At 44.0% G+C, this 53,005-nt stretch carries 51 protein-coding genes and 1 pseudogene; 27 read left to right on the top strand and 25 right to left on the bottom strand.

Annotation, left to right across the window (positions count from 1 at the left end):
* Nucleotides 1-62: 62 nt before the first annotated feature.
* The 5 genes and pseudogenes from IEY42_RS14475 to IEY42_RS14455 form a co-directional block, all read left to right on the top strand.
* Nucleotides 63-263, top strand: a pseudogene (locus IEY42_RS14475) (pyrimidine/purine nucleoside phosphorylase); the annotation flags it as partial.
* Between the two features lie 141 nt (nucleotides 264-404).
* A complete protein-coding gene (locus tag IEY42_RS14470; RefSeq protein ID WP_188925904.1) occupies nucleotides 405-932 on the top strand; it encodes a DUF4124 domain-containing protein in 528 nt (175 codons plus the stop codon).
* 137 nt (nucleotides 933-1,069) lie between these two features.
* Nucleotides 1,070-2,107, top strand: a complete 1,038-nt coding sequence (glnL, locus tag IEY42_RS14465; RefSeq protein WP_188925903.1) for a nitrogen regulation protein NR(II) — start codon at nucleotides 1,070-1,072, stop codon at nucleotides 2,105-2,107.
* 35 nt (nucleotides 2,108-2,142) lie between these two features.
* A complete protein-coding gene (gene glnG, locus IEY42_RS14460; RefSeq protein ID WP_188925902.1) occupies nucleotides 2,143-3,555 on the top strand; it encodes a nitrogen regulation protein NR(I) in 1,413 nt (470 codons plus the stop codon).
* Nucleotides 3,556-3,732: 177 nt separating this feature from the next.
* Complete coding sequence (locus IEY42_RS14455) at nucleotides 3,733-4,962, top strand: sensor domain-containing diguanylate cyclase (RefSeq protein WP_188925901.1); 1,230 nt, start codon at nucleotides 3,733-3,735, stop codon at nucleotides 4,960-4,962.
* A gap of 55 nt (nucleotides 4,963-5,017) precedes the next feature.
* Here IEY42_RS14455 and fieF read toward each other — a convergent pair whose 3' ends face one another.
* Both fieF and IEY42_RS14445 read right to left on the bottom strand, forming a co-directional pair.
* Nucleotides 5,018-5,887 (bottom strand): cation efflux pump FieF, encoded by an 870-nt coding sequence (gene fieF, locus IEY42_RS14450; protein WP_188925900.1) that lies wholly within the window; start codon nucleotides 5,885-5,887, stop codon nucleotides 5,018-5,020.
* A 192-nt stretch (nucleotides 5,888-6,079) separates the two neighbouring features.
* Entirely contained in the window at nucleotides 6,080-6,577 is a 498-nt protein-coding gene (locus IEY42_RS14445) for a Spy/CpxP family protein refolding chaperone (RefSeq protein ID WP_188925899.1), read from the bottom strand.
* A gap of 281 nt (nucleotides 6,578-6,858) precedes the next feature.
* Between IEY42_RS14445 and IEY42_RS14440 the strand changes: the two genes are divergently transcribed.
* From IEY42_RS14440 to IEY42_RS14415, 6 genes are all read left to right on the top strand, one after another.
* The gene (locus IEY42_RS14440; protein WP_229780076.1) at nucleotides 6,859-8,277 is read left to right on the top strand and encodes a cytochrome C biosynthesis protein; all 1,419 of its coding nucleotides are present in this window, start codon (nucleotides 6,859-6,861) and stop codon (nucleotides 8,275-8,277) included.
* 128 nt (nucleotides 8,278-8,405) lie between these two features.
* Nucleotides 8,406-9,092 carry a response regulator gene (locus IEY42_RS14435; protein WP_188925897.1) on the top strand — a complete coding sequence of 229 codons (687 nt, stop codon included), beginning with the start codon at nucleotides 8,406-8,408 and terminating at the stop codon, nucleotides 9,090-9,092.
* Complete coding sequence (locus IEY42_RS14430; RefSeq protein ID WP_188925896.1) at nucleotides 9,092-10,459, top strand: ATP-binding protein; 1,368 nt, start codon at nucleotides 9,092-9,094, stop codon at nucleotides 10,457-10,459. The genes IEY42_RS14435 and IEY42_RS14430 overlap by 1 nt, the downstream gene beginning before the upstream one ends.
* 71 nt (nucleotides 10,460-10,530) lie before the next feature.
* Nucleotides 10,531-11,214, top strand: a complete 684-nt coding sequence (locus tag IEY42_RS14425; RefSeq protein WP_188925895.1) for a hypothetical protein — start codon at nucleotides 10,531-10,533, stop codon at nucleotides 11,212-11,214.
* Nucleotides 11,215-11,312: 98 nt separating this feature from the next.
* On the top strand, nucleotides 11,313-11,777 hold the full coding sequence (gene trmL / locus IEY42_RS14420) for a tRNA (uridine(34)/cytosine(34)/5-carboxymethylaminomethyluridine(34)-2'-O)-methyltransferase TrmL (RefSeq protein WP_188925894.1): 465 nt from the start codon (nucleotides 11,313-11,315) through the stop codon (nucleotides 11,775-11,777).
* Nucleotides 11,777-12,112 (top strand): DUF2956 domain-containing protein, encoded by a 336-nt coding sequence (locus tag IEY42_RS14415; protein ID WP_188925893.1) that lies wholly within the window; start codon nucleotides 11,777-11,779, stop codon nucleotides 12,110-12,112. The genes trmL and IEY42_RS14415 overlap by 1 nt, the downstream gene beginning before the upstream one ends.
* A 4-nt stretch (nucleotides 12,113-12,116) precedes the next feature.
* Here IEY42_RS14415 and IEY42_RS14410 read toward each other — a convergent pair whose 3' ends face one another.
* From IEY42_RS14410 to IEY42_RS14375, 8 genes are all read right to left on the bottom strand, one after another.
* Nucleotides 12,117-12,647: a hypothetical protein gene (locus IEY42_RS14410; RefSeq protein WP_229780074.1), complete on the bottom strand. Its 531-nt coding sequence runs from the start codon at nucleotides 12,645-12,647 to the stop codon at nucleotides 12,117-12,119.
* Between the two features lie 115 nt (nucleotides 12,648-12,762).
* Nucleotides 12,763-14,211 (bottom strand): M16 family metallopeptidase, encoded by a 1,449-nt coding sequence (locus IEY42_RS14405; RefSeq protein ID WP_188925892.1) that lies wholly within the window; start codon nucleotides 14,209-14,211, stop codon nucleotides 12,763-12,765.
* Nucleotides 14,208-15,536 carry a M16 family metallopeptidase gene (locus IEY42_RS14400; RefSeq protein WP_188925891.1) on the bottom strand — a complete coding sequence of 443 codons (1,329 nt, stop codon included), beginning with the start codon at nucleotides 15,534-15,536 and terminating at the stop codon, nucleotides 14,208-14,210. The genes IEY42_RS14405 and IEY42_RS14400 overlap by 4 nt, the downstream gene beginning before the upstream one ends.
* A gap of 43 nt (nucleotides 15,537-15,579) precedes the next feature.
* Nucleotides 15,580-16,863, bottom strand: coding sequence for an amidohydrolase (locus IEY42_RS14395; protein WP_373292856.1), 1,284 nt, complete (start codon nucleotides 16,861-16,863; stop codon nucleotides 15,580-15,582).
* Nucleotides 16,864-17,015: 152 nt separating this feature from the next.
* On the bottom strand, nucleotides 17,016-17,654 hold the full coding sequence (locus IEY42_RS14390; protein WP_188925889.1) for a class I SAM-dependent methyltransferase: 639 nt from the start codon (nucleotides 17,652-17,654) through the stop codon (nucleotides 17,016-17,018).
* 33 nt (nucleotides 17,655-17,687) lie between these two features.
* Entirely contained in the window at nucleotides 17,688-18,068 is a 381-nt protein-coding gene (locus IEY42_RS14385; protein WP_229780072.1) for a hypothetical protein, read from the bottom strand.
* 19 nt (nucleotides 18,069-18,087) lie between these two features.
* Nucleotides 18,088-18,699 carry a tRNA-uridine aminocarboxypropyltransferase gene (locus IEY42_RS14380; RefSeq protein WP_188925888.1) on the bottom strand — a complete coding sequence of 204 codons (612 nt, stop codon included), beginning with the start codon at nucleotides 18,697-18,699 and terminating at the stop codon, nucleotides 18,088-18,090.
* Nucleotides 18,700-19,098: 399 nt separating this feature from the next.
* A complete protein-coding gene (locus IEY42_RS14375) occupies nucleotides 19,099-20,304 on the bottom strand; it encodes a multidrug effflux MFS transporter (RefSeq protein WP_188925887.1) in 1,206 nt (401 codons plus the stop codon).
* A 125-nt stretch (nucleotides 20,305-20,429) separates the two neighbouring features.
* On the opposite strand from IEY42_RS14375, the gene IEY42_RS14370 reads away from it, so the two are divergent.
* The 3 genes from IEY42_RS14370 (at nucleotide 20,430) to IEY42_RS14360 (ending at nucleotide 22,467) form a co-directional block, all read left to right on the top strand.
* Nucleotides 20,430-21,419 (top strand): LysR family transcriptional regulator, encoded by a 990-nt coding sequence (locus IEY42_RS14370; RefSeq protein ID WP_188925886.1) that lies wholly within the window; start codon nucleotides 20,430-20,432, stop codon nucleotides 21,417-21,419.
* A gap of 138 nt (nucleotides 21,420-21,557) precedes the next feature.
* Nucleotides 21,558-21,860 (top strand): hypothetical protein, encoded by a 303-nt coding sequence (locus IEY42_RS14365; protein WP_188925885.1) that lies wholly within the window; start codon nucleotides 21,558-21,560, stop codon nucleotides 21,858-21,860.
* Between the two features lie 274 nt (nucleotides 21,861-22,134).
* Nucleotides 22,135-22,467, top strand: a complete 333-nt coding sequence (locus IEY42_RS14360; protein ID WP_188925884.1) for a hypothetical protein — start codon at nucleotides 22,135-22,137, stop codon at nucleotides 22,465-22,467.
* Between the two features lie 189 nt (nucleotides 22,468-22,656).
* On the opposite strand, the gene IEY42_RS14355 is transcribed toward IEY42_RS14360, so the two are convergent.
* The 3 genes from IEY42_RS14355 to IEY42_RS14345 are packed head-to-tail and all read right to left on the bottom strand — an operon-like array spanning nucleotide 22,657 to nucleotide 25,081.
* Complete coding sequence (locus tag IEY42_RS14355; protein WP_188925883.1) at nucleotides 22,657-22,869, bottom strand: hypothetical protein; 213 nt, start codon at nucleotides 22,867-22,869, stop codon at nucleotides 22,657-22,659.
* Nucleotides 22,870-22,901: 32 nt separating this feature from the next.
* A complete protein-coding gene (locus IEY42_RS14350) occupies nucleotides 22,902-24,341 on the bottom strand; it encodes a tetratricopeptide repeat protein (protein WP_188925882.1) in 1,440 nt (479 codons plus the stop codon).
* Nucleotides 24,342-24,364: 23 nt separating this feature from the next.
* Nucleotides 24,365-25,081 carry a hypothetical protein gene (locus IEY42_RS14345; protein ID WP_188925881.1) on the bottom strand — a complete coding sequence of 239 codons (717 nt, stop codon included), beginning with the start codon at nucleotides 25,079-25,081 and terminating at the stop codon, nucleotides 24,365-24,367.
* A 171-nt stretch (nucleotides 25,082-25,252) separates the two neighbouring features.
* On the opposite strand from IEY42_RS14345, the gene IEY42_RS14340 reads away from it, so the two are divergent.
* Nucleotides 25,253-25,804: a DUF2780 domain-containing protein gene (locus IEY42_RS14340; RefSeq protein WP_188925880.1), complete on the top strand. Its 552-nt coding sequence runs from the start codon at nucleotides 25,253-25,255 to the stop codon at nucleotides 25,802-25,804.
* Between the two features lie 104 nt (nucleotides 25,805-25,908).
* Complete coding sequence (locus tag IEY42_RS14335) at nucleotides 25,909-26,361, top strand: tellurite resistance TerB family protein (protein ID WP_188925879.1); 453 nt, start codon at nucleotides 25,909-25,911, stop codon at nucleotides 26,359-26,361.
* 6 nt (nucleotides 26,362-26,367) lie between these two features.
* Here the strand turns inward: IEY42_RS14335 and yjeH are convergent, their stop codons facing one another.
* Entirely contained in the window at nucleotides 26,368-27,642 is a 1,275-nt protein-coding gene (gene yjeH / locus IEY42_RS14330) for an L-methionine/branched-chain amino acid transporter (protein WP_188925878.1), read from the bottom strand.
* A 172-nt stretch (nucleotides 27,643-27,814) separates the two neighbouring features.
* On the opposite strand from yjeH, the gene IEY42_RS14325 reads away from it, so the two are divergent.
* From IEY42_RS14325 to menE, 5 genes are all read left to right on the top strand, one after another.
* Complete coding sequence (locus tag IEY42_RS14325; RefSeq protein WP_188925908.1) at nucleotides 27,815-28,243, top strand: Lrp/AsnC family transcriptional regulator; 429 nt, start codon at nucleotides 27,815-27,817, stop codon at nucleotides 28,241-28,243.
* 108 nt (nucleotides 28,244-28,351) lie between these two features.
* Nucleotides 28,352-30,091, top strand: a complete 1,740-nt coding sequence (gene menD / locus IEY42_RS14320; protein WP_188925877.1) for a 2-succinyl-5-enolpyruvyl-6-hydroxy-3-cyclohexene-1-carboxylic-acid synthase — start codon at nucleotides 28,352-28,354, stop codon at nucleotides 30,089-30,091.
* Nucleotides 30,073-30,882 carry a 2-succinyl-6-hydroxy-2,4-cyclohexadiene-1-carboxylate synthase gene (gene menH / locus IEY42_RS14315; protein ID WP_229780070.1) on the top strand — a complete coding sequence of 270 codons (810 nt, stop codon included), beginning with the start codon at nucleotides 30,073-30,075 and terminating at the stop codon, nucleotides 30,880-30,882. Before menD ends, menH begins: the two co-directional genes overlap by 19 nt.
* 8 nt (nucleotides 30,883-30,890) lie before the next feature.
* Complete coding sequence (gene menC / locus IEY42_RS14310) at nucleotides 30,891-31,997, top strand: o-succinylbenzoate synthase (protein ID WP_188925876.1); 1,107 nt, start codon at nucleotides 30,891-30,893, stop codon at nucleotides 31,995-31,997.
* On the top strand, nucleotides 31,994-33,394 hold the full coding sequence (gene menE / locus IEY42_RS14305) for an o-succinylbenzoate--CoA ligase (protein ID WP_188925875.1): 1,401 nt from the start codon (nucleotides 31,994-31,996) through the stop codon (nucleotides 33,392-33,394). Before menC ends, menE begins: the two co-directional genes overlap by 4 nt.
* An 84-nt stretch (nucleotides 33,395-33,478) precedes the next feature.
* On the opposite strand, the gene rpoH is transcribed toward menE, so the two are convergent.
* From rpoH to ftsY, 4 genes are all read right to left on the bottom strand, one after another.
* Nucleotides 33,479-34,336, bottom strand: a complete 858-nt coding sequence (rpoH, locus tag IEY42_RS14300) for an RNA polymerase sigma factor RpoH (protein WP_160051986.1) — start codon at nucleotides 34,334-34,336, stop codon at nucleotides 33,479-33,481.
* Between the two features lie 228 nt (nucleotides 34,337-34,564).
* Complete coding sequence (gene ftsX, locus IEY42_RS14295) at nucleotides 34,565-35,530, bottom strand: permease-like cell division protein FtsX (RefSeq protein ID WP_188925874.1); 966 nt, start codon at nucleotides 35,528-35,530, stop codon at nucleotides 34,565-34,567.
* Nucleotides 35,527-36,210 (bottom strand): cell division ATP-binding protein FtsE, encoded by a 684-nt coding sequence (gene ftsE / locus IEY42_RS14290; protein ID WP_188917629.1) that lies wholly within the window; start codon nucleotides 36,208-36,210, stop codon nucleotides 35,527-35,529. The genes ftsX and ftsE overlap by 4 nt, the downstream gene beginning before the upstream one ends.
* A gap of 3 nt (nucleotides 36,211-36,213) precedes the next feature.
* On the bottom strand, nucleotides 36,214-37,887 hold the full coding sequence (ftsY, locus tag IEY42_RS14285; protein ID WP_188925873.1) for a signal recognition particle-docking protein FtsY: 1,674 nt from the start codon (nucleotides 37,885-37,887) through the stop codon (nucleotides 36,214-36,216).
* 181 nt (nucleotides 37,888-38,068) lie between these two features.
* Here ftsY and rsmD point away from each other — a divergent pair, with 181 nt between their 5' ends.
* Together rsmD and IEY42_RS14275 are read left to right on the top strand one after the other, a co-directional pair.
* Nucleotides 38,069-38,662 (top strand): 16S rRNA (guanine(966)-N(2))-methyltransferase RsmD, encoded by a 594-nt coding sequence (rsmD, locus tag IEY42_RS14280; RefSeq protein WP_188925872.1) that lies wholly within the window; start codon nucleotides 38,069-38,071, stop codon nucleotides 38,660-38,662.
* Between the two features lie 2 nt (nucleotides 38,663-38,664).
* Complete coding sequence (locus IEY42_RS14275; RefSeq protein WP_188925871.1) at nucleotides 38,665-38,961, top strand: DUF1145 domain-containing protein; 297 nt, start codon at nucleotides 38,665-38,667, stop codon at nucleotides 38,959-38,961.
* A gap of 68 nt (nucleotides 38,962-39,029) precedes the next feature.
* Here the strand turns inward: IEY42_RS14275 and IEY42_RS14270 are convergent, their stop codons facing one another.
* The gene (locus IEY42_RS14270) at nucleotides 39,030-39,593 is read right to left on the bottom strand and encodes a NapC/NirT family cytochrome c (RefSeq protein WP_188925870.1); all 564 of its coding nucleotides are present in this window, start codon (nucleotides 39,591-39,593) and stop codon (nucleotides 39,030-39,032) included.
* 354 nt (nucleotides 39,594-39,947) lie between these two features.
* Between IEY42_RS14270 and IEY42_RS14265 the strand changes: the two genes are divergently transcribed.
* From IEY42_RS14265 to IEY42_RS14255, 3 genes are all read left to right on the top strand, one after another.
* Nucleotides 39,948-40,346 carry a hypothetical protein gene (locus tag IEY42_RS14265; RefSeq protein WP_188925869.1) on the top strand — a complete coding sequence of 133 codons (399 nt, stop codon included), beginning with the start codon at nucleotides 39,948-39,950 and terminating at the stop codon, nucleotides 40,344-40,346.
* A gap of 140 nt (nucleotides 40,347-40,486) precedes the next feature.
* Nucleotides 40,487-42,097: an efflux RND transporter periplasmic adaptor subunit gene (locus IEY42_RS14260; RefSeq protein WP_229780068.1), complete on the top strand. Its 1,611-nt coding sequence runs from the start codon at nucleotides 40,487-40,489 to the stop codon at nucleotides 42,095-42,097.
* A gap of 11 nt (nucleotides 42,098-42,108) precedes the next feature.
* Nucleotides 42,109-45,240 carry an efflux RND transporter permease subunit gene (locus IEY42_RS14255; protein WP_188925868.1) on the top strand — a complete coding sequence of 1,044 codons (3,132 nt, stop codon included), beginning with the start codon at nucleotides 42,109-42,111 and terminating at the stop codon, nucleotides 45,238-45,240.
* Nucleotides 45,241-45,335: 95 nt separating this feature from the next.
* Here the strand turns inward: IEY42_RS14255 and IEY42_RS14250 are convergent, their stop codons facing one another.
* The 6 genes from IEY42_RS14250 to IEY42_RS14225 all read right to left on the bottom strand — a co-directional run bounded on the left by IEY42_RS14250 (nucleotide 45,336) and on the right by IEY42_RS14225 (nucleotide 52,381).
* The gene (locus IEY42_RS14250) at nucleotides 45,336-45,614 is read right to left on the bottom strand and encodes a hypothetical protein (protein ID WP_188925867.1); all 279 of its coding nucleotides are present in this window, start codon (nucleotides 45,612-45,614) and stop codon (nucleotides 45,336-45,338) included.
* Nucleotides 45,614-45,874, bottom strand: coding sequence for a hypothetical protein (locus IEY42_RS14245; RefSeq protein WP_188925866.1), 261 nt, complete (start codon nucleotides 45,872-45,874; stop codon nucleotides 45,614-45,616). The genes IEY42_RS14250 and IEY42_RS14245 overlap by 1 nt, the downstream gene beginning before the upstream one ends.
* 100 nt (nucleotides 45,875-45,974) lie before the next feature.
* Nucleotides 45,975-46,754: a VOC family protein gene (locus IEY42_RS14240; protein ID WP_188925865.1), complete on the bottom strand. Its 780-nt coding sequence runs from the start codon at nucleotides 46,752-46,754 to the stop codon at nucleotides 45,975-45,977.
* A 119-nt stretch (nucleotides 46,755-46,873) separates the two neighbouring features.
* Complete coding sequence (gene mtr, locus IEY42_RS14235; protein WP_188925864.1) at nucleotides 46,874-48,130, bottom strand: tryptophan permease; 1,257 nt, start codon at nucleotides 48,128-48,130, stop codon at nucleotides 46,874-46,876.
* On the bottom strand, nucleotides 48,130-50,553 hold the full coding sequence (gene plsB / locus IEY42_RS14230) for a glycerol-3-phosphate 1-O-acyltransferase PlsB (protein ID WP_188925863.1): 2,424 nt from the start codon (nucleotides 50,551-50,553) through the stop codon (nucleotides 48,130-48,132). Before plsB ends, mtr begins: the two co-directional genes overlap by 1 nt.
* Nucleotides 50,554-50,758: 205 nt before the next feature.
* On the bottom strand, nucleotides 50,759-52,381 hold the full coding sequence (locus IEY42_RS14225) for a sigma-54-dependent Fis family transcriptional regulator (protein ID WP_188925862.1): 1,623 nt from the start codon (nucleotides 52,379-52,381) through the stop codon (nucleotides 50,759-50,761).
* A gap of 214 nt (nucleotides 52,382-52,595) precedes the next feature.
* Here IEY42_RS14225 and IEY42_RS14220 point away from each other — a divergent pair, with 214 nt between their 5' ends.
* Entirely contained in the window at nucleotides 52,596-52,985 is a 390-nt protein-coding gene (locus tag IEY42_RS14220; RefSeq protein ID WP_188925905.1) for a reductive dehalogenase domain-containing protein, read from the top strand.
* Nucleotides 52,986-53,005 lie beyond the last annotated feature (20 nt).

The raw sequence follows: 53,005 nt of genomic DNA, 5'->3' as shown, positions 1-53,005 counted from the left end.
CCCTGCGTATATAGTACGAGAAAATTCTACTTTTGAAATCAGCTTTTTTTAGGGGGGATTACCTAGTGTTACCTGGAGAATATGAATTTTCTACCGCTGAAGGCGAGATAATGCAAGTGACTTCTGGCGAATTTGAAGTGCTTTTACCTGGTGAAACAGAGTGGAAAACATTCAGCGCTGGCAGCCAATTTGAGCTTGCACCAAATGTGAGCTTCAGCCTACGCAACACCATCATCTCAGAATACTGTTGTCACTACATCTAAGTGTAAAATTGCAGCGTCCACAAGGTGCAAGCCGCTTCATCATGGTCATTGACACTAATCAGCTTAATCACACTAGATTAAGCTGATTTTTTAGCTAAAACCGTCTACTCTATGAAAATATTGGTTTTTAAGGAGTGTGTCATGCGTCTTATATTACTCATAAGCTTGTTAATAATAAGCTGTAATAGCCTCGCAACTGTGTACCGTTGGGTCGATGAAAATGGCAAAGTACATTATTCAGATGAGCCAAAAGCCAATGCTGAAGCCGTTGAATTAAATGAAAATACACAGAATGAAATCAGTATAAAAACACCACCTAAAGCCCATGTAACGATTAAAGAAGATAAAGCGACAGTCAGATATACCATTATAATAACCTCTCCCAAAGAAGAAGCCACCATCCGCGATAATAACGGTGATTTAACCGTTAATGTCAGTGTTTCCCCGCAATTACCTCGCGGCTCCATGCTCACGTTATTAGTAGATGGAGTTCTGACCGAAGGTCCACAAACCTCAGCAACCTTTACCTTGTCAGGTATTTTTAGGGGCGAGCACACTATTGTCGTTAACGCTGTGGCACAAAACGGCAAAGTCCTTGCATCTAGCTCTCCAAGAAAGATTTTTCTTCACCAAGCATCAGTACTAGGACCGGCAAAAAAGTCTAATTAGAAATTTATAAACCTATAAATTCAATAGTTTAAAAATAAATTTCTCATTTTTCGTCGTTATTGCTGTTTGTGTGAAACGGGTTGCAGCGCGCACCAACTTGGCGCACCATATTGGTGCAACCCTTACTAGGACGGCTAATGGACACAAATAACCTTCTCAATCATTTAGTCACAGCGGTGCTGGTAATCGATACCGAGCTCAGACCAAGCTATGCCAATGCCGCGGCTGCACAATTACTTGGCATAGGTAATAACAAGCTGCTAGAGCAACCTTTGCCTGAGCTATATCAATTAATGGGGGTAGAGCCACAATTGCTCAGAGATGCTATTCGTGCAGGCCAAGGGATAACCGTTAACACAGCAGCATTAATTACTCTTGATGGCCAGCACCATACCGTCGACATAACCTTAATGCCCCTTGAGAGTGAAACCAACTCAAGCATTTTAGAATTACGCCAGGTTGACCAGCAACGTCGCATTCATCAGCAACTTAACATGGACGCTCAGCAACAAGCTGCACAGTTTTTGGTGCGTAATTTAGCCCACGAAATTAAAAACCCATTAGGTGGATTACGAGGCGCTGCACAATTACTATCACGAGAATTAACCTCTCCTGATTTAAAAGAGTTCACCAGCTTGATCATCGAACAGGCTGATAGACTACGTAATTTGGTAGACCGGCTTTTAGGGCCACAGCGGCCAACTCAACATACTGAACACAATATTCATCAAGTGGTGCAAAAAGTATTAAAGCTGGTTGAAATGGCATTGCCGAGCAATATCCACTTAAAACGCGATTACGATCCATCGATACCCGACACCCAAATGGATCCTGATCAAATGCAGCAAGCTGTACTCAATATTGTTCAAAATGCCATCCAAGCATTAGAGCCTGCTGGCGGGGATATTTTGATTAGAACCCGCACTCAACATCAAGTCACTATTGGCACCCAACGCTACAAATTGGTGCTAGCGTTGTCGATTATCGATAACGGCCCTGGCATACCGTCTGAGCTGGTTGATACTTTGTTTTACCCTATGGTGACAGGCCGCGACGAAGGCTCAGGTTTAGGTTTATCGATTGCACATAACATTGCCCGTCTCCACGGTGGCAGAATTGATTGCGTATCTGCACCTGGACACACCGAATTTATTATCACCCTGCCATTACAATAATTAGCATGCCTTTGTAGGCAGAAAGAGGTTTTAACATGAACATAAGTGAGCAAGTTTGGATCCTCGATGATGACAGTTCGATCCGATGGGTATTAGAAAAAGCACTTCAAGGTGCATCACTATCAACTGCAAGCTTTGCTGCTGCTGAGTCGCTATGGCAAGCATTAGAGTCGTCACAGCCACAAGTTATTGTGTCTGATATTCGTATGCCCGGTACTGATGGTTTAACTTTACTAGACCGCTTACAACTGCATTATCCGCATATTCCAGTCATTATCATGACGGCACATTCAGATTTAGACAGTGCTGTCAGCGCCTATCAAGCAGGAGCATTTGAATACTTACCTAAGCCCTTTGATATTGATGAAGCCATCAGCCTCGTTGAGCGAGCACTCACTCATGCAACAGAACAAACACCGCCACCGATCCGCGATGCAGAAGTCAAAACACCTGAAATCATCGGTGAAGCACCAGCAATGCAAGAAGTTTTTAGGGCCATAGGTCGCCTGTCTCGTTCATCAATTAGTGTATTGATTAATGGTCAATCGGGTACCGGTAAAGAGTTAGTGGCAGGTGCACTGCATAAACACAGCCCACGCAAAGACAAATCATTTATCGCATTAAACATGGCTGCTATCCCGAAAGACTTAATTGAATCAGAGCTATTTGGTCATGAAAAAGGCGCCTTCACTGGTGCCGCTAATGTACGCCAGGGCCGATTTGAGCAAGCCAATGGTGGTACCTTATTTTTAGATGAAATTGGCGACATGCCATTAGATGTGCAAACTCGATTGTTGCGAGTATTAGCTGACGGTCAATTTTACCGCGTTGGCGGTCATCAAGCAGTGCAAGTTGATGTGCGAATTATTGCTGCGACCCACCAAAACCTAGAAGTATTAGTGCAAAAAGGTACATTCCGCGAAGATTTATTTCATCGTTTAAACGTGATTAGAGTACATTTACCGCCGCTGTCACAACGTCGCGAAGATATTGCACAACTTGCGACCCATTTTTTATCGACCGCAGCTAAAGAGATTGGTGTAGAGCCAAAGGTCCTCACCAAAGAAACAGCGGTTAAGCTGGCAAACCTGCCTTGGCCAGGTAACGTGCGTCAACTAGAAAACACCTGTCGCTGGCTAACCGTGATGGCATCGGGTCAAGAAATTCTGCCACAAGATTTACCACCAGAGTTGTTAAAGGATCCTGTGGCAAGTCAGCAAAAACAAGCTGGCGCGAGTGATTGGCAAACCGCACTGACCGACTGGATCGATGAAAAATTAGCCGCGGGCGAAAGTGATTTATTAACTGAAGTACAACCAGAGTTTGAACGAATTTTACTGGAAACCGCACTGCGCCACACTCAAGGCCACAAACAAGAAGCGGCAAAACGTTTAGGGTGGGGCCGCAATACCTTAACCCGCAAACTCAAAGAGTTGGCCATAGATTAACCAAGAACATTGCTCTTTTAAATCAATGAATTGTAAATATTACTCGGTGTTTTGTGAGCATGTACACATTTGGATAATCCAATAAAACATTTCCAATATGAGTACATGCAAAATTGATTATCAATGCTAGAATGAAAAATCGGTAAAATTGCATTAACGCTTAGCGAAGGAATGATTTTGGAATTTGATACTCATTATGGTGTGGTCATTCACCAGGACTTTATTCCTCTCTATGCTGATGATAACTACGCTAAAATTTTCGGTTACACTAGTGCACAAGACATTCTCGGTTTAAAAAGTATCTTAGAGTTAATTGACCCTGAAGCCCACGATATTGCCGCGCATACTTATTATGCGCTAATGAGTGGTATCGAAAAGCCGCAAGTTCGTAGTTACATCAATCGCAATCGTCTTGGCCAGTTAATGAATGTGCTTTCTATTGAGCACGTTGTTGAATGGCAAGGCCGACCGGCATTACAAATCACCATTGTTGATTTAACAGAAAATATTACCCTTAATAAAAATCTTCAACAAAGCGAGTTTCGCTACCGTCAACTAGTGAATGGATCATTGCAAGGCATATTGATCCATCGCAAATTTAGTCCATTGTTTTGTAACCAAGCTTTTGCGAGTTTATTAGGTTACCCCAATCGCCAGAGTGTTATAGAGCTCCCTTCTATACTTGATGTGATTGACCCCGATTATCGCACCCGTCGACAAGAGGCATACAGCGCTTTATTCGACCAAAAAATCACTCCCCATCCGGTTGAGATAAAATGCGTTCATCTGAGCGGTAAAACCGTATGGGTAAAATTATTAGAAAGCATTATCGATTGGGAAGGACAGCCTGCAGTTCAGGTTACGGTCATTGATATCACAGAGTCGTACCAACTTAAGCAAAAGTTTGAGCAACAAATTCATCTCGATTATTTAACCCAAGTCTTCCATCGACGAGGAATGTTGCATAATGCACAAGCCAAATACAACGAAAAAGCAGCACAAACACCGCAGCTCTATTGTGTGATAATGGGATTAGATGAGCTCAAACAAATTAACCACTTATACGGTCATGTTATGGGTGACAAGGCATTGATTAATTTTGCACAGCATTGCCAAAGTAAACTCGCCGATGATGATTTACTAGGCCGTTGGAGTGGCGATGAATTTATTGCCCTGATAAAAGCGGGTAGTAACAACATTGCACGCAGCATTGCCGAAAGTATCCGTCACAGCATTGAAGACAGCGAACTGATTGACCCACAAAGCGGTAAACATATTCGCTTTAGTGCCAGTGTTGGTATATCCAAATGGCAAACTGACGACACCATCGAAAACCTAATTTTACGCGCAGACTCGGCCCTAGAATTAGCCAGAGCGCAAGTAACCAACCAACTAGTGATGGTGTAAACCTCAGTTAATTGCGCCCAGATATATCGCAATAATCAATCTGAACTCGGGTTAATTACACTGGGTCTTGGTGAATAATCACCTCTGCATCATCGAAAGCAGCTTTAATGACTAACCCAGCTTTGTCGGCAATGTCGTGTGCCTCTTCAAGAGACAACTCACCAGACAATTCCATGTGCAATTGAATAAACGTGGTTTTTCCCGCCTGACGAGTGCGTAAGTCATGAATGCCTTTTACGCGAGGATCTTGCTTAGCCAATGTTTTAATTTGCTCGCGAGTGTCATCATCTAATTCACGATCAAGTAAACTTTGTACTGAGCGATAAGCCAAATCTACCGCTTGATGGCCAATAAACAGCGCAATTAACACCGCAAACAAACCATCTGCCCACCACCAACCGTACATGGCTAACACTAAGGCCAATAGCACTGCACCATTAAGTAGCAAGTCAGATTTATAATGTAATGAGTCAGCCTCAACCACTGTGCTGTTGGTGTTTTCTAGTGCACGTTGTTGCACTAGCACGAGTGCTAACGTCATCACAATGGCAATAATTGACACCACAATACCCACGCCAGTATTCACAATAGGCACAGGGTTGATCAGCTTTTCACCGCCATAAAGCAGCAACAATGATGCCGAGCCTAAAATAAATGCAGCTTGCGCCAACGAGGCTAATGGTTCAGCTTTTCCGTGACCATAACGATGATCTTTATCTGCAGGCACAATGGCATAACGAATGGCAATAAAGTTAACAATCGAAGCTAAAGCATCAGCAAATGAGTCAGTTAATGAACCCAACATACTAGCAGAGCCAGAATACAGCCAAGCTAATAACTTGATCACAATAAGACATAAGGCTGTGGCTACCGAGGCGCGGCTCGCGAGCTTGACCCAAAAGTCATAATCAGAAGATGTGGACATAAGAAAGTTATCGACTCTATTAGCTGAATTTACCGACCATTACTATAGCAAGTTCGCTAACACATTAGGACAAAGTTTACGTACAACAACGATACCTTTAATCAAAGTGTGACCATTAGCAAACTTGAATAAACAAAAACCGCTACACAAGGTAACGGATTTGATTAAATAGCTTTAGCACACGACTAGAGATTAACGACGAGATTTATGACCTTTACCTTGACCTTTAGCAAACTTTTCTTGAAAAACTTGCTGTTGTTCAGGTGTTAGTATTTGGTAAATTTCATTCTGCATTTTTAACTGTGACAACATACCTTGTAATCTCTTTTGGTGTTGCGCTTCAGCTATTTCGGTTGCTTTAACTTCGTCAAAATAGGCGCTTGTCACTAGAGCTAACATTTCAGCACGGTGAGCCTCTCGTTGCTCTTTCGTTGGGCGCTCAGGACGATCAGCTTTGTACTTTTGAGCAATCACTTTCACTTGCTCTTTTTGAGTATCGGTTAGGTCTAATTTGCGCAGCATTTTATGCATGCCATCTCTCGGACCTTGCTTTCTGTCGGCTTTTCTGTCCATTTGTTCAGTTTTTGCAGTAGTGTCGCTTTCGTCTACGGCATACAACTGGCCGGCTAATAATGCTGAGCTCGCCACTAAGGCAACTAAACTTGTTTTAAAGATAGAAGATGTTTTCATTGTTAAGTTCCTCGGTATAAATGAGTGTGGTGTTTGGCTTCTGCCTATGCAGATTTGATACTTAGTTTAACCAATGCAATGTCAAGTAAGGTTACTTATGAGTAAAACTATGTAAATCCACACGCCATACCATGTAGCACTCAAAAATGCATGATTAAGTCAGCATATTTACAGATAAAAATGATGGTAATGCGAGCTAGTTAACGTAATAAGGACTTACTCCTTACACTAACTATAAATAGGCATAAAATCAGATGACTAGTGTTTTAATGGAATTAATTATGAACCGATTGATTGGCCAGTTACTGTTACTTCTAAGTGTATTAATACTCACGCCAAGCTCAATAGCGAATACAACCCCAGCTACTGACAATTCATTATGGTACACCCAACAACAGGATGCACAACCAGCAGTAAAGCTGCACTTTTTTTGGTCTAAAACCTGCCCGCATTGCCGCGAGGCCCATCCCTTTATCGATGCATTAGGTGAACGCTTTGAATGGATTGACTTGCACGATTACGCAATAAGTGATCCCGGCAATGTTGATAAACTAATGCAAATGGGTCAACACACCGGTGTAGAACCCAAATCAGTGCCTTACTTTGCCATTTGTGGCGAGGCGGTGGTTGGCTATAACAGCCATGATGTCACTGGACGCTATATTTTAGAGCGGCTCATTGATTGCTACCAGCGCCAAGGTGGTCAAGTCGATATTGGTAATACACTCGATGATTTTCTTGTGGCAGCCCCAAGCAATGACGCTCCTTTATTTGAAACCTGTGCCGACACCAGTGACGATCCAGATGCTGAAGGCAGTTGTGGCATGTCATTTGACAGCGCGAGCCAAATCGAACAAAAACCACAAGTTCAGCCTGTTGATATCCCATTAATTGGTGCTGTTCATCCTGAGCAAATGTCATTACCTGTACTTACCTTAGTGTTAGCCGGTGTTGACGCCTTTAACCCCTGCGCCTTTTTCGTGTTGCTGTTTTTACTGAGCATTATGGTTAATGCGGGCAGCCGTAAACGCATGCTGTTAGTGGGCGGTATTTTCGTGTTTTTCTCAGGTTTTATTTACTTCATCTTTATGAGTGCATGGCTAAACTTATTCCAGCTGTTAGGCGGTGGTGATGGTGGCATTATTATTACCTGTGCAGGGTTGCTGGCATTGGTCGCTGCGGTGGTCAACATTAAAGACTACTTCTATGGTCGTGGCGATGTGAGTTTATCGATGTCGGTTGAAAATCGCGGCTCGTTGATTAAACGTATGGGCAAATTGTCTAAAGCCAGCTCATTGCCGACCATGATTTTAGGCTCAACAATTTTGGCCATTTTAGCCAATGCCTACGAGCTATTGTGCACCGCTGGGTTCCCAATGATCTACACCTCAGTATTATCATTGTCGGACATTGATACCGTACAACGTTATATGTATTTGATTGCCTACAATATCGTGTATGTCATACCTTTAGCTGCCATTGTGATTGTGTTCTCAATGACATTAGGTAAACGTAAACTCACCGAAAAAGAAGGCGAAGTACTTAAGCTGATGTCTGGCATTATGATGCTCGGCTTAGGAGGCATGCTAGTACTTAACCCTGCAGCATTACAAAATGCCGTGTTCTCGGTAGGCTTGATTTTAGGGGCAATTGTATTGACATTTATCGTAGTCAAAGTCACTCGTTACATTAAAAAGTAGCCAGACGTTAAAATGTAAAACTATGCAATGTTAATATAATTTGCCTCGAGTATGAGATAATCTTAAATTGATTGAAAATCGGTATGTTAAGTTAACCTACCGATTTTATTTTGTGCTAGAGGAAAGTTATGAATCGCATTTTATTGATAGACGATGATATTGGTTTATCCGATCTGCTCAGCCAATTGCTTGAGCTCGAAGGTTTTGCATTAACCCAGGCCTACGATGGCGAACAAGGGTTATCACTCGCACAGCAACAAGATTTCGATTTAATTCTACTCGACGTAATGCTACCCAAATTAAATGGGTTTGAAGTATTGCGTGCACTGCGTCAACGTAAGCAAACACCGGTATTAATGTTAACCGCTCGCGGTGATGAAATTGATCGTGTTGTCGGGTTAGAAATTGGTGCCGATGACTACTTGCCAAAGCCATTTAACGACCGTGAGTTAGTGGCGCGTATTCGCGCTATTTTACGCCGAGCGCAAACCACACAACAAGATACTCAGTCTAACGACATGCTCCAATTTGGCGACCTACGCCTTGATCCTACTCGCCAAGAAACCTATTGCAATGAACAACTGATCATTCTCACTGGTACCGAGTTTTTATTGCTGTTTCATTTAATTGAAAAAAGCGGCGAGATGGTCACTAAAGAATCATTAAGTGAAAATGTATTAGGCAAAAAATTAATGCCGTTTGACCGCAGCTTAGACATGCACTTATCTAACTTACGCAAAAAGTTGCCAGAGCGCCAAGATGGTCGTCCTAGAGTGAAAACCCTGCGTGGAAAAGGTTATATCTGGATCCCATAATGCTGAAGGTTAATCCGTTCAATCGCCTGTTTTTTAAATTACTGCTGGGCTTTTGGCTTTGCAGTTCGTTGATTATTGCGTTGGTATCACTGCTGCCTTTACTGCAACTTAATCAAGATCGATCCCCTTTACCTCCCAGTCAAGAACGGATCTTGCAAAAGGTAGCTGAGCATATTCAGCAACAACCTGAATTACTAATCGGCAACCTACTTCAACGCTCAAACCGTGGTCGCGATCTAAACCTTGGTCCATTACGCATATATATTACCGATGACGTTGGCCAAGTCATCAATACCAAGCGCGTATCACGGGTGTTTAGACGCTTTCAATTGATGGCTGAGGAAGCCAATCATCCGATCAGCCACCAATTTAGAAACGAGCTGCTATTTGGGCCTTATCAGTTTGACGTTGAGGGTAAAAGCTACAATCTGTTTGGTCGCTTCCCGGACAATCACCCACGTCCATGGTTCTTCTTTTTTACTGATAACAAGTTACTCACCGCAGGGTTTGCCATTTTGTTATCAGGATTATTATGTGGATTGCTCGCATGGTATTTAAGTAAACCGTTACGCTCACTTAGACTCAGCGCCAATGCACTTGCCAAAGGTGACTTGGCCAATCGTGTCGACGCCGCAACCGCCAGTCGTCGCGATGAAATGGGCCAACTCGCGATCGCCTTTAATGGCATGGCTGATGCCATTGAGACGATGGTGAATAACCAACAGCGCTTAATGGGTGATATCTCTCACGAACTACGCACCCCATTAACTCGTCTGCAATTGTCACTGGCGTTAGCCCGTAAAAAAGGCCAACAAAGTACAGAACTCGACCGCATTGAATACGAAGCATTACAACAAGAAGCGTTAATCAGTGAATTATTAACATTATCGAGAGTGAGGCTCTACGCCTCTGAAAAACGCCTAACAGCAGAGCTAACTGAAACTTTAAGTCAGGTACTTGATGACGCTGAATTTGAGGCTGAACAACAAGGTAAACAATTACTCATTAACATCGATGAATCGATAAGCTTTGAGCATTTACCTAAAACCTTATCTCGTGCAATTGAGAACTTATTACGTAATGCCATTCGTTATGCCGAAAAAAATGTCTCAATTGAAAGCACGCAATCGAAAAATCACATCACCATTGTGGTCAAAGATGACGGACCTGGTTTACCTGAAGCCGAACTAGAAGCTATTTTCACCCCGTTTTATCGCCCAGATAGCTCAAGAGACCGTGAATCTGGAGGTTGGGGATTAGGCTTAGCAATTACCGAGGCTGCCATTTATGCTCACAATGGTAAGCTTATTGCCAAAAACCGTTTACCTCATGGACTCATGGTGACAATTGATTTGCCAACGAATTAATTCAAATTAGTGTTAAAACCGTCGCAATGTGATGCTATGCTTAACATTATCATTACATTGCCGAACACTGTATGTATCGAATAATCATTGGTTTATTATGTTGTAGTATTTTTGTTAGCCAGGCAAAAAATATCGATGTTATAGCGTTTGAATATCCACCTTATTTAACGCAACATCGCACAGACCAAGGTGAAGCTGTCGCCCTACTTCAGCGTGCGTTTGCCTACAGCGCATTAAGCCCAGAGATCACTTTTATTAACAGCAATGCAGCGCAAAACCATTTAGCCTACAATGAATGGTGTTTAAGCTTCTTCCCGCCTCAAAAACCAACCAAACAACATTTACAAATTATCTTAGACGACAAAAAAATTCCGTTAACACTGTTTCGCTTAGCAGAGCCACAAGTGTTTATTGGTAATGAGCTGGCCGATAAAGTCATAGCACATTTACCCATGGCCGCCGATGACAGAAAAGTGCGCTCATTTACAGACTTTGGCGCCACCTTAAAACTGGTCGACACCATTGAGCAAGGGGTGTCATTGTTGTTAGCGCAACAGGTTGATTACGTTTATAGCGACCAGGAGGCCATCAATGCCGCCAGCCAAAAACTTAACTTTCCCGCCATCTTACTGCAAGACTCCGCCATGGTGTTTTATCGATTCCCAATTGCCGTATGGCTCAACACTCAATGTGCTAGCGCAGCGGCAATAGAGTCTCACCTTAGGCAACAACAATATTCAATTCACAGCTTTTAACTTTACCTGATGGGTGATTGATGACGCTCACGTGCGGCTGAGGTATACTTTGTTCCCGTTTTTATGCCTCGCACTCTATGGTGCAGAATAAGGTAACTATGCTTCATATCGCACTCTACGAACCCGAAATCGCCCCAAACACCGGAAACATAATCCGCTTATGTGCCAACAACGGTGCTCACCTGCATTTAATTGAACCATTAGGTTTTGATTTAGAAGAGAAAAAGCTCCGCCGTGCCGGGCTAGACTACGCCGATTTAACTCGAGTGACGCGTCATAAAGACTATGCAAGCTTTTTAGCCGCAATGCCGGGCAAACGCATTATTGCTTGCACCACAAAAGGCAGTCGTCCACATACCCAAATCGCCTTTCAAGATGAAGACATCATGCTTTTTGGGCCTGAAACGCGCGGACTGCCAATGGACATCATTAACGCCACGCCGTTAGAGCAGCGTTTACGCATACCAATGACAGCCAATAGCCGCAGCTTAAACCTGTCGAATTCAGTGGCGATTGTCAGCTATGAAGCTTGGCGCCAATTAGATTTTATAGGCGCAGAATAATGAAACAAACACCCTCGCCCGAAACTCAAAACAATGCGCTTGCTATGGCAAAAGCGACTCAAAAGCCGGGGCAAAACAAAGAGCAAACCAAGTTGATTGCGGCCGGAATTGAAAAGGGTATCGCTGAATATAAAAAACGTGAAAAAGCCAAAGCTCGCGACCGTGATAAAGCCCGTAAGCAGCAGTTAAAGGCCAAAAGTAACGATCGTCAAATCGATGATACAGATATGTATCAAGGTGAATCAAATTCCCAAATGACCGCAGCGGCTTGGAGTTTACTTGGATTATTGCTACTAAGTTGGGCAGGATTTGCTGTTTACTTGTTTTTGGTGTGAAGCATCACTCAGGTTGATACAAACTCAGCGCCCTAACCACCTGGTATTGTTCGCTGTCATCATCCAAATAATGCGCACTTTGTTGCCACAGCCAACCACCTTGAGGTTGATTGACACTCGCCACCAGCGGGTCAAATTGCAACTGCACTAATGCTGGGCGCTGATTAATCTCTCCTTTACCTAAAAAAGAATAACTGCCCGCATGTCGATACAAGGTTAATGACTGGCTAACATCATCAGTCACGCCATTAGCGTACACCAGCAACACCTTTTCTTGTTGTTGCCTAAACCACCATGTTTCACTGTTTGAAAAGCGGCTACCACGACTCACGCTGATGTATAAATTACGGTGATCAGCCGAGCACATCACCGAGGTCGTTATTGCCATTGGGTCTAATGTGGGGTTAGCTGCAGAGCCTTGCCACTCACCCACCAGCTGCGGGCATAACTCAGCCAATACAACCTTATCAGCAACCGCACTCAAAGGCAGAGTCACACTCAATGCTCCTAGCAATAACAATAGGCGGCTTTTCATCATAATCCCTTAACTAATAAGCTGTCACTTCAGTCTAAACCTAACTTCAAGATAAAAAAATGGCTCACTTGCAAAAACCAGTGAGCCATTTGATGTTTATTGAGGCCAATAGTCCTTACTGACCAAAACCGGTATCGGTAATATTCACCTGTGTGACTTCACCGTATTGTGCGGCAATATCGGTAATCTCAGTAGCATTACCAATTAACACAAACTGTAGGTTTTGCTGCGGAAAATACTGCTTAACCAATCGTTGAGTTTCAGCCAATGTTAACCCATCCACTTTCGCTTGGAACTGGTTAATAAAGTCATCGCTCATGCCATATAAATACATGTCAGACAGTAATCCAGCAAGCTGGCCGCTGGTCTCATACTTAGGCGGAAACTGCCCTTTAACATACGCTTTGGCTGAGTCTAGCGTCGTTTGATCAATACCCTTTTCCCATAAACGCGAATACGTCAGCAAGGCTAAGTCGATGGCTTCTTTGGTGGTCGACGACTTAGTAAAGGTACTAATTTGGAATAAGCCAGACTGTGAATATGGGCTAAAGCCAGAGCGAGCACCATAGGTTAAGCCTGCATTGACACGTAATTCATCATTTAACCATGAGGTAAAACGGCCACCTAAAATGGTGTTTACCACGGTCAAACCGACAAAGTCAGGGTTGTCGTAACGAATGCCAACACCACCAATTAAAAACGTGGTTTCAATGGCATCAGGCTTGTCGACTAACAACACTCTCGGTTTGGTTAACATTGGCAAGTCTTGGCTTAGATCAGGTTGCATCACGGTTTCTGTGACCTGCCAATCGCCAAACGCTTTATTAAGCTTGGCGGTCATCTCAGTAACATCAAAATCACCGACCACGTTAATGGTCATGTTATTAGGCTGATAGTAACCTTTGTGAAATGCTCGTAGTTCATTGGCGTTAATGGTAGCGATAGACTCACTATTGCCAGACGCTGGGTTTGCATAGGGGTGTTGACCAAAAACCAGCTTGCTAAAGTAGCGGCTAATCACTGCGCGTGGGCTTTCTTTTTGCTGCGATAAGCCGACAATTTCGCGCTGTTTAAGTTTATCAAACTCGGTAGAGTCAAAGTCAGGTTGACGGATCACATTGCTGAAAATGGCTAATACTGTATCGATGTCTTTAGTCATCATGTTAGCGCGCACGTATGTGCCTTCCGCGTCAGCATTGGTATTCACGCTAGCACCAATAAAGTCGAGCTGTTGCTCAATATCCGCTTTAGATTGACCTGCAGCACCTAGCATTAAGCTTTGCGAGGTTAAATAGGCTAAACCTGAGGTGGTGTCATTAACCGCACCCGCTTTAATCACTGCATCAAGGGTGACTAATGGCACTTCTTTTTGCACCATTAAATTAACAGTTAAGCCGTTATCTAAGGTGATTTTTTGATAGCTTGGCATCACAAAGCTTGGGGCTGCTGTGACAGGTTCAGTTGTGGTGCTTTGTGTTGTTGCACAACCGGCTAGACTTAAACTGCATGCCAAGGCAATGGCCGATAACGACAAAGTCATTGTTGAATGAGTACTGGTTTTCATTTGTCTGACTCCTCAGTCGCAGCGAGCACACCGACAGTGCGATTTGCTTTAATTAAATAGGTTTGTGCTACGCGCTGAATATCAGCAGGTGTCACTTTGTTATAGGCTTCTGGAGCATTAAACAGTTTGGTGTAATCGCCAAAATACAGCTCATAGGTGCCCAAGGTGTTAGCTTTACCGTTAATGGTTTCCATGGTTTTATAGAAGTCCATTAACTTGATGTTTTTCACTTTTTCCAGCTCTTGCTGAGTTACGCCTTGGCTGGCAATTAAATCAATTTGCTCAATAAGCGCACGCTCTAAGGTGTCAGCACTCACACCCGCGTTGGCCACGCCCAAGATATAAAATAGATTTGGGTCAAATGACATCGGCATATAAGTGTCGGCGGCGACGGCCAATTGCTTATCGACTAACGATTGGTAAAAACGTGAGCTATTGCCCTCACTTAACATTGAAGCTAATAAGTCCAATGCATAGTAGTCTGCATGGCTGGTCGCTGGCACATGGTAAGCCAACATAATGTTTGGCGTGCTGACCGATTCTTTTTTAACAAACACACGGCGCTCACCTTTTTGCTCAGGCTCTACCGTGCGCACGGCTTTTGGCGGTGCCTGAGCAGGAATAGGCGCAAAGTATTGGTCAGCCAAAGCTTTTACCTGGGCAAGTTTTACATCACCGGTGATCACCACTAAGGCGTTGTTCGGCGCATAATAGGTTTTATGGTATTGCTGTAAATCTTCAAGGGTCCATGCGGCAATGTCTGACTCATAACCAATAACCGACCAGCTATAAGGATGCGCTGAAAATGCCACGCTTTTTAGGGCTTCTTGAATGGTGCGCCAGTTAGAGTTCTCAAGCCCGGTTGTGCGCTCAGATTGCACAACACCACGCTCGCTTTCGACCATTTCAGGGTCAATATCTAAGTTGGCGATACGGTCAGACTCAAGATCAAAAATCGTTTCAATACCACTGGCAGGGAACCAGTCGGTATACACGGTTAAGTCTTCACTGGTATAGGCATTATTAGCGCCACCCGCGGCTTCCATAGTGCGGTCGAACATTTTAGGGCCAAACTTTTTTGAACCGTTAAACATCATGTGTTCAAAAAAGTGCGAAATACCGGTAATACCAGGGACTTCGTTGCGCGAACCAACTTTCCAAAAAATGTACATGTTGGCATTAGGAATTGAGTTATCCTCAAGCACCATGATTTTCATGCCATTGTCTAAGGTAAAACTATTGATGTCTTCGGCCTGTGTTGCCGACACGGTTGGCGTGCTTAGCACGCCTAATGTCATCAACAAAGCGATGAGTTTACGGGTCATATCTTGCTCCTTGAGCTTTTGTCCATGGTGAATCAAAATGGGTTTATTGTGCCGCGCCCAGTGCGGTTAAGGCAACCTGGGTCATGGTTTGCACGCCTACTTTTAGCGCACTTTCATCAACATAAAATGCCGGTGAGTGATTACTGGCTACCTGGCTGATATCTTTGTCTGTTGGTGTTACACCTAAAAAGAAGAACATCCCTGGGGTTTCTAACGCATAGTAAGAAAAGTCTTCTGCTCCGGTTATTAATCCCGGCTCAATCAGCATATTGTCGCCCACGACAGAGGCTATCACTGGACGCATTTTACTGACCAACTCTGGGTTATTGACGGTGACCGGATAACCCGATTGGATCTCAGTCACGGCAGTAGCGCCAAGGGTTTTGGCAGCATTAGTAGCAATTTCAGCCAGCTTAATTTTAATGTCGGCGCGCATATCCTGGTCAAAGGTGCGAATAGTACCAATAAGCTCTACTTCATCAGGAATAATGTTTGAGCGAATGCCGCCATTAATGGCGCCAAAGCTGACAACTGCAGGTGCTTTAGTTATATCGACCTGACGACTGATAATGGTTTGCACACTATTAATAATTTGTGCTGACGCCACGATTGGGTCAACACCACTCCAGGGGCGCGAGCCATGAGTTTGCCTGCCCGTCACTTTAATACTAAATGAATCTTCGCTGGCCATTGCAGGGCCAGAGCGCAAACCAATCACCCCAGTAGGCATGCTTGAGGTAACGTGCATACCAAACACTTGCTCAGGCTTGCGCTTAGCAAATAAGCCTTCTTTTAGCATTAACTCAGCGCCGCCTTGTTCACCTTCTGGCGCACCCTCTTCGGCCGGCTGGAAAATAAACATCACATCACCGGCCAGGCTGTCTTTTACTTTCATGAGGTTTTCAGCCACGCCCATTAACATCGCGACATGCGTATCGTGACCACAGGCATGCATCACACCGACTTTTTGGCCGCGATAAGTGTCAGTCGCTTTAGAGGCAAAAGGTAAATCAACCACTTCGGTCACAGGCAGTGCGTCCATGTCGGCACGTAAACCAATTAATGGCCCAGGTTTACCGCCTTTCAATATCGCCACCACACCGGTATGTGCAATACCCGTTTGCACCTCAAGCCCGAGTGATTTGAGGTGTTTCTCAATCACTTTACTGGTACGAAACTCACGATTAGATAATTCAGGATGTTGGTGCAGATCGCGGCGCCACGCAATCACTTTGCTTTCGACTTGAGCGGTTAATTCTGCGGCATTAGGCACACTGGCCACGGTAGATGAGCTATAAACACTGCTAGCAAATACACTGGCAAGCATGAAAGCGAGGGCGGTCAAGCGCATGTAAGGTCCATTTTTATTGTTATTTGAGCAACAAAACTACCCTGAAACGCCTCTGTTGTTAACTATTTTACCAATTTACTCTGCAGACAATTGTATCTATTTATTAACATACTTAAGCAACATGCCATTTATATTGATGGTAGCTGTAAAAATACGACATCATTGTCGATGATTTCAAGTTGCCAACCCCGTTGATGTGCCAACCATTCAAAGGTCTCAACTGAGTAGAAATTAATATGGGTTGGGTCACTTTTATAGTGCCAATTAATAAAAGCCTCTAAGCCAAGCACCCGCTTAGTCATAATGGCTAAAATGCCGCCGGGTAACAACAATTGGCTTAAGCGTTCGATTAACTGATGAGCATCGGCAATGTGTTCTATCACTTCGGTTAAACACACAAAATCATATTGCTGATTAAGCACCTGAGTATCAGGATGATAAAACAAATCATAATTAGCGACACTGACACCTTGGGCTGCAGCCATTTGACTGAGCACGGCGCCTTCGCCGCAGCCAAAATCTAAGCCTTTGGCATTAAGCCCAGTACGAGCAAGCAATGGCGTAAGTGTACGCGACAAAAACCGTTGGTAACCGGCATCAGCAAAGTCATTATCGTGTAAGTCATATTGTGCTTTTTCTGCTGTCTCATCTAAATAAAACTGCACGGGTACCGACACTAAATGACAGTTCGGGCAACGTACATACTGACGATTTTTATCTTGATGAAAAGCAAGGGTTTGCTGATGACACAATGGGCAGGACGACAAAGACAACACTCCAAAACAAGGCAAATAGGGTAACTACTCAGACTGCGCTGGGTCGCTGGTTTCTTTCGGGATTTTACGAGTTTGCGCCGCAGCCTCTTGCGCTTGCTGTAAGTATTTTTGCTCACGGGTTAAACGTTGTTCAGATTGCGCTTGCGCTTTTTCGAGCTGCTGTGCTTCCCAGTCATTTGCTTCTTGCTTTGCTAACACTTTTTGTTCACGTTCAGCTGTGGCATTGGCGGCATCACGGGCTTTTTGCAATTGGCTTTGTTCAAGTTCGGCTGATTCAATGCGCGCTTGTTCGCCCTTCTCTGACAGGGTCATTTTTTTATGCGGCTTGTCTGTCGCATGAGCATTGCTCGTAATCATGCTGGCTGCACACATTAAAATAACCATTCCAACAAGGCGAGTGTTCATAAGATCTATCCTTTGAGTCCTATCCCTTAAGCTTATCGCTATTATAGCGCTGACGAACCGCCGCTGGCATGGCGGATAACTTATGGTGCACCATTGCGTTAAACACTGCAAATATTGGCGCGATATCGGCATTAGGCTCCAGGCTTGCTAGGGTATAAGCCGCAGCCTCAAGGGTAGATAAACTGTCACTGCGTTTGGCTTTGCGGATTACATATTGTGACTCATCGTCACACTCAAGGTGCAATGACGGATAGTTAAGTAGCCAGGGGTTAAGCTGTAACATACGGTACGCTTTACGCCAGGTGCCATCAATTAGCACGATAATCGCTTTATTATCGGTTTCAACCTCACTCGCCGCTTGGCTGTGCTCATTTGGGTACACAATAAACACAGGCCGAGTTTGCGCGGCTAAATACCCTTGCAACTCAGCAAAATCGGCTGCGGTTTCACCGACATAAATCTGAGTTTGTGGCAATGCAAGTTTGAGCAACCTGACGGTATTTTTAGCATGCTCCACCTCAGATGGATGCTGCATAATAATAATGTCAGTAACAGTTGCTGTCGGTTTTACTGCATGACAAATGCAAGCTGACTGTGGGTAATGGCAAGTAGTGCAATATTTTCTTTTCAATCGTTAACTCATATCTTCTTTGATATTCAGATTATATCAAGGGTGCCCGATAAAAAAATACCCGCAGAATGTGGTTAGCATCCTGCGGGTTAAAGGTGATATTACTAATATTTATACCCAAACAACCTGAAGATGCTCGATTTCAGCAAGAATTTACACGCGTTTAGGCAAGGCATTGATTGCGGGTAATGGTTGTTCCCTTTTCAAAATCAATAACGCAGCATAAACGCGTGTAAAACTTGCCCTTTGGGAATTTCACCGTGTTCCCCTGATTATTAAATCAAGAGCGTTGTTGCGCTAATTTATAAGGTGCCTACATTACCGCATTAACGCGCCTAGTATTGAAAACACGGTGAAGCTCTGAAACACGTATCTTCAAGTTGATTGGGTATAATTTAATTAATCGTGTTGTAGTTGCTCTTGATGCAGATGGCTTAAACGGTTCATTGTCATTATGGCGAGCAATACGCTACACAATCCACCCATCACTAACGCAATGGCATAAGGTGCTGGTATGTCTGTTAGTTGGATTAATGCGGTTAAAATCGATGCGCCGCTCATTTGAATACAACCTAACATTGCCGTTGCAGTACCGGCGCGTTCACCAAAGGCCGATAAGGCCATACTGGTTGCAGGGCCAAGCAATAGGGCAAAGCCAACACATAGCAGCATCATAGGCGCCATAAAAGCAACACCCGCGGCAACGCCTTGCTCTGGGCCCACTAATTGCAATACCACTTCAACCACAGCCGCTAATACCATTAACGACAACGCCACTATTACACCAGGGCGATTACCAATGCGTTTAATCAATACTGGCGCAGCAAAACAGGCCACGACGTTCACTAAGGCATTGACGCCAAATAAACCACTAAACATCAGTTCTGATATACCTAAGTGGCCAATTAACCACACAGGCGAGTAAGATACGTAACATAAAATAGAAGCCATCGCGATCATGCAGCATGAGGCATAAAACATAAAGTGAGCATCACCAAGTACTGGCTTATAACGACCCCAACGGTAAAGTGGACCGGTGCTGTCTGTGTTAAGTGGACGCGTTTCCGGGAAACGGAAACCGACAATAAACAATACGATTACGGCATAAATGGCCATAAAGATAAAAGTGGATCGCCAGCCAAACTGTAATGCCAACAAACCACCTAAGGTAGGAGCCAATGCGGGTACCACACAAATAGCCCCATTTAAATAACTGTACATCGACACACTTTGCTTGCGATCGTAACAGTCGCGCACCGCACTAAACACCACAATAGAGGTAGAGCATGCAGCTAACCCTTGAAACACACGGGCAATTTGCAACAGTTCAAATTCAACCGCATACGCGCCTAATAAACTGCTGATACCGTAAAGTACGATACCAAATAAAGCCACAGGCCTGCGACCAAAACGGTCAGCTAAAGGACCAATTAATATCTGGCCAACACCCATAGCAAATAAAAATAATACTAAAGTAGACTGAACCTCACTGTTCGACACCCCATACTCAAGCGCCATTGTTGGCATAGAGGGAAGATAGATATCGATGGCTAATGGGCTTAGTAGCACCATAAACATCAATAATGGCAATAGGTTACGACGCATAATATTCTTTCTCTTTGTGAAAACAAGCTAAAGGTCACCCTTAATGGAGCGCTATGATAAGTCAAATGGAGGTATGAACGGAAATGATATAAAATCCAAAGTGAATTTCCATTTGAGAATATCTAATGAACCTAGATAACCTAGCGCGTGTTGATCTTAATTTACTGGTTATTTTACAAGTGCTGCTTGAGGAGCAAAGTGTCACTCGAGCGGCCCACCGTTTGCACCTGAGCCAATCAGCGGTAAGCAAAAGTTTAAACCGCCTACGCGAAGCATTAGATGACCCATTATTTCAACGCACAGCTCATGGACTTAAGCCGACCGCGCATGCGTTAGCTTTACGACAAAAGCTTTTGCCAGTACTGCAAAACTTATATCAGTTAACTCAACCACCCACATTTCATCCTGCCAGTAGTCAGCGCCATTTTACCTTTTCTATGGTCGAAAGTGCTTATGAAACATTAATTCCGTATTTTATCGGGCCATTGTTACAACAAGCACCGTCTGTAAAATTAGACTCATATGTGTGGACTGAAAAATCGATGCAAGATTTACAACAAGGGCAAATCGACTTTGGTATTGCAGGCAGAGACATTCATCCACAAAGTGACTTTAAGATAGAACATGTTCCCGAAGGGATCGAATATCAAACGCTATTTAACGACCATCAGGTGTGTTTAGTACGCAAAAAACATCCTATTTTAAAGGTTGTTAAATCGGGTAAATGGGATCAAGATCAATACTTAGCCATGTCTCACGTACAAGTTAGATGTGAAGGCAACGATTGGTGGGCGCTAGATTACCACTTAGCCAATTTAGGTCTGCACCGCCACTTATCAACCACAGTGCCAGACTTTTACGGCGCCGCCAGTGTGTGTGCACATACCGACCTTATTTTTACCCTGCCATCGAGTTTTGCCATTCATGCACAAAAACTCTATTCGTTGGTGTCGATCCCATTACCATTTGACTTTATGCCGATGGCGTATGTGTTTTTATGGCATGAACGCAATAACCAGGAACCTGGACATCAATGGTTTCGTGAGCTTATTTTTAACAGTGTCGATAACGCCATTGCCAGTAATCGTATCAACCAATTAGTCATGCCAAAGTAACTGATTCCCCTCAAGCATGAACTTTTGCGACTGAGCGGGCTCAAATATTAGGGCCTGTTGATCTTTCAAGGTTGTTTTTGCAGCAAAGACCAACAGGCCCTAACCCCTAACTTTTACTCTGAACACAAAGGAGTCGTCATGCTCAGCTCAATTAACTTATGGCATGCCCGTCAACGATTGCGCCAAATGCGCCCGTTAACCGCCTTGTTGAGTTTGTTGCTGATCATTTTAGGGACACTGATTTTACTCCCTCTGATATTGTTATTTTTACTGGTAGGTTTTATCGGCATAACCCTGTTAAGCCGAAAATATTTGGGTAAACAAGGTTCAACCTCTTTTACATCGCCCCCGCCAACGGCAGACCGATACGCACAACACCCTAACATTGAAAGGGAATGCCCGCTCACATCTACCCTGCATAACAAAACCATTAACCACTAGTGCATCTTATTGCAGCAAGATGATCCTAGCCTTCTCACATCATCACAGCCCAAATCAAGTCGCTAAGTCAAACATTAACGGGGTTTAACGTGACATATTATGTCCAGATGTTGCACACTGCATGTTCAACAATCATACATATTTCAGGCGAGGATCCTCAGCTGACGGCTTTTAGCCCATCAGTTCTGTCATTAGTTGTCACTGATTAGCTTCATTAAATGAGCACATTCAGTACGTTAAATAGACATAGGATAAACCGCATTTAGGAGCCAACATGAACGTTAACCAAGCATTTAATAGCGCCAATTTTAAACATCGTGTGACGAGTATGAACCCTATTTTGGCATTACTGATGGTTTTTGCTATGACCTTAGTCGCCCTTACATTACTGCCATTTTTATTATTGTTTGGCTTAATCAGTTTTCTTACCTTGCGATTTTTGGGTAAAAAAATGCTGCGTCGTCAGCAAGCTGAACAAGCACACGCGTACCAAAACTACGCCAATGTACAACGCGAGCCCACAGCGCCTTATGCTGATATGTTTAAGCGATCAGGAACAAGTCAGGCCTCAAAGACAGGCAGAACATTCGAACACCAAGCGGATTAACCCCGCAAAAGTTTTCGGATTGTTTGCTTAAGCGTTGGGAATTGTCGAAAAGTGGGTAAAACCAGAGGTGTCGGCAATATTAACGAAGTACTGAAGTGAAAGGTTATTACATAGTCAGAGGCTTTGCTTTTTGAGCGGATACGGCTGTAGAGCCATGCTTGTTACGGGGCTAAAAAACCGTGACTGCGGCTATCGATACAACCAACAAAACGCTTTTAAGCATAAATAATAGAACAGCGCGATTAAGCTGCCTTTAACGATTAACGTCCCGATGTATTCAATCGTTAAGCTAATCTCAACATCAATATCTAAATACCAAAAAATACTTTGAGCAATACTCAGTGCCACAACTAAAGACAGCCAATGAACCAAACCGCTTTCACGAGGGGCGGTGCTTTTCATGATCACAAAACGCCCTTTTTAACTCGCCAAACTTACCCCAGCAACAACTTCGCTTGTTGCAAAGCAATCATTTCATCTTCACTCGGGTTAAGCTCAATAACACTGTCGATTTGCATCGCCAACGATTGCCATAATGGCTCAATAACTTCTAGGTGTTCGTCATTGCCATGGGTCTTGGCTAAGGTAAGCAAATACGCAGCTTGCACCACATCAATGCGCCCCAAAATACCGTCGGCTAATGCCACACTGAGCTCTATCATGGCACTCACATTGTGACCATACTTAATTGCTTGATGCAAATAACCTTCAGCCTTAACACGCTGCTGTTGGCTGGCATTGTCGTCATGCAAAATGTGACTGCCACAATGCAACATAGCATCAACTTGCCCTTGCTCTGCCGCCTCAAACATCCATTGCTCGCTGGCTGCTAAGTCGGATGAACAGCCCAGGCCGTCAGCCAACATTAATGCTAAATGATACTGGGCATTGGGGTAACCGGCTTGAGCCGCCTTATTAATCCATAAAAACGCATTTTCAAACTGTTGGGCCTGATAGTACAACACTCCAAGGTTAGACATTGCCTCAGCGTTTTCGGCATTGGCAGCAAGGGTGAGTAAACGCTCGGCTTGAGCCAAATCGACTTCAAATTGATCACTGCCCACCAGATAAAAAAAGCCTTGTAATGCTTGCGCTTCAACAATGCCACTGTCTGCTGCCTGCGCAATTAACTGTTCACCCTCACTGAGGTTGACCTCACCGCGATAGCCGTGCAGTAAACTGACACCATGTTCAAATATAGCCGCTTGATATTGCAGTGAAGCCAAAGCAAACCAATAACCCGCTTGAGCAAATGCCTCTGCCGCGGTGCTGTGTTCACCCTGGCTCGGCAGCTTGCTTTGTGTTGAGCTAGCATCAGCGTCTTGTGCCAAAGCTTGCTCTTGCCCTTGTAGCATGAGGCCTTTGGCTTTTAACGACATCCCCACCAAATATTGTGCTTCTGCGTCATTATTCATCACCGCCCGGTAACACAAATCTCGCCCCGCAAACGAATCAAAAGGCTCAAAGGTATAACTCGGCGCAACTTGTTGATGCACCACTGGATAGAGCTTATCGACTAAACGTAAAATATTGGTTATCGACTTTTCAGCAATCGTGACCAATTGCGCCTGGGTTAAGTGATATTTTTCAGGGTGAGCACCACGGTTACCATCACTGCGTAAACGATGTAACGCACGCACAATGGGAGGGTCAATTAGCCTAGCGGAGTGTAATTGTTCAATGCGGTCGTATAAGTTAGGGCTAGAAAATATCAACCCATGAGGGGTTGCTAACTGGCTGGCAAGCTTATGAGTAAAACTGCGAATATACACCAGTGCCTGGGTGGGAATATCGCGCACATAACTTTTAGCTAAGCGATAATCTTCAGTTAATTGCTCGGAGAAACCATCAATAAACGCGGTATCATTCAACAATGGTTTCTCCTTTTTACATCGACTTATTTATCAGCTTCCGCCGGCTGACGGTTAACCATATACAATCTAAATAAGGCAATATTGACAAATAAGCCTAAAAACGCGAACAAGGTTTCAACCATCAATTGTAGTGGAAATCCAACCTGAGTAGCCAATTGAGTAAACACACCGGCAAATAATGATAATGGTACATAAAGCATTAATACTGCAATGGTTTTAAATGCAATTGAACCCGCGCTAAAACTAAAACTCTTTTTAATGGCTTCTAATGGCGTTAAACGTTCAACCACGACCATAAAGTTGACATAGGCTAAGCGGGCAAACAAATACAGGCTCACCACAAGTCCAATTAACCAAAGTGGACCAAATGCGGCAAAAATCATTACAGGCGCTAAAATCGCTAAACCAGAAAAGACGCCCGCTAATAATAACGGTGGCACAAACGGTAAGCTGGCTTTTAAAATCTGCCCAGACGATAACTCATGCCCTTGCGAGCGCAGCTCTAAAAACAGAGTTAACGCAGCAATAAGTACTGAAAAAACCAATAAAAGCAACATCATCACGGCTGCATGAGACGCACCAAATTGTGGGTTTTCAGGGTCGGCGGTTAGCATCTCATTACCAAGCCACAGCTGAATCGCCACTTGAATTAATAGTAGAGGTAAAGTCAGTGCTGCCAGCTGACGAATGTGGTTTCGAAAAAAGTTTAATGCTTCAGTCAAAATAGCAATCAATGACATGTAAATTCCAATAATCGATTAATCAATAAATATGGCGCTTAGGATACCCAAAAAAGCGTCAATTTGCACAAGCGAAATGCGTAAAAAATCGATCTCCTGTCGCATTTAGCTATTTCAGGGTAATATAGCAACCAAGTTTAGCCTTTCATTATATTTTACAGGACAAGCATTATGAAATTAGCATCTGCATTACCTATACTGTTTACCGTCTTAGCAATCTCTTCACCAGCATCAGCAAGTTGGTTAGACAAAGCATCTGAAGTGGCTAAAAAAGCAGTGGCAACACCTGCAGCGACAGAAACAGCAGAACAAGCAGGTACCAGCGGACAATCAACTGAATTAGTTGGCAGCGTTATGTCACAGCTTGGTTTAAGCCAAACTCAAGCAGAAGGCGGCCTAGGCTCGCTTTTAAGTTTAGCGCAAACCAATTTGGGTGATAATGATTTCAGCCAATTAACCAGCAGCATTCCTAATGCAGACAGCTTACTGGCTGCAGTACCTTCATTATCATCAGACAGCGGCATGTCGGGCTTATTGTCTCAAGCCGGTGACCTAGGTTCAGCGTTACAAGGTTCTGCCATGGTGTACGACGCATTTGAAAAGTTAGGCATCTCGAAAGAATACATCGCGCCAATGGTTGATATTGCGAAAAACTACCTAGAACAAAGCGGAAGCGAAGGCACAGTTGGTTTATTAACCCAAGGCTTAGGCTCACTTTTGTAAGCACTTAATCACTGTTGGTTAACATTAATTAATCCCAAGCTATTCGCTTGGGATTATCATTTTTGCTAGCATCAAAGTGATTTAACCCTAACAGTGGAGCCAGTATGATCGCCAAACTAAAACAGTTTATTCAATCGCATGCTCAAGAAAGCAGCCCTGAAGAAAAAGCCCTGCATCTTAATTTAGCCGCTGCGACTTTGCTGTTAGAAGTGGTTTATGCTGACGAAAAACTGGCTGACGCCGAAGCCGCTATATTGCCAGAGATGCTCATCAATACCCTAGGCATTACGACTGAACAAGCCAAGAGCTTAGCGGATGAGGCCAAACAAGCACGTCATGATGCAATATCGCTGTTTGAGTTTACTGCTGAAGTTAATGCTCAATTTAGCATCGAAGATAAACAAACTTTATTGTTGTCGATGTGGCGTTTAGCTTATGCCGATGGCGAGTTATCGCAATATGAAGATCAAATCATTCGCCGCACCGCAGATTTACTTTATCTAAAGCACAGCGAATTGATCCAAATGCGTAATATTGCTATTCAGCAAACTAGCTAAAAATCCCTAACTCGTTTGTAATTGCTTACGTTGTAAATGTGCCTTTTGCCACCACATAAAAGGGGCAATAACCGCAATCAATACCATGACATACAGCATGTTTTCGGCCAAGGCGATGCCTATTCCAATGCAAAATACACAACCTGTTGCCACTAACGGTAAATACCGCTTGCTGAGTAACTTTGCTGCCGACAACATGGCCAGTAAATAAATAATCACAAAAACCCCATTACTCCAAGCAATTAACTTTTCTAAATCGTGGCCAGAATAAAAGGTGAGTACAATCACCACCGCCATACTGCCAAGAATGCCAAAGAGTGCTCTAAACGGCACACCATGACGATTTAACTTCACAAAGTATTTGGGCAAAATACCTTCTTTACTAAAGCTCCACAATAAGCGTGCAGCGCTTGCAGAGTAGACGTTTACGGTCGCTAAGCCACTGGCAATACCTAAAATCCCAATCACTTGTGCACCATAACCATACAAAAAGCTGTCACTGAGTAGGTAATCAAACGCACTTATCATCGCCACGCCGGTTTTGTCTGTGGGCACCATTAACAGTAAAAATGTACAGGCAAGGTAAATGATCCCAACGAGCACTGTGCCCATCAATATGGCGGGCAGCATGTCTTTGTCTGGACGGCGAAAATCACTGGCTAAATGCGTCATCGCCTCTATGCCTAAAAAGCTCCAAAAACCAATGCCCAGTGCCACCATTACTGTATCTATTTGCGGGTGACTGGCTTGATTAAATGACTCAAGCTGCTCAGAGTTAAGCCCGCTGGCACCAAATAGCAAAGCCACCACAGTTACAATGGCTAAGGTTAATGCAAATTGCAGCTTAGCTGACACTTGAATACCACGTACATTCAGGCCCATTAGCAATAACACCACAACCAGCTCTGCCACTAACTGCCAGCCGTCATGCAATGGTATCAAAGCATTCATAAACTGAAGCGTCATTAAAATAGCCGCTGGAGCGCCAATTGGGATCACCAATAAAAAGATTAACCCTACGGTTCTGCCCGCCGTGCTACCGAAAGCTTTTTCGACAAAATAAGCTGGCCCTGCGGCATGAGGAAAGCGACTCGCCAATAAGCCAAACACTAACGCCACCGGAATAATCGCCAAGGTTAAAATAAACCAGGCCAAAAGCGCTCCAGAATCAGCCACCGCAATGGTCATCTGCGGTAAAATAAACACACCGGTGCCCAACAATGTGGTGGCCATCAACCCTGCGCCTTGCCAGCGTCCAATTGTTCCTGCTATCTGATTCATAATGTTATTCTTGCTGTGATATATTGCGATATTATATATGGTATTGATTCAACATTCTGCGGGTTTAACGGCGCGAACTGCACTTAAAAACCGACAAAATGACAGAAAAAGTATGTACTACCGCCAATATGACGGCATGACTCATATCAACGATTACTCAGGAATACCGACATTGGATAAATTTGATAAAGCGATTATAAGCGAATTACGCCTCAATGCTCGACAGAGTATTTCGTTCATTTCCGAACAAGTGAATTTGTCACGCAGTGCAGTAACAGAACGAATAAAAAAACTTGAGCAGATTGGGGTTATCCGTGGTTATCAGGTGCTGCTCAGCGAATCGCAAAAACAAGGTGTATCTGCCTACTTTGAAATTCAACATCGTTGTGCTCGCTGCGCAGAAGTGATTCACATTTTTACCACTATTCCTGAGGTCATAACCTGCCAGGGCATCACTGGCAATATGGATTTACTGGTTTATGTTCATGCCAATTCAATGCAACGATTACATGAAATTCGTGAATTTATTGATGCACAAGCTGACATCATTAAAATCAAAACCCATGTTGTGCTGAGCGAGTGGATTAATAATCAAGCTTAACAATGTTCGCTGTGTGAGATTTCCCATAAAAGACTGCGTTAATTCTTACAAATCAAGCACACTTGGCGTTACACTTATAATCGTAAATTTTCTTCTATATGAGTCAATATGCAACAACAAACTAGCGCTGATATGAATTTATTATGGGGCCAATTAATCCTCGAAGAGCTCGCGCGTTTAGGCGTTAAACATGTGTGCATGGCACCAGGGTCTCGTTCAACGCCGTTGACTTTAGCCGCCGCCAGCCAAACTAAGTTAACTCGTCATATTCATTTTGACGAACGCGGTTTAGGCTTTATGGCGCTTGGGCTTGCTAAGGCCGATAATGCCCCTGTTGCTATCATCACCACCTCGGGTACTGCGGTAGCAAACTTATATCCTGCAATAGTAGAAGCTTGGCTCACCCATGTGCCTTTAATCATATTGTCAGGTGATCGCCCCAATGAGTTAATTGATTGCGGAGCAAACCAGGCTATTGTGCAGCCTGCTATTTTTGCAGGCTACGCCAAACAATTGAATTTACCGACACCAGATAACGCTTACCCTGCTAATGCTTTATTAACCACCATAGACCATGCAATCGCCAATCAGCATCAACCGGTGCATATCAACTGTATGTATCGTGAGCCGTTGTACCCAAGTGAGCTAGTCACATTGGCCCATGTTAAAAAAACCGCCAGTGTCACTACAACCACTTACTTAGCGCCGCTGAATGCATGGTTTGACAATAATAAACCCTTAACTCGTTATGCTGCGCTTAACGGTTCAGAGTTACCCACCACAGACACTTTAATGCGCTTTGTGCACGGCAAAGGGGTGATTGTTGTGGGAACATTATCACCTGCAGATAGCCCGCAGCTTATTGTTGCATTGGCACAAAAACTCGGTTGGCCAGTTGTTGTTGATGCGCAATCACAATTACGCCAGCACCCTGGGGTTATAGGTCATATTGATCAATTATTGCTAAATACCAAAGCCAGTAAGTTACTCGAACAAGCTGAGCGAGTATTAGTGTTTGGTGGTCGTTTTATTTCAAAACGTCTGATCCAGTATTTAGCCCAACAACATTGGCACAGCTACTGGCAATTGTTAAGCCACAGCGACCGTTTAGATCCAACCCATCAACATAAACAAGTATGGCAAACCAGTGTGCAAGCACTCTGTCAATTGGCTTGGCCGCGTTCGTCAGACGCCAATTGGGCACTGCAATTATTGCCATATAATGAGTCTTTAGAATCACTCCTTAAGCAGCAAATTGACAACACCAGCTTTGGTGAGGCTCAGGTGGTTAGAGCCATTGCAGCAAGCCAAACCGATCAACATACCTTATTTATTGGCAATAGCTTACCCATTAGGCTTTACGATATGTATGCCCCTATTGCGACCAATACGCCTGCTATTTACACCAATCGCGGCGCCTCTGGTATTGATGGTCTTATAGCCACGGCATGTGGGGTAGCCGCTGACAAACTAACGCCAACCACATTGATTATTGGTGATTTATCTTGTTTGCATGACCTTAACTCAATGGCACTGCTCAAACAGATGACTTGCTCATTTGTGCTAGTCATTATCAACAATGATGGCGGTAATATTTTTAACTTATTGCCTGTGCCCAACGAAAACTTGCGCAACGACTTTTATCGCTTAAGCCATGGACTAGAATTTGGTTATGGTGCAGCAATGTTTGGCTTAGCTTATCGGCAAGTCGACGACATTGAATCGTTCCAACAAGCGTATCAAGAGGCATTTGAGTTTAACTGTGCATCAGTTATCGAGGTCAATGTTGCACCGAATCAAGCCAGCGATCAAATTGCGCAAATTAACCAATGGGTGAAACAACACTAATGGTCATTATCCGTCGTTTTGGCCACCCCAATTTACCCGCACTAGTGATGTTGCATGGCTTTTTGGGTAGCAAAGACGACTGGTCTATTTTAATGCCACATCTAAGCCAATACTTTCATTGTATCTGCATCGACTTACCCGGCCATGGCGCTAACCGCTTGGTATTAGACTCCCCCGGATTTAGCCAAGTTGCCGCGCATATCGTGGCTAAAGTTAGCGGACTTGGCATTAAACAGTTTCATTTACTTGGGTATTCATTGGGCGGTCGCATTGCATTGCATATTGCTAAAGATTTTCCTGACTCTTTGCTGAGCTTAACCCTAGAATCTGCCCATCCGGGGTTAACCGATAACACTCAACGTGATGCACGCGCCAAAAGCGATGGCTTATGGGCTAAAAAGCTACAACAGTTACCCATAACAGCCTTTTTGTCGTTGTGGTATCAACAGGCGGTATTTAACGACCTTAACAAGCAACAAAAACAGCAGTTAATCAATTTACGCAGTCATAACGACCCCGAGCGCCTGAGCAACTGCTATCTAGCCACTTCACTTAGCCTGCAACAAGACTGCAGAGCCGTATTGAGCCTACTGTCATGTCCGTGTTATTACCTGTATGGCATGGATGACACTAAATTTGCTCAGTTGGCTAAAGATTGGCAGGTTGAAAATGGTAAAGATCAATTACAACTGCAACCGCTAGCTGCTGCAGGACACAATATACATAGCCTTCACCCTGAATTATTTAACGACACATTACTGACTTTACTTAATCCATCCCATCCAGCTTAGGAGGCGTGATGCAGCCTGTCGATGAGTTAACCATTAGCGCTGTCTCTTTGTATCGATACCATATATCGCTCAACCCGACCTTGCCTGTGGCTAAACAACGTATAGATCACCGCAAAGGTGCATTGATCGTCGTCACCCTGACCGATGAGCAACAACATAAACAACAAGCTTGGGTTGAAATATCGCCGTTATCTGGCATTGATACTGAAGGCTTGCCCATTGAAGGCTTTAGCCAAGAGTCACTCGATGATGTCATTGCCTCTTTATCACATAGCGCAGCGTTACTTATTAATAAGTCACCTAATGAGTTAACTGCTTTAGCCGCCACATCACCTTTGCCCTCTGTCGCATTTGGGTTGAGTTTATTGCATGCAAAAATCACTCACCACTTGCCCTGTAGAATTGATAATCCACACAATCAGTCGGCAACAGTACCACTGGTTTATGTCGGCATGAGTGAGCAACAACTGCAGGCTAAACTGTTGCAAAATGGCACCATAAATAGCGTAAAGGTCAAAGTGGCACAAACCACAATGGAACAAGAAATTGCCTTTATTTATAGGGTATTCGAACTTGCGCCCCAGGTGAGTTTGCGACTTGATGCCAATCGAGGTTTTAGCCTCGAGCAAGCTATCGACTTTTTGGCGTGTTTACCCAAAGACAAAATAGAATACATTGAAGAGCCTTGCATTAACCCTGCTGATAACCCTGAAGTTTATCTGCAACTCGGTTTACGCTATGCCTTAGATGAGTCACTAAACTCACCTGCATTTGATGTTGTTAATGCGATAAAGCAACAGCCCGGAATTGGCGCGCTCATCATTAAGCCAATGCTGCTCGGCTCGCTTGCGGGTTTACAGCGCATGATCGAATCCGCCCACAGTAATGGCGTACGCTGCATTTTAAGCTCAAGTTTAGAGTCCGATATCGGTATTAATGATTTACGGCTTGTTAGCCAGGCCTTAACGCCTAACGAAACGCCAGGACTCGATACCTTAAGTGCATTTAGGCAAACATTACAGCTCACTACACCGACTTCAACCCAACTCAACCAACGCGCCCTGTCGTTAATTATTCATGCGGGTGAAGAAAATAAGGCTACAAACTCTTTATGATGATCTCACCATTACATCAAACCGCCTTAACGACCCCGGCTGCGATTGCCATTGAAGATGGCCAGGATACATACAGCTACTCAACCCTAAGCGCAATGGTTAACAACTTAGCCATGTCGCTACAAACGCAAGGGCTGCAACGTGGTGATATAGTCGGTTGTTTATCGCAAAACAACTTAGAAATGATTTGCCTGTACTGGGCTTGTATTGATGCTGGTTGGGTATTTTTACCTTTGTCTCCTAGGTTGTCTAACCAACAAATTAATCAGCTTATTGAAACATATCAGGTCACCTGGTTATGGACAGACAACCCCGGCCGGTTAACTGAAATTACTGTCGCACATTACTTAAGCGTGTCTCTTTGCATACAAGCGAATCCATCATCGACTGCCGTTAAAGTATCGCCTCATATTGCGTCTAATATTATTTTGACCTCAGGCTCTAGCGGCACACCTAAAGCGGCTGTGCATTGCTTACTGAACCACATGGCCAGCGCACAAGGATCCGCCAGCTATATTCCACTAAAAATGAATGATAGCTGGCTGTTATCTTTGCCATTATTTCATATTGGCGGCTTAGCGATATTACATCGATGTGCTCTAGCCGGTGCACGCATCGTATTACGCAATACGGCCATTTCATTAGCTGAGCAACTACAACAAAGTACCATTAGCCATGTGTCATTAGTGCCAACCCAGGCTTTGCAAATTTTAACTCAACAGCCCAAGGCACTAACCCAAGTTAAGGCGTTATTATTAGGCGGTGGCATGATAGAGCCGCAACTCATTGACAGCCTAAACGCACTCAATATTAATGCTTATACCAGTTATGGCATGACCGAAATGAGCTCGCAAATCACCACGGCAAAAGCAAACCTCACAGGTCATCATGGGCGCCCTTTGCCGGCTCGACAGCTCAAGTTAGTCGACGGGATTATTTGGGTTAAAGGGGAATGTTTATTTTTAGGGTACCTAACCCCCCAAGGTATTTCATTGCCAGTTGATGAGCAGGGCTGGTTTTGCACTCAAGACAAAGGTCAGCTTAATGCCAAAGGCCAGTTGATGATTTTAGGTCGTGCAGATAATATGTTTATTTGTGGCGGCGAAAATGTTCATCCAGAACAACTTGAAGCCGTGCTGATGACACACCCTAACGTGGCTCAAGCCATTGTATTTGCCATGCCCGATCCCGTTTTTGGACACTTACCCGCAGCAATTATCGACTATGTTGATGAACCCAATACAGAACAAATCAATGCGCAATTGAGTGAGTTAATAGAGCAAAAGTTAGCGCGTTTTTTGCGTCCAAGACAGTATTTTAATTGGCCTAAACAGGTCATATCGAGCGGCATTAAAGCACCCAGAAAATTGATTATTGCAGCTGTGCAACAGCCGTAGAATGAAATGATTTTACTGCTAATGCTAAAAACAAAAAAACCTGCCGCTGCAGGTTTTTTTGTTTAAAAAGCGTAAGGGTAAAGATTATTCCATACACGCTTTAAGCTTGTTCATGGCATTTTTTTCTAACTGCCTGATACGTTCTGCTGACACTTGGTAAGCTGACGCGAGTTCTTGTAGCGTGGTTTTATTATCATCTAACCAACGAGCACGAAGAATATGCTGGCTGCGCTCATCTAAGGTTTTAATTGCAGATAATAAACGCGCTTGCGAATCGGCTTCCCAGTTGTCGTTTTCAACCTGCTCAGCTAAATCTGAAGAATGATCTTCTAAATACAATGCAGGAGCAAAATCGTGGTTATCGTCATCGCTGTCGTTGGTAAGATCAAAAGCAGGATCTTGCGCGGCCATGCGTGACTCCATTTCAGTCACATCCGCCTTGGACACACCAAGGTTTTCAGCAACCATAGTCACTTCAGCGTCACTAAACCAGCCTAAACGCTTTTTAGATTTGCGAATATTAAAGAACAGCTTACGCTGAGCTTTAGTGGTGGCAACTTTTACGATACGCCAGTTTTTTAGCACGTATTCATGAATTTCGGCTTTAATCCAATGTACTGCAAATGAGACTAAGCGAACACCTACGTCGGGATCAAAACGTTTTACCGCTTTCATCAAACCAATGTTGCCTTCTTGAATAAGGTCGGCTTGAGGTAAACCATAGCCAGAATAACCTTTAGCAACATGAACCACGAAACGAAGGTGCGACATAATTAATTGCTTTGCAGCTTGTAGATCGCCTGTTTCTTGTAAACGCTTGGCAATATCGTACTCGGTATCCGCGTCTAGCATATCAATGCTAGTCACCGATTGGATGTACGCTTCTAAACTACTACTGCCTCTAGGGACAGTCAGTGCCATTGATTGCGTTTGATAAGTCATTCGCTCTCCTACTACATTCAAAAAATTTACTTCAGTTTGCTAAATACGCTTTATGAAACCCAATGGTTCATCTACTTATAGACTCGATTTAGCTGATGAACTATCAACTATATGACATCATATGTCAAATCAGCTTCAGCTCGATTAATATTTTCACCGCTAGCCAGTCATATTGCAAGTGAACAATCGTTCATTAATAGACTCACTAATACTATTATATTCCTCAAATTATGAGGGTTCAATATTACGTAAGTGTTGCCGCACGGATAAATATGAGCCTAGCCAACCTAAAAATGAAGCCAATAACACCAGCTTAATAAGCTCTGCAAAGGTTAATGATTGAATGGTCAATTGACTGCCATACAATCCTAATAATTCCGCCAACGCACCATCGAGATACCACACTAATACATTAATAATAAGCCAGGCTAAAATACCGCCAATCACTCCGTACCAAATGCCAGTATACAAAAAAGGCCGTTGAATAAACGCTTCGGTTGCGCCCACCAACTTCATCACTTCGATTTCGGTGCGGCGGTTCATAATGGCTAAGCGGATGGTGTTACCAATCACCAGCACTACGGCTAACACTAATAACGCTGCGATAGCCAATACGGTTTTTTCGAGCAACTTAAGCAGAGCTTGTAAACGTTCTAGCCACTCGATATCGAGTCTGCCAAAGTTTACTTCGGGCTCACGTTCTAATTTGGCGAGTAATTCACGCGCACCGGTTGGGCTTGAATATTTTACCGATGGCGTCACGGTCACAACCGCAGGTAAAGGGTTATCGTCAAGGTACGACAGCGCCTCACCAAATCCAGATAAACGCTGAAACTCTTCTAACGCCTGGTCGCGGCTAATATAGCTCACGGTCTCAACTTCTCTAAAGGCTTTAATCCGCGACAATAAACTTTGAATCGATTGCTCACTGCGACCAGTGTTGATAAATAAAGAAATTTCAGCCGCGTTGTTCCACGATTGAGTAACATTTTCAGCATTTTTAACCAGCACCTGCAATGCCGCAGGCAAGCTTAAGCTCACGCCGAGCACAGCCATGGTCATAATTGATGATACTGGGCTACGCCACAACTCCCCCATACTCGACATACCTTGCTGAACATGTCGAATAAAGAACATCACGATACGCCCGCTCAGTGGCAGCTTGCTTTGGGTAATATTGGGCTTTTTACTCATCGCATTACTTCCCTGTCTGTGCTTTCGCCGCCAAGCATTCTGCCTTGACGCAAGGTAAAGGTACGGTATTTCATTCGGGCGATTAAGCCTAAATCATGGGTGGCGATTAACACGCTAGTGCCTGAGTCGTTAAAGGTTTCAAACAAACGCAAAATGTCCATCGACAATTTAGGGTCTAAGTTACCTGTTGGCTCATCGGCTAACAGTAATGGCGGCTTATTCACAATCGCGCGGGCAATCCCGACACGTTGCTGCTCACCACCTGATAACATAATCGGCAGGTGACGCTCTTTGCCATATAAACCCACCATATCGAGGGCACCCGCAACACGCTTACGAATTTCACCATGAGAAAAACCCTCGATAACCAAAGGTAAAGCAATGTTGTCAAACACGCTCTTATCCATCAATAGATGATGGTTTTGGAAAATCATTCCGATATTGCGACGTAAATAAGGCACATGCTTAGGGCCAACATTGGCGATGTTGTGGCCATTAATCGATACTTTACCTGCAGTTGCACGTTCGATAACCGTGATCAATTTGAGCAAGGTACTTTTACCCGCGCCAGAATGGCCGGTTAAAAACGCCATTTCACCTTGTCTAAGATGAAAATTGACATCCATAAGCGCTTTTTGGCCGCCTGGATAAATTTTACTCACCTGCTCAAATTGGATCATAAATTATTGGTCCGTTTTTTCCTGACTGAATAACGCTTCAATAAAATCATTCGCATTAAAGGTGCGTAAGTCATCTATTTGTTCACCTACGCCAATGTGGCGAATAGGGATATTAAACTTGTCGGCAATGGCAAATATCACCCCGCCTTTGGCTGTGCCATCTAGCTTGCTGATGGTTAACCCTGTCACGCCAACGGCCTCTTGGAATAATTGCGCCTGGCTAATGGCATTTTGGCCTGTACTTGCATCTAAGGTTAGCATCACTTCATGAGGCGTATTCGGGTCGAGCTTTTTCATCACTCGCACCACTTTTTTAAGCTCTTCCATTAAGTGGCTTTTGTTTTGCAAACGCCCGGCAGTATCGGCAATTAACACATCCACTTTACGTGCTTTAGCAGCTTGTAAAGCGTCAAATAATACCGATGCGCTATCGGCGCCAGTATGCTGAGCTACCACAGGGATATTATTGCGTTGCCCCCAAACCTGGAGCTGTTCAACCGCCGCTGCGCGGAAGGTGTCACCTGCCGCTAACATGACAGATTTACCTTGATTTTGATACTGCTTTGCTAGCTTACCAATCGTGGTGGTTTTACCTACGCCATTCACGCCAACCATTAAAATAACAAACGGGCCGTCGGCATTGTCAGGTACTAAAGGGATGGCAACTGGTTCAAGCATTTTTTGCATTTCGTCGCGCATTAAATCGTATAGAGCTTCTGCATTTTTAAGCTGTTTACGAGATGCATGTTCAGTTAAACTTTTAATTAATTTAGTGGTAGTCTCTACGCCCACATCGGCAATCAATAATTGCTCTTCTAGTTCTTCAAATAAGTCATCATCAATTTTTTTACCACTGAATAAGCCAATAAAACCAGAACCGATATTTTCACTGGTGCGCATTAAGCCGCGTTTTAAGCGGGCAAACATGCCTTCTTTTTTAGGCTTTTCTTGCGGCTCATCTTGCAGTTCGAGTTCAATGGACTCAATGGGCGCTTGTTCGAGGGCCAACTTTTCAGCGGCCAAAGCCTCTTCGGCAATCGCTTCGGCTTCAAGGCGTGCTTGCTCTAGGCGTGCTTCTTCTGCTGCCTGTTGCTCGGCCAACTCTTGAGCGGCCAATTGCTCTGCGGCAAGTTTTTCAGCTGCTAATGCTGCTGTTTCAGCCGCTATGCGATCTGCTTCAAGGCGAGCTTGCTCTGCACGTTCATTCTCAATACGTAACTGTTCTAACCGTTCCGCTTCGACACGGGCAGCTTCTTGTTCGGCGGCGAACTTTTCAGCCGCAAGGCGTTCTGCTTCAACACGCGCTTGCTCTGCACGTTCATTCTCAATACGTTGTTGTTCTTGGCGCTCGGCTTCTTGTTGCGCAGCTAACTGTTCTGCAGCGAGTTTCTCGGCGGCTAATGCCTCTGCTTCGGCGGCCATACGCTGAGCGTCAAGTCGCGCTTGTTCTGCGAGCTCATTCTCAATGCGTTGTTGTTCAAGCTGCTGCTTTTCAATTTCGACAGCCTCAACACGAGCCGCTTCTGTCGCTTGCTTTTGCAGCTCAGCTTGTTGAGTTTGCTCTGCAGTGTCGGTGGCAACATCATGCGAAACCTCTGCATCAGTTTGTTGCTGTTCTTCAACTTCAGGGGCGGGCTTATCTTTACGAAACCAGGAAAAAAAACCTTTCTTTGCCATGTTTGTTACCAATATTTATAGGTTTAAAAATTCGGTTGAAGCCGTTTGTTGCATCTCTGTGCAGTAAAATGATGAATACTCACATTTAATCACCAGTTTGATATAAAATAACGACGGTTCAGATTGTGGCATAGTCTACCACTTTCTTTTTTCTTTGTTCAGGCAAAATCACGAGGGTGAGATGGCTAAAAAAAACACCAGCAGCGGTCAGGTGCGAATTATTTCAGGTCAATGGCGCTCACGTAAGTTGCCTATTCATGATTTAGAAGGTTTACGCCCGACAACCGACCGTGTTCGCGAGACCTTATTTAACTGGATTGCCAGTGATATTCGTGGTGCTCGAGTACTCGACTGCTTTGCCGGCAGTGGCGCCTTGTCACTTGAAACCTTATCGCGTTATGCCGAGTTTGCCACCATGATTGAGCTGCAAAAAAACGCGGCGAATCAGTTAAAAAAAAACCTTGCTACTCTGCAATGTCAAAATGCCGAAGTGATTAATGGCGACAGCTTGCAAGTGCTGGCAAAAGGCACTCAAAATGGGTTCGACATTGTGTTTATTGACCCTCCATTTCGCAAAGAGCTCGCAACCAAAGCTATTGAGTTATTAATGGCTCAACAATGGCTCAACAATAACGCCTTAATTTACGTTGAAACCGAGTCTGAAATCACGACCTTATCCGTCCCCGCTTCTTGGGTTCCATTGAAAGAGAAACAGGCCGGCCAGGTGATTTACCGACTTTATCAATATCAAACGACTATCACATCGGCGCAGTAATTATGTTCAGCAATCTGACATTACACGATACTGCACGAAATGATCTCATATTAGTCGGTAAAACAGCCACGTTGTCGATGTGGGGATTATTCGCCTATGGATCTTTTGTGTTTAGCCAAGATGTTGCCACCTTACTGACTCTTTTGGCTGCATTTACTGCACTAATGCATCTGTTATTGCTTTTAGCGGTATGCCTGAGCCCTAAAGGTAGACATCAACCCATCATAAAATACGCAGCCATTTTACTCTGGGGCATATTTGCCTTAGATCAGATTAAGCGTCAGCCGCTCAACACATGAAAATTGATTTTTTGACATAAAAAAGCCTCGTTAATTTAACGAGGCTTTTCTTTAAAGTCGATGCTCTATTACTTTTTAGGGTAAGGGTGAGCAACACCTTTGTGACAATCTACACAAGTCTTTCTGTCTTCAGGCGCTTTCTTGAAGTTCATGCTGTGCATTCTAACAGCCATTTTCTTCATGGTTTCTGGCTGATCTTCGTAAATACGTGTATGACAGTGCTGACAGTTAGCAGAATCATTACTACGGAAGTATTCTAATGCTAAATCAGCTTGTTCTTTACGGTTTTCATCTAACCATTCTTGCGTCATAAAGCCATCGATAGTCATTAAGCCAATTAAGTCTTTAGACACGATGATTTTCTTAATCAAATAATCAACAGGGCCGTGAGGTAAGTGACAATCTTGACATTGGACAGTCACACCGGCTTTACCGCCACCGTGAGCTGACGCCATGACTTCATCTCTTAACGAGTGATCGCGGTGACATGTCATACAAAAAGCATCGCTACTTGTTGCATGTAATGTTTGCTGTGTTGCGAAGTAGCCTACGACACCCACAATTACACCAACCACAATAAGTGCAATAATCGAGTATTTCGCGCTTGGTTTAAAAAGTGCACGCCAGTTCATTGTTCAATCTCCATTAAAACTAGATTTCTAATATTTGTATGTGTAGTTTAGGATTTTTTAAAATTAGAAAATTGATTCTAGTCGCTATTTTTATGATTCCTTATCAAAAATTATCTAAAATGCGAACTAGATCGTGTCTGCGACATGGTATCAGACTAAAAACAAACAAAGTCTTAAATTACCCTTACTCTTAACAAGGTCTAATTAAACACTATTATCTCGCTCAAAAGATAACGACCTAGAGCCAACAAGCCCTAGATAAAGGCTAAAAATGCGTGTTGGCGCATTGTTTGCCACCTGCTATACATTTATATTGTGTTAGATTGTTTTTATTGGTTCACTTTTTAGGATGTTATGCGTAAATCCATTCGCCATTATCTTATTGCTATTTGCACTTTGTTATCCTTATTGGGACAAGGTGTGTTAGCTAATGGCTATACGATGATAGCGCCTAATGACATGCCAATGCCCCACCACACCACTAACACCTCAACTACAAGCAACATGCAAAATGGCACCGATTGCCATAGCATGATGATGCAAGAGCATGATATCCAAGAAAGCCATTGTTGTGATAATGCCGGGGCATGCGGAAGTGATTGCAGCCACTGCTTTACGATAAGCTTTACCGGCACCGTGTTTTCGACTGATATGAGTGTCAGCCCAGCCCCTGTTGAATCAGCCATCATATTGCCTATAGAAGAATTAATCTCTATTGACGGGACCCCTGCGTTCCGCCCTCCTATCGTTTAATTCCTCACATTTAAGCCGGCAATAATACCGGCTGCATTAATTCGACTTGTATTTTTAGACGATTTTTCGTGGTTTACCTCGCGTATTCACAGTGCACTTTACTGATTGCACCGCGCGTTTACCCATGATTAGAGGTTGATATGAAACACGCTTTTTATATTGTGCTATTTACTAGCGTAAGCCTTTTAGGTTGCACGACTCTTTTTCCTGCTTTTGCTGCCACTGAGCCTAGCACTCATGGGCAACACCAAAGCAGTTACTACTGCCCTATGCACCCAGAGGTCACCAGCCATGAGCCGGGTAGCTGTCCTAAATGCGGCATGTTTTTAATCGCAAAAGAAACCGATGCGACAACATCACATACTGACGAAACAACTCAAAACCATAAACAACATCAACATGACTACTACTGCCCCATGCATCCTGAGGTCACCAGCCATGAGCCGGGCAGCTGTCCCAAATGCGGCATGTTTTTAATAGAAAAAGACACCAATGCAGAACCGGCAATGGATCATAACCACATGACGCCAGCTGCTAAAAAAGTATTTGAGCAACCCATTAGCTCGCTCAAACCGACTAAAAAGGTGCTTTCGACAGCCAAAACCGGTCGTAATGATACAAGCAAATACATCTGTCCAATGCACCCACATGTGGTGTCAGATACGCCTGGCAGCTGTCCTATTTGTGGGATGAACTTAGAAAAAGTGACCGTCGCTGATGCCGCACAAGAAGTGGTCGTTGGGGTTTCTGGTGGTATGCAACAAGCGTTAGGGATGCGCAGCCATGTGGTGACAAAGGACAGTTTATCACGTCAAGTGAACACCATTGGCACTGTGCAATATAACGAAAATACCATAGGCCATGTGCACACTCGTGCCACCGGCTGGATTGAAACCTTAATGGTCCATAATGTGGGTCAGCAAGTCAAAAAAGGTCAGTTATTGTACGAGCTGTATTCGCCTGAACTGGTCAACGCTCAAGACGATTACTCCCAAGCACTCGATTACCTTAAACAAGATAAACAACGTGGCAGCGTATTATTAAGCAAAGCCCGTAAGCGTCTAGAATTATTAGGCGTCGACAACGCGGTGATCAATCGTCTAGAAAAAACCGGAGAAACCATTTATCGCGTGCCGTTTTATGCGCCGCAAAGTGGCTTTATTAGTGAATTAACCATACGTCATGGTATGTACATTCAACCGGGTGATACCTTATTTGAAATAGTCAATTTAGACAGCGTATGGGTCATTGCAGACGTATTTGAAAACGAACAAAGTTGGCTAACAGAAGGGCGACAAGTCAGTGTCAGTGCAGCGGCACAAGGCCTGTTTGATATCGACTCAAACATTGATTATATCTATCCAGAGCTAGACCCTGTCACCCGCGCTATGCGAGTCAGGATTCAATTAAACAACATGCAAGAAAAACTGAGGCCCGGCACCTTAGTAGATGTCACCTTGTACGGGCAACCAAAACAGAATGTATTGACAGTTCCTACCGAGGCGTTGATTTTAACCGGCAGAGAAAACCGCGTTGTGGTACAGCGCAGCGACACTAGCTTTGCATCAGTACCAGTAAAAGTGGGCATGATGGCTCAAGGAAAAGCTGAGATCCTCCAGGGCTTAAACGAGCACGACAAAGTGGTCGTGTCTGGGCAGTTTTTACTTGATTCAGAAGCCAGCATTCAAGGCAGCTTGCAACGCATAAGCAGTGCTGGCACTCAAACCAAAACTGACGTTCATCAACACTAAGGAGCCTTGTTATGCTAGCGCAAATTATCAATGCTTCTATTAAAAACCGCATTATGGTGTTGCTGCTTACCGCAATCATTGCACTGGTAGGCTATCAAGCCATGCGCACCACGCCATTAGATGCGTTGCCCGATTTATCAGATGTACAAGTGATTGTTAAAACCAGCTATCCGGGCCAGGCACCTCAGCTGGTAGAAGACCAAATAACCTACCCATTGTCGTCGGCCATGTTGGCCGTGCCTGGCGCTAAAACCGTGCGCGGCTTCTCCATGTTTGGTGACTCATTTGTGTATGTGATTTTTGAAGACGATACTGACATTTATTGGGCCCGTTCACGCGTGCTTGAATACCTTTCGCAAACCCAAGATCAGTTGCCCGATGGAGTGACGCCAAGCTTAGGCCCTGACGCCTCCGGTGTCGGTTGGATTTTTCAATACGCACTCGTTGACCGCAAAGGTCACTACGATTTAGCGCAATTGCGCTCTCTGCAAGACTGGTTTTTAAAGCTTGAGCTGCAAAGTGTCGCAGGCGTATCAGAAGTCGCGACCGTTGGCGGCATGGAACAAACCTATCAGGTGGTCGTCGACCCGCACAAATTGGCTTTGTATCAAATCGATTTAATGACCATTAAAAATGCTCTCGACAATTCTAATAGCTCAACCGGCGGCTCGGTCATTGAAATGGCCGAGGCAGAATACATGATCACCTCAAGTGGTTATCGTCAAACTATTGCTGATTTTGCTGAAATCCCTCTGGGTATTTTGTCTGAAACTGGCACACCGATTTTAATGAAAGACGTAGCACAGCTACGCACCGGCCCTGCGGCAAGACGTGGTATTGCAGAGCTTGATGGTCAAGGTGAAGTCGTCGGCGGCATTGTGGTGATGCGCTACGGCGAAAACGCCCTTGAAACCATTAATAATATCAAACTCAAACTCGAACAAATCAGCAATGGCCTGCCAGACGGAGTCGAGTTAGTGACCACTTATGACCGCTCTGAACTGATTGTGCGCTCAGTCGACAACCTTAAACATAAAGTGCTCGAAGAAATGCTGATTGTCGGGCTGATTTGTTTACTCTTTTTATTACATGCCCGCTCGACACTAGTGGCCATTATCACCCTACCCATCTCGATTTTAATCAGCTTTATTGCGATGCATTTTATGGGGGTGAATGCCAACATTATGAGCCTAGGCGGTATAGCTATCGCCATCGGCGCGGTTGTGGATGCATCTATCGTGATGGTAGAAAACACTCACAAACATTTAGAACATTACCGCCAACAACACGGCTGTGCTCCAGAGGGCGAAGCACACTGGCAGCTAGTTAAAGACGCCTCTGTCGAAGTCGGCCCTGCACTGTTTTTCAGTTTATTAATTATTACCTTAAGCTTTACTCCGGTGTTTGCACTAGAAGCACAAGAGGGGCGCTTGTTTCATCCGCTAGCCTTTACCAAAACCTTTGCTATGGCCGCATCGGCGATTTTAGCCATCACTTTAATTCCGGTATTAATGGGTTACTTTGTTCGTGGGAAAATCCCCGACGAGCGTAAAAACCCACTCAGCCGTATTCTGATTGCGTTATATCAACCGTTATTAAAATGGGTGTTACGTTCTCCTAAAATCACCATAATGATGGCATTAGTGGCCTTGCTCAGCGCCTATTACCCATTAACTAAAATGGGTTCTGAATTTATGCCGACATTAGAAGAAGGTGACTTGCTGTATATGCCAACCACATTGCCCGGCGTTAGTGCGGGCAAGGCGGCGGAGATTTTACAGCAAACAGATAGGCTAATTAAAACCGTACCTGAAGTTAAGCGGGTATTTGGTAAAGTCGGCCGAGCCCAAACCGCCACTGACCCTGCGCCGTTAACTATGCTCGAAACCACCATTATGCTTAAACCCACAAGCGAGTGGCGCACAGGCGTGACCTTAGAAAGCATTATCGAGCAGCTGCAAAAAACGGTGCGTATTCCTGGCATGACTAACGCCTGGGTACAACCGATTAAAACCCGTATAGATATGTTATCCACTGGTGTTAGAACCCCGGTCGGCATCAAAATATCAGGCTCAAATGTTGAGGAATTGCAACGAATCGGCAGTGAAATAGAAGCAGTGGTAAGCCAATTACCGGGCACTTTATCGGCGTTTGCACAACGCAGCAGTGGTGGACGTTATATTGATATTACCCCTAACTTGAAAAATGCAGCACGTTACGGCATGACACTCAAAGACATTCAAGATGTGGTGCAAATTGCCATTGGCGGCATGACGGTAGGCGAGTCGATTCAAGGCCAAGAACGCTACCCAATTAACATTCGTTACCCAAGGGAGTTACGCGACAACATTGAAAAACTAAAAGACTTACCCGTGCTCACTAAAACCGGTAAATACCTACCCTTAAGTTACTTAGCTGAACTGACCATTAGCGACGGCGCACCAATGCTTGCCAGTGAGAATGGCCGCCTTATTTCATGGGTGTTTGTCGACTTAACAGATATCTCCATTGGTGAGTATATTGCCCAGGCACAAACCGCACTTGATGAGCACATTAGCTTGCCTGCACGTTACAGCTACAGCTTTGCCGGTCAATATGAATACATGCAGCGGGTTGAAGCTAAAATGACACTGGTGATCCCGCTTATGATTGCGGTGATTTTTATCTTGTTGATGATGACCTTTAACTCAACAATTCAGGCTCTGGTGATTATGCTCAGTTTGCCGTTTTCACTGGTGGGCAGTGCATGGTTACTTTACTCGCTCGAGTTTAATTTTTCAGTGGCGGTATCGGTTGGCATGATAGCCCTTGCTGGTGTGGCCGCTGAGTTTGGGGTGGTGATGCAGGTGTACCTCAACAACAGTATTGCCGCTTACAAGCGAGAAGACCGTTATCAAACTAAGGCTGACTTAACGGCTGCGCTTATCGAAGGTGCGGTAATGCGTATTCGCCCTAAAGCCATGACCGTTGCCACCATCTTTTTTGGCCTATTACCCATCATGTGGGGCAGCGGTACAGGCAATGAAGTGATGCAAAAAATTGCCGCACCTATGGTGGGCGGTATGGTCACCGCGCCGCTATTATCGCTATTTGTGATACCGGCGATTTACTTACTCATTTACGGTCGACGGCTGCCCGCATAATCATTGGCAGACGCTATAAAGCAAAAATCCCAAACAATGTATTGTTTGGGATTTTTTATTATCACATCAACATCCTAAGTTAAGCTGAGGTTAGGTTAATTCCGCTTAAGTGACTCATTAAGTTGATCCGCTTCATCTTGTTTCTTCTTCTTACATGCAGCGATGTCATCAGGATGACCGTGTTTGCATGGATCGCTGGCTAAAATCGCCATAGGCAGATTGAGTATCATGTAATCTGTATCATTTTTATTATCGTCGGCATTACCAGCATTGCCTAAACGGTTTGGCGACGTGCCGCTACAAGCCGTTAAGACAAGTAAACTAGACAATATCAGGCTCGATAAGAGGGTTGATTGAACAAGCGGTATTTTCATTATTGAGTGATCCTTTGTTTTTCACGCGCTAAACTCATCATCTTAAACATTCCCCACGCCATAATCGCGCCACCAATAACCAACATTGCATTAATGATCATTGGGTGAGATAGCATAGGTAAAAAACCTTCATCAAAGCCGGCAAAAATGCCGTAAAGCCCTAAACCAAACAATAACGTACCGGGAAAATCGATAATGGCCACCATCAGCATACTGCGATTAATTCGTGCTAATGCTGCTTGTGTTGTTTCTTGAGTCATAAATTCATCCTTGGGTGTACTCCTTGTGTAACGCTAATTATTCAGACATCGATTGTTAATTTGAGTTCAAATAATGACCTAAATACAAGATGCTAAATGTTTATGCTGCTGGGTCCAATAGCGAAATAATCGAGAAAAACCCGCCTTGCGGATCATTAAGTACCGAAAAACGTCCCACATTAGGGATGTCGGTAGCGGGTACGCACACGGTCGCGCCCAAACTTTTTGCTTTAGCGAGCGCGGCATCACAATCATCAACAGCAAAATAGTTCATCCAATGCGCTGGCGCATCGCCCCATTCTGCCGTCATTTCCATCAGGCCACCAACAGCTTGCTCACCCACATACCATTCGGTGTATTCAAAATCGGCCATATCTGCAAGTTTGGTTTGATAGCCTAGCACCTTACTATAAAATGTTTTAGCGGCTGCGGTGTCACGACAGGCTAACTCAACCCAGCACAGAGTATTGGCTTCTTGCGCACGTTTAATACCAATATGATCTTGGCCTTGCCATAACGCAAAACGGCTACCCTCGGGGTCGGTGCATAATGCCATGCTGCCAGCATCACCAACCGAGTGTGGTCCAGCGATCACCTGGCCACCCGCCTGTTTAACAAGTTCAGCGCTAACATTGACATCATCAACGGCAAAGTAGAGCGTCCAGTGTGTAGGTAAAGCCAACATATCTTCTGGCATTGGGTACATTGCACCAATATCGTCACCCTCAATTTGCAACATAGTGTAATGCCCTTCAGGCATGGGCATATCATCAGCTCCCCAACCAAATAATGCCTGATAAAACGCTTTACCCGCATCCCAATCGTGCGTAGCCAGCTCAATCCAGCATGGTTGTCCTTGTTGATATTGTTGTACTTTCATTATTGTGGTCCTGTAGTCGCAATTACTGATAGGTAATAGTTATAAGTTAAGTTGATATCACCCAAAAAGCAAAAAGCCTTCAAACGAAGGCTTTTTTAAAAATGCGCTGTGCAAATCAGTTATTTAAATACCGGCAGAATATCGGCCATGGCCAATAAATGGCAGGTTGCGGTAATAATGCCAAACAATACAACGACAGCAATCAGCGGTGTACCACCAGGGACTTTAAAGCCAGTAGTGTTTGGATACAATTGACGCACTTTATATGCTAACAGGGCTGGCACTATCACAGCCCACACGGTTGCGGCTAATGCGGCAAAACCAATGGCAATAATAAAACCATTAGGAAACAATAAACCCAAAATAGTTGGCGGTATAAATGTTATTGCAGCGGTTTTCATTCGGCCAGCACGTGAATCATCAAAACCAAATAAATCAGCTAGATAATCAAATAGACCTAAGGTCACCCCTAAAAATGATGACGCTACCGCTAGGTTAGCAAACAAGGTCAACATGCTATTTAGCCACTGACTTGCCATTACGCCAGACAACGCCTCAACGAGCACACCAATATTACCGCCCTTGGCAATCACATCGGCAAATTGGCTACGTGGAATATTGCCCATGGTCGCCACTAGCCAACACACATAAATAATCAGCGCGATGCAGGTACCCACCACAATGGCTTTAACAATGGTATTGGCATCTTTACCATAGTATTTAACTAGGCTTGGTACATTACCATGGTAGCCAAAACTGGCGAGGCCAAAGGGAATAGCAGCAAGTAAATACGGCAAATAGCGGCTTTCACCGTCTGGCGAGACTAACTTAGTGGTATCAATTTCAATTAATAGATTACCAATAGCTAAAAAGAAGGTAATCACCATGCCACCGAGCATGATGGTAGTAATACGGTCAACCGCTTTAGTGCTAATTAATACAATAAACGCCAACACAGCAGCAAACACTAAACCAGCAACGCTTTGGGGCAAGGTTACGCCAAGCGCCGACAAGCTATGATTAACGATTGAACCACCACCACTGATGTATGCATAGGTTAAAATGTATAATACAAATGCAATCGAGACCCCGTTAATCACTCGCCAAAACTGACCTAAGGTTTCACGGGTTAACGTATCAAAACTGGCACCTGGCTCAAAATGTAAGTTAGCTTCTAACAGCAATAAACCAGACATTAACATGCAAAACCAAACACCTAATAGCATGACTATCGAATAGCCAAACCACATACCCGCGCCCACAACCGGCAATGAAAACATGCCAGCGCCCACGGTTGTACCGGCAATAATCATCGCGCCGCCCAATAAGGACTTACCTTGTGGGCGGTGCTTGGCACCGTTCATATGATTAGCCATTAATGTCCATGCTCCGCATGCACACTATCAACAATGGTTTGCCTTACTGATGAGCTCAATAATTGGTTAGCGTGGTCGCGAATTCGAATCACTTCAGAACGGTGCTCAACACTGCATAAATAGCCTAATTCTTTAAGCTTAACGCTTAAGGTGTTGTAGAGTTTTTTATCGTAAAACTCAGGCGCTGTAATGCCATGTAATGCACCTAAACGCTTAGCTAATAGGTGACTGTCGGTTTCAAGCTCGGAGCGTTCTAAGTCAGGCTTAATCGCCAACAAGTTAAAAATAATCGCGTAACGTTGAAGGGTTTCGCTAATGGTTTCAGCCAGTAACAATAACTGAGCAGTATAACGTGGCGATACTTCAAAATGATCATCGCCACTGAGCAAGCCTTGCTCAACCATAAAGTCTAAAATCTTGTCGACATGCTGTTGTACGTCTTCAATGCCCATAAATAGCTCTGCTTTTAGCAGCGGATAAAAGTCCATCACAACGGCATGAATTTTACTGCGGTCGCAAATATCATATTGTACTAAACAACTGGCGATTAACGATGGAATAGCCATTAAGTGAATGATGTTATTGCGATAGTAGCTCATAGTGATGGCAATTTTTTCATCAACTGAAATAATTTCACCAATGGCATCTTTGGTACTGACAAACTTATTGAGTGATAAACAGTGGTCAATAATCGATTTGCCATTGCCTTCTGCCACTGAGGTGTAGCTGGTATAAGGCACGCTTTTCAACATCGCTAAATATAAGTCTAATTGACGTTCAAGTAAGCTGCGCTCTAACGCGTTACGCTCAGATGCAAGCAAGACTAAACTGGTTAACGTAACAGAGCTGGCCGCTGCTGCGCCGTTAATGTTGGTCATTACACTGCTGGCCAACAAATTAACCGAAGGCGTAAACCATGTTGGTTTTTGTTCAGGGTCTTTCGCGACCTCTTCACGCCAGTCTGGCGCTTGTTGGTTTAAAAAGTTTTGTAGGTTAATCGGTTCACCGAAGTTGACATAACCCCGACCAAAGTTACCTAACTTACGGATAGCACCAAACACTTGCCATACCGATTCTTTTTTCTTTTTCTTGCCGCTTAATTCTTTATGGTAAGTGGCGACTTCCATTACGTGGTCATAACCTAAATACACAGGCACTAACGTTACTGGGCGCTCAATCCCGCGCAATACGCTATTGATAGTCATGGCCAACATGCCCGTTTTAGGCGCGAGCAAGCGACCAGTGCGCGAACGTCCACCTTCGGTGAAGTATTCAACCGAATAACCTTTGGCAAACAATTGATCCAAATATTCGCGAAACACTGCAGTGTAAAGCTTGTTACCGTTAAAACTACGGCGAATAAAGAACGCACCGCCACGACGGAACATAGGGCCAGCAGGCCAAAAGTTAAGATTAATACCGGCGGCAATGTGCGGCGGAACCATGCCCTGGTAATACAAAATATACGACAGCAACAAGTAGTCCATGTGGCTTCGATGACACGGTACATAGACAATTTCATGGCCGTCATGATGGAGCTGTCTAATTTGTTCAGCGCCTTTAATGTTGATTCCACTGTATAGCTTATTCCAAAGCCAGGTTAAAAAGCGCTCGGCAATACGCACTAAACTGTCGGAATAATCAGCAGCGATTTCATCTAAATACTCAATCGCTGTTTCGCGGGCTTTTTCTGGGGATATTTTTTTATTAATCGCTTCTTCTTCAATCGCTTTTTTGATTGAATCAGATTTAAGCAACGAAGCAAAAAACATTTGTCTATTCGGTAATTGCGGTCCAGTCATCACTTTACGTTGTCGACTAAAATGCACCCGAGCAACGCGAATTAACTTATGGGCAATACTTTTATCAAAGCCATGCTCGTCAGCCATATGACGTAAAGACACTGCGTTAGAAAACTGCACAAAATTATGACGACCAAGAAACAGGATCATCAACCATTTACGTAACCATGTTGGGTTTTCTCGCTCAAAAACAGCGGCTTTCATGCTGTCGTCTTCTTTGCCGGGTGTGCGGCCCCAATACAAACTCACGGGCACTAATTGAATATCCAAATCCGGACGTTGGCGATGAAGTGCAAGTAAGCTGGTAAAACTATTAATGAACTTTTCACCACTTTCACGCTTACCCAAAAGAGGTTTACGACCTTCTAAGCACACGATGCGAGGCACTTTCAAATCATCTATTTCTAGAGGTTGATAAGGGCTCGGCATGCCAAAGCCTTCGGTAATTTCGCTGAGGGCAGCGGCATCACTGATTGACTCTGTTTTCATGACATAAACCAATGGTTTAGCCGGATCTAAATTGAGGTCTTCAAAAGGTTCATGTGGCACAACAATCGTGTGTACCATCTTTTTTTGAACCCATTTTAACACGCGTAAAAACATTGAATCTGGTTTTGACATGGTTATTTTCGCAACATAAGCCACTGTAATTTTGCTGCATAGGATACCAGAAACCACCCTTGTTACACTATCAGGCTGTTTTATCTTTACACATAAGTATGGTCGGCAAAGTATTATTTGCAAAGAGATCAACGTGGCAAGTCAACTCACGTACAAATAAATGATGATGACAAGATGATGCTTTGCCTCAATACAGCCTTGGTGATTAACTCAATTGATAGTGCGATAACTTCCGATAAAGGGTCGATAACACAATACCAAGGCTAGCTGCCGCTGCGCGTTTATCGCCATTATGGTATTTAAGTGCTACCTCAATATGCTGCTTTTCAATATCTTCTAATGACTTGAGCGGATCAATTGCATGCAGTTGTGCTTTAGGGTTGATGATTTCAGCTGGTAAGTCGGTCTCTTCTATCCATCGCCCTCGACATAACGCTACGGCATACTCTATGGCATTAGATAGCTCGCGCACGTTGCCAGGCCAGGCATAATGCATTAACCGTTGCGTCGCACAATGGGATAAACCAATGACATCGCGCTCCATTGTGTCGTTAAATTTATACAAAAATAAATTGGCGATCGGTAATATGTCTTCGCGGCGTTTGGATAAATTGGGAATATGTAATTCGATTACGCGTAATCGATAAAATAAGTCTTTACGGAAATGACCTTGCTTAACCTCGTCACTGAGATGGCGATTGGTGGCGGCAATGACACGAATATCAATAGGCCGCTCTTTATTTTCGCCAATGCGTTTAATTTTTCTTTCTTGTAATACTCGCAGTAATTTGACTTGCATATTAAGGCTGGTTTCGCCTATTTCATCTAAAAATAACGTCCCACCATTAGCCTCTTCAAATAACCCTATTCGTGCTTTATCTGCCCCAGTAAATGCCCCTTTTATATGACCAAAAAGCTCAGCTTCAAGCAAGCTATCACTAAGCGCACTGCAATTTATCGATATAAATGGTCCCTGTGAACGCGACGACATTTGATGAATAAAGCGACTGATGTGCTCTTTACCGACACCGCTGTCACCGCTGACTAATATTGTCGAGTTAACTTTAGCCGCTAGCGTAGCAATATTAATGACCTTAATCATTTGTGGGCTACGAACAAGAAAACCAGGAATAGGATCAATTGGGTTATCTAGTGCCGATAACTCATTGCGCCGTGCCGCCAATCGGTCTTCTAATTGTTTCAGTAACGACTGTTGCTCTGCAAGAGTTTGGCTAATATTGTCCATCTGGAAATAAGGTAAATGCTCTTGCAAACGATGATCCCAACACTCTTTAAAATGCCCTTCCATTTCACAATACGGATCACCCATAGCCATGCATTTAGTTTCGATAAAATACATTTCTCGACCACGTTTAAAGGTTTCATACCCACTAGCAAAACCTGTTAACGTCCAACAACTTGCCTCTGTAGATTTACCTAATAAATTGAGTTGTTGTTCAGCTTCATAAGAGTTTTCCATTCTAGTACGAATTAACAAGCCATCATTTTCAGCTTCTTTTACTTCAATTCTTTTGGTGGTATTGACCAAACCAAACAACTTATGCAATTGCTCGCCACCGCGTTCATCATTGAACACGTCAGGAGACTCATCTTGAACCATTTTTGCTGTGCGCCAGCCATGTGCATAACCAAAACGAGTCAAAATCTTTCGTGCTTCATGGCTCCCTAAAGTATCGATAAGCTCCTTTCGAAGAAGCCCTAATGCAAGCGAATCCATAATGAGGACACGCTGTTGCATAAAGCTAACAGAGGCATCTTTATCCGAGTGATTTAATAAGCTATTAAGAAATAAGTCTTCAACTTTCATTGTTCACCCAGCAAATTCCTATTTTCGGAAACGAGATTCTCAAAATGATAATTAAACCAATATAAATGGCCAATAACCGAGAGATAGGTCATAAAAAAAAGCGTTAAAAAGTTGGCGTATCAATTGCTATTCCTAAGTTGTAAATAAGAAACCAATAACGATAAGCAAGAATTGATTAATGTGAACTTAGCGTTAAAAATTAGGGATAGATAATATGAATAAACCAAAGTTCGATGATTCGACTTCACAGCCAATGGTAGGTCGGCGTGATTTTATGAAAATGTTAGGCGTGGGTGCGGGTGCTGTTGGCGCGATTAGCATTGGCGGCAAGGTTTTTGCCAACATGGATGAGGCGATCGCTTCACCTTACGGCGACCGTAATCTTCCTTGGTGGGTTAAAGAGGTCGACGAACCAACAATCGAGATTGATTGGGAAAATATGGAAGTATTTCCTGGAGTACATAAAACTCTGTTTAACCCAAATGCCTGGGATAAACCAGAGGAATGGAAAGAGGCTCGAGATCAAAACATTATTTCTACCACCGAAAAAGTCCGCAACAATGTTGTGGTTGAATTAGCCGGACACTTCAATAAAGGAATATAATAATGCCATTATTGAGGTGA

The organism is Shewanella algicola, assembly GCF_014648035.1.
Taxonomy (GTDB): Bacteria; Pseudomonadota; Gammaproteobacteria; order Enterobacterales; family Shewanellaceae; genus Shewanella; species Shewanella algicola.
The sequence above is the reverse complement of the archived record's forward strand: the minus strand, read 5'-3'. Positions and strand labels throughout refer to the sequence as shown.

Excerpts from the sequence above, each read along its gene's own strand:
- IEY42_RS14470 (WP_188925904.1), top strand. The coding sequence starts at position 405 with ATGCGTCTTATATTACTCATAAGCTTGTTAATAATAAGCTGTAATAGC.
- glnL (WP_188925903.1), top strand. The coding sequence starts at position 1,070 with ATGGACACAAATAACCTTCTCAATCATTTAGTCACAGCGGTGCTGGTA.
- glnG (WP_188925902.1), top strand. The coding sequence starts at position 2,143 with ATGAACATAAGTGAGCAAGTTTGGATCCTCGATGATGACAGTTCGATC.
- fieF (WP_188925900.1), bottom strand. The coding sequence starts at position 5,887 with ATGTCCACATCTTCTGATTATGACTTTTGGGTCAAGCTCGCGAGCCGC.
- IEY42_RS14445 (WP_188925899.1), bottom strand. The coding sequence starts at position 6,577 with ATGAAAACATCTTCTATCTTTAAAACAAGTTTAGTTGCCTTAGTGGCG.
- IEY42_RS14440 (WP_229780076.1), top strand. The coding sequence starts at position 6,859 with ATGAACCGATTGATTGGCCAGTTACTGTTACTTCTAAGTGTATTAATA.
- IEY42_RS14435 (WP_188925897.1), top strand. The coding sequence starts at position 8,406 with ATGAATCGCATTTTATTGATAGACGATGATATTGGTTTATCCGATCTG.
- IEY42_RS14430 (WP_188925896.1), top strand. The coding sequence starts at position 9,092 with ATGCTGAAGGTTAATCCGTTCAATCGCCTGTTTTTTAAATTACTGCTG.
- IEY42_RS14425 (WP_188925895.1), top strand. The coding sequence starts at position 10,531 with ATGTATCGAATAATCATTGGTTTATTATGTTGTAGTATTTTTGTTAGC.
- trmL (WP_188925894.1), top strand. The coding sequence starts at position 11,313 with ATGCTTCATATCGCACTCTACGAACCCGAAATCGCCCCAAACACCGGA.
- IEY42_RS14415 (WP_188925893.1), top strand. The coding sequence starts at position 11,777 with ATGAAACAAACACCCTCGCCCGAAACTCAAAACAATGCGCTTGCTATG.
- IEY42_RS14410 (WP_229780074.1), bottom strand. The coding sequence starts at position 12,647 with ATGAAAAGCCGCCTATTGTTATTGCTAGGAGCATTGAGTGTGACTCTG.
- IEY42_RS14405 (WP_188925892.1), bottom strand. The coding sequence starts at position 14,211 with ATGAAAACCAGTACTCATTCAACAATGACTTTGTCGTTATCGGCCATT.
- IEY42_RS14400 (WP_188925891.1), bottom strand. The coding sequence starts at position 15,536 with ATGACCCGTAAACTCATCGCTTTGTTGATGACATTAGGCGTGCTAAGC.
- IEY42_RS14395 (WP_373292856.1), bottom strand. The coding sequence starts at position 16,863 with ATGCTTGCCAGTGTATTTGCTAGCAGTGTTTATAGCTCATCTACCGTG.
- IEY42_RS14385 (WP_229780072.1), bottom strand. The coding sequence starts at position 18,068 with ATGAACACTCGCCTTGTTGGAATGGTTATTTTAATGTGTGCAGCCAGC.
- IEY42_RS14375 (WP_188925887.1), bottom strand. The coding sequence starts at position 20,304 with ATGCGTCGTAACCTATTGCCATTATTGATGTTTATGGTGCTACTAAGC.
- IEY42_RS14370 (WP_188925886.1), top strand. The coding sequence starts at position 20,430 with ATGAACCTAGATAACCTAGCGCGTGTTGATCTTAATTTACTGGTTATT.
- IEY42_RS14365 (WP_188925885.1), top strand. The coding sequence starts at position 21,558 with ATGCTCAGCTCAATTAACTTATGGCATGCCCGTCAACGATTGCGCCAA.
- IEY42_RS14360 (WP_188925884.1), top strand. The coding sequence starts at position 22,135 with ATGAACGTTAACCAAGCATTTAATAGCGCCAATTTTAAACATCGTGTG.
- IEY42_RS14355 (WP_188925883.1), bottom strand. The coding sequence starts at position 22,869 with ATGAAAAGCACCGCCCCTCGTGAAAGCGGTTTGGTTCATTGGCTGTCT.
- IEY42_RS14345 (WP_188925881.1), bottom strand. The coding sequence starts at position 25,081 with ATGTCATTGATTGCTATTTTGACTGAAGCATTAAACTTTTTTCGAAAC.
- IEY42_RS14340 (WP_188925880.1), top strand. The coding sequence starts at position 25,253 with ATGAAATTAGCATCTGCATTACCTATACTGTTTACCGTCTTAGCAATC.
- IEY42_RS14335 (WP_188925879.1), top strand. The coding sequence starts at position 25,909 with ATGATCGCCAAACTAAAACAGTTTATTCAATCGCATGCTCAAGAAAGC.
- yjeH (WP_188925878.1), bottom strand. The coding sequence starts at position 27,642 with ATGAATCAGATAGCAGGAACAATTGGACGCTGGCAAGGCGCAGGGTTG.
- menD (WP_188925877.1), top strand. The coding sequence starts at position 28,352 with ATGCAACAACAAACTAGCGCTGATATGAATTTATTATGGGGCCAATTA.
- menH (WP_229780070.1), top strand. The coding sequence starts at position 30,073 with ATGGGTGAAACAACACTAATGGTCATTATCCGTCGTTTTGGCCACCCC.
- menC (WP_188925876.1), top strand. The coding sequence starts at position 30,891 with ATGCAGCCTGTCGATGAGTTAACCATTAGCGCTGTCTCTTTGTATCGA.
- menE (WP_188925875.1), top strand. The coding sequence starts at position 31,994 with ATGATGATCTCACCATTACATCAAACCGCCTTAACGACCCCGGCTGCG.
- rpoH (WP_160051986.1), bottom strand. The coding sequence starts at position 34,336 with ATGACTTATCAAACGCAATCAATGGCACTGACTGTCCCTAGAGGCAGT.
- ftsX (WP_188925874.1), bottom strand. The coding sequence starts at position 35,530 with ATGAGTAAAAAGCCCAATATTACCCAAAGCAAGCTGCCACTGAGCGGG.
- ftsE (WP_188917629.1), bottom strand. The coding sequence starts at position 36,210 with ATGATCCAATTTGAGCAGGTGAGTAAAATTTATCCAGGCGGCCAAAAA.
- ftsY (WP_188925873.1), bottom strand. The coding sequence starts at position 37,887 with ATGGCAAAGAAAGGTTTTTTTTCCTGGTTTCGTAAAGATAAGCCCGCC.
- rsmD (WP_188925872.1), top strand. The coding sequence starts at position 38,069 with ATGGCTAAAAAAAACACCAGCAGCGGTCAGGTGCGAATTATTTCAGGT.
- IEY42_RS14275 (WP_188925871.1), top strand. The coding sequence starts at position 38,665 with ATGTTCAGCAATCTGACATTACACGATACTGCACGAAATGATCTCATA.
- IEY42_RS14270 (WP_188925870.1), bottom strand. The coding sequence starts at position 39,593 with ATGAACTGGCGTGCACTTTTTAAACCAAGCGCGAAATACTCGATTATT.
- IEY42_RS14265 (WP_188925869.1), top strand. The coding sequence starts at position 39,948 with ATGCGTAAATCCATTCGCCATTATCTTATTGCTATTTGCACTTTGTTA.
- IEY42_RS14260 (WP_229780068.1), top strand. The coding sequence starts at position 40,487 with ATGAAACACGCTTTTTATATTGTGCTATTTACTAGCGTAAGCCTTTTA.
- IEY42_RS14255 (WP_188925868.1), top strand. The coding sequence starts at position 42,109 with ATGCTAGCGCAAATTATCAATGCTTCTATTAAAAACCGCATTATGGTG.
- IEY42_RS14250 (WP_188925867.1), bottom strand. The coding sequence starts at position 45,614 with ATGAAAATACCGCTTGTTCAATCAACCCTCTTATCGAGCCTGATATTG.
- IEY42_RS14245 (WP_188925866.1), bottom strand. The coding sequence starts at position 45,874 with ATGACTCAAGAAACAACACAAGCAGCATTAGCACGAATTAATCGCAGT.
- IEY42_RS14240 (WP_188925865.1), bottom strand. The coding sequence starts at position 46,754 with ATGAAAGTACAACAATATCAACAAGGACAACCATGCTGGATTGAGCTG.
- mtr (WP_188925864.1), bottom strand. The coding sequence starts at position 48,130 with ATGGCTAATCATATGAACGGTGCCAAGCACCGCCCACAAGGTAAGTCC.
- plsB (WP_188925863.1), bottom strand. The coding sequence starts at position 50,553 with ATGTCAAAACCAGATTCAATGTTTTTACGCGTGTTAAAATGGGTTCAA.
- IEY42_RS14225 (WP_188925862.1), bottom strand. The coding sequence starts at position 52,381 with ATGAAAGTTGAAGACTTATTTCTTAATAGCTTATTAAATCACTCGGAT.
- IEY42_RS14220 (WP_188925905.1), top strand. The coding sequence starts at position 52,596 with ATGAATAAACCAAAGTTCGATGATTCGACTTCACAGCCAATGGTAGGT.